This window comes from Streptomyces sp. NPDC087845 (assembly GCF_044742755.1).
Taxonomy (GTDB): Bacteria; Actinomycetota; Actinomycetes; order Streptomycetales; family Streptomycetaceae; genus Streptomyces.
This window is the reverse complement of the sequence record NZ_JBIUVC010000033.1, coordinates 1-46,193: the sequence shown is the minus strand read 5'-3', so window position 1 is coordinate 46,193 and position 46,193 is coordinate 1. Positions and strand designations below refer to the sequence as shown.

The window sequence follows — 46,193 nt, the reverse complement described above, 5'->3', positions numbered from 1 at the left end:
GAACGGGTCATGATCATGTCGCTTGTTCTCCTTCTCAGACCTCAGAGACAGTCCCGCTGTGACAGCCGGTGTGTGACTGAACGTACTAACACCTCCTATTCCTGTCATATCGAGCAAATCGGGACCCCTGGCTTCGTGGGGCCGATCGGGTATACGGAGCCCCTTTACGCCCCTTTGGGAGGAGCTGACCGGACCGTCAAACATCCCTGAAAAATGGGGAGTTGAGTGACCATTAGCCCTTGCAGGTGATCTTCTGACGTCCACTCACCCGATGTGGCGGTGGGGCGCCGGGAAGTGTCGGCAAGTCGCTGCTTGACATGTGGCCTGTCGCAGGTTCCAAGGAGGCCGCATGAACGGTGGCTGTCCGACAAACGTGACCGCGCATAGCAGGGTTCGTCCAGGCCGGACGGTGACCAACGCCGGCACGCACGGCCTACCCGCCGCGGCCAGGGCCGACCGTCCCGAGGACCCGAGCGGGCAAACGCCAGGACCTGTCCGGCCACGCAGACCATCAGCGTGGACCGACCCGCCTCCTGCCGGGCGCCGCCCACGCGATCCAAACGCCCGGGACAGCCCGCTCGGGACGGTGCGCGCACTGCGGCGGGACCGGCGACGCCCACCCGCTGAGGAGCGCCGAGCGCCTGGCCCTCGCCACCGTCGCCCCATACCGCGACGCCCTCGCCCGGCAGATCGCCCGCCAAGAAGCGCAACGCCGCACCCCGGCCGTAAAACTGAAACGACGTCAACCCGCCCCGAGCAGCCAGTGCCGCATCAGGCAACGTTCGCCCTCTCGACCACGGCTTGTAGCCGCCGGTCGTCGGCGTGACGGGTTTCGCCAGATGATGTAGTGGCGGATCATGCTGCCCTGCTCCTTGTGGCTGGCGTCGTCGGTGCCGTTGCGGCCGAAGTGACGCAGGGCGGTGGGCTGGGCCCCAGCGGTGGCACGTCGGTCGTGGTGTTCGGGCCGGTGGCCCGGGATCGGCTGGTCGCCGCCGCTGGCCGTGGCCTCGCGCACTGACCGTTCAGGCGTGCCGCAGTGTCGCGGTGGCGATCTCCAGGAAGTCGCGCAGTAGCTTCTCGCGCCGGTCCGCGGCAACGGCCAGGCAGGTCTCGATCTCCGGGGCGTCTGTGACGGGGATGTTGGCGAGGTCCGGGCGGGAGTAGGACCGCGCGACGCTCAGCGGGATGAGCGCAATGCCGTGGCCGGAGGCGATGAGCTCGAACTTCTCTTCGAGCGACGACGTCCGCCGATTTGGCACGTCGAGCATCCGCTCGCCGTCGAGGTCTGCGGAGGTGAGCTCCTGACGACATGCCAGGGGGTGCGCCACGGGCATGCAGGCAACCCTGGGGTCGTGGCCGATGGGAATGATGCGTAAGCCCGACTCATCGAACGGCCTTCGCAGGTAACCGACCTGGGCGCGACCGTCCCGTAGCGGCTGGTCCTGCTCCCACCAGCGCGCCGGGACGACGTCGATCTCGACGTCCGCGTGGCGCGACGTGAACACCCGGATCGCTTCCGACACAGGCAGCCCGGGGGAGAAGGCGACCACGAGCCGTTGGACGCCCTGATCGACGTCGTGGACGCGCCGGACCGCCGCGGCGATCGACGGGAGGATCTGCTGCGCCTCCTCGTAGAGCTGTTTGCCGGCGGCGGTCAGCTCCACACTGCGGGTGGTCCTCACGAGCAGTGCGCACCCCAACTCCTGCTCCAACGACTTGATTTGACGGCTGAGCACCGGCTGGGCGATGTAGAGCTGTTCCGCCGCCCGGCCGAAGTGCCGGTGCTCGGCCACCGCGGCGAAGTAGCGGAGCTTGCGCAGATCGAGATCCATGCCCTGAAGGTATCAATGGTCGGGAAGGGTATTGGACGCCGCGGACGGCTGGCCCGAGACTCGACGCATGATCGTCATCACCACTCCCACCGGCCAGATCGGCGGCCGGCTCCTGGAGATCCTCCTCGACCAGACCCGCACGCGCGGCGAAGAGCTGCGCGTCATTGTGCGTGACCCCGGCAGACTCCCCGACAGGGTCGGCGCCCGCGTCGACGTGGTCACCGGCTCGCACGGCGACGCCGAGGTCGTCGACCGGGCCTTCGACGGCGCGGACGCCGTCTTCTGGCTGGTTCCGTCAAACACCCAGGAACCGAGCCTGGACGCCATGTACTCCGGCTTCACCCGCGCCGCCGCGAAGGCGTTCACGACCCATGGAGTCGGACACGTCGTCGGCGTCTCGGCACTCGGCCGCGGCACCCCCGTCGCCAGCCGCGCCGGGCATGTGACGGCGTCGCTGGCCATGGACGACCTCATCGCGAGTGCGGGGGTGGCCTACCGGGCGCTCGCCAACCCGACGTTCTTCGACAATCTGCTGCGGCAGGTGGCTTCGATCCGCGACAACGGTGTGTTCACCGACACCGTCGCCGCCGACCGCAAGGCGCCGACGGCCGCCACCCGGGACATCGCCGCGGCCGCCGCCGGCCTGCTGCTCGACCGCTCGTGGACGGGGGCGGGCGAGGTCCCGGTGCTGGGCCCCGAGGACCTTTCGCCGAACGACCTGGCGCGCATCATGTCCGAGGTGTTCGGCCGCCCGATCCGCTACGAGCGGCAGACGCTCGACGAATTCCGCACCGCACTCGCCGGACACGGCGGCGGGGGCGCGCTCGTGCAGGGCTACCTCGACATGATGCGCGCCAAAGACGACGGGCTCGACGACGGGGTGCGGCGCACCCCGCAGACCGCGAGCCCGACGACCTTCCGCGAGTGGTGTGAGCAGGTCCTGAAGCCGGCGGTCCAGGCATGAGCGCCGGGACCGCTCTCATCGTCGGGGCGTCCCGGGCCCTCGGGCTCGGCCTGGCCACAGAGTACGCGCACCGGGGTTGGGACGTCATCGGGACCGTCCGGGGCGATCGGCGCACCGGTCTCCACGACCTGGCCGAGGCATCCGGTGGTCGCGTCACCGTCGAGTCGCTGGACATGACGAAGCCGGAGGAGATCGATGCGCTGCGCGAACGCCTGGCGGAGCGCACCCTCGACCTGCTGTTCGTCAACGCCGCCGTCGCGAGGGGCAACATTCCCGTCGGCGAGGTCCCGACGGAGATGTTCGTCGAGGTCATGGTCACCAATGCGCTCAGCCCGATGCGCGTGATCGAGTCCTTCCGCTCGCTGGTCGCGCCGACCGGGACCGTCGGCGTCATGTCCTCGCGCCAAGGCAGCCTGGCCTTGAACACCCGCGGCGGTCAGGACGTCTACCGTGCCAGCAAGTCCGCCCTGAACCAGCTGATGCGCAGCTACGCCGCCCGGCACGCCGACACCTCGCACACGCTGCTACTCATCTGCCCGGGCCATGTCCGCACCGAACTCGGCGGACCGGACGCACCGTTGACCATCGACCATTCCATTCCGGGCGTGGCGAACACGATCGACCGCCACGGCGGCGAACCGGGCCTGAAGTTCCTCAACTACCAGGACCAGCCCGTGCCCTGGTAGCAGTCGTCGGAGTGACATCCCCAGCCAGGAGACCCGGTGCTCCGTTCGGCTGGACAACGAGGCGGCGGGCGGCGTAGACGAGGCGTGTACGGCATGGGCATGATCAGGAATCTGCTCCTCGGGCCGGCGTCGGAGCGGATGCCTCTGGGCACCGTCGAGATTCCATTCTTCGCGTCGGGGACGCTAACGGCGGCGGTCCGGTGGTACGAGCGGCTGGGGTTCGCCAAGCAGTGGGAATACCGCTTCGAATCGGGACTACCCGTGTTCGCCGAGTCGCCCGGGGCGGGGTGCGGTTGTTCTCGTCGGAGCACACAGGCGACGCTCGCCCCGACACGCTGGTCTACCTCCGTGTGTGAATTCCTGCCGCATCGCGGTGGGTACGGGCACTCATCGACCTGCTGAGTTCGCGGATGGCCTGAGAATTCTGGCTGTTGTGCTTCGGTGCCTCTCACCTGGGGTTACTACCCCGAGTCTCACTTGGGTCAGGTGATGGATTGTGCTGACCTGCGAACTTCGTGAGTAGTCGAGAATCGCGTCACGGTCGAGAGAATCCCAAGTGAACGGCTCTCAGGACGGGTGCCCAAGCCCACGCCCGCGCGGGATGCAGCGGCCAGCTGATAGTGCTCAGACCTGCGGTTCTGCAATATCGTGGCGCCCGTGTGGTCGACGTGCCTTTCCGACAACGGCGGCTGGAACGCAGGGTGACGGTGGATTGCCGCCGGCGCATCTGACTGACCGAGGACGAGGAGCGGCTTCTCAGGAGCGCTTCCCCGTGCGACGGCCCCGCTCAGCGGCCGGTCTCCCAAACCTGGTGCGGGTGATATACGCGGTGAGCTCGGTGCGAGGTCCTGTCCCGAGCGGTAGGGGACCTGCTGCATTTTCTGGAGCTCGTCGTCGGTGAGGCCGCCGACCCACGCGGTCATCCACCGGCGCTCGGCCTCCCTTTCAGTGCTCAGCGGCTGGTCGTATCAGTCGACCCCGGGCCTCTGCGTTCGACCGGCGCTGTCGGTGCCGGCCTTGAGGCTGCTGGGCATGGCCCGTTCCTGGACACGACTGCACGAGCACCTCGGTGCCGCCCCCGGACCGCTGAACTTCGACATGATCCGGCAGGCCGCTGCCGACGCCTTGGCGGAGTCGGATGATCTGGACTGGAAGGAGCAGCTGCCGCAACCGCCGAGGGACGGCCGCTGGAACGAACTGGCCAACGACGTCGCCGCGATGGCCGACACCCGCGGCGGGTTGCTCATCTTCGGGGTACGGGACAAGACCTGCGACCTGGTCGGCATCGACCCCGAGCAGGTCAACGATCAGCAGTACTCCCAGTGGATCCGCAACCACGTTCAGCCCTACCTGCCCGACATCACCTTCACCACCCTGCCCTCATCCGACGGCACCACGAGTGTCCTGGTCATCGACATCCCCGCCAGCCCGATGGCCCCGCACCACGTCTACGGCACCGCGCAGAAGGACAAGGAACAGCAGGCCGCATACCCAGAACTCAGGCCGCTGGGCTCCGCGCTCAATCGGCCCGCGGTTCTGGACGGTGAGATCGTCGCCCTCGACAGCGAGGGGCGCAGTGATTTCGAGCGGCTGCAGTCCCGGATGGGGCTGGCCGGATCACCGGCGAAGGCCGCCCGCATGGCCGAGAGGGTGCCTGCTCACCTGATCCTCTTCGACGCCGTGTTCCTGGACCACAGCCTGCTTCCGCTGCCCTACACCCAGCGCCGCGCCCTCCTGGAGATTCTCGGCCCGGACGGGGCCTGCTGGTCGACGCCGGCAGCGGTTGTCGGGCACGGGGCCCAGGCGTTGGAGATGACCCGGGCAGCGGGGCTCGAAGGCGTGCTCGCGAAACGGCTCGGCTCCCGGTACGAACCAGGCGTCCGCTCCCGTGCGTGGACCAAGATCCGGCACGTCCGTACCGCCGACGTAATCGTCGGCGGGTGGGTGCCCGGCCGCGGCCGGCTCACCGGCCTGCCCGGCGCGCTCCTGGTCGGGGAGCGACACGAGGGCACTCTGCGGTACATGGGCAGCGTCGGCACCGGGTGGAGCGACAGGGAACGCACCACCCTCGCAACCCTGCTCCACGCTGCCACAGTCGACGAGTGCCCGTTCGACAAGGCCCCCGGAGTGACCGGCGCACGGTGGGTACTGCCCCGCCTGGTCGGCGAAGTCCGCTACGCGAGTCGTACCCGGGCGGGCCGGCTGCGCCATCCTTCCTGGCACCGCCTGCGCCCCGACCTCACCCCGGACGACATCACATGACCGGGCCGGACTGGGCCCTTTCCGGCAGCAGTTCCGTCTCCGGAGTGCAGATCTCGCACTTCACAATGTACGTCTCATGCGTCACCGCAAGCCGCGCCTGCGTGCGGTTGAGCAGCTGGCCGTCCTTGGCCCGGTAGGCGGCGCAGCCACCACGGTGGAGTACCGGTGGCGCCTCGCCCCGCTTGGGCTGGATCTTCCATCCCTGGTCGATGCGTGCCTGCTCGGCGCGGTGCCGCTCCTGTTTCTCTTCGGCCTCCAGGTCCCGGATCGCCTGATCCATCCGCTGCAGTGGTACGCGAGGTACTCCCGGGTGACCCGGAGCTTGTCCAGGCGGGATATCTGCGAGGGGTCGGACACGGGCTACGCCGGGCTGACCTCGGGGAGAAACGGTGCGGAGGTGTCTGCGGGCTCGCTGGGTGGTGATGCAGCGTGTCCGTAGCCGCTGGTTCTCGGCGTTGCGGAAGCCGAACGCGTCGCGGGCGACGAGCTTGATCACGCGGTTGACGCCATGACGATCACAGACCGGGGTTGGAGGCGTGCCGTCGGGATCTGCGGCCTGGCCGCCCGGCTTTCAGCGGTCGCAGGTGACGTGGAGGCGGGCCCAGGCGTTGTTGGCGTAGCCCTTGGGGTTCCAGACCGTCGCTGGGGACTCGGGCTGTACGACTGCGGCGGAGTCCCAGGCACGGGCGAGGAGTTCCGTCTCCCCTGCCGGGAGGGTGAGCGTGGCGCGCCAGTGCTGCCACGTCCATGGGTTGGCCAGTGCGTTCAGATCGGCGTGGACCCACGTGGTGCCGCCGTCGGCGGACACGTCCACGCGTGTCACCGTGCGGTCGTCACCGGCGAAGGCCACGCCAGTGACCTCGGTAGGTCCGGACGGCAGCTGGGCGTCTTTGCCGGGCCGCAGGATGGCGATGTGAATGACGACCGGCCCGAGCGTGATGCCGTCGCCTGGCCCTGCCTTGTGGGGGTCGGCCTCGGGAGGCAGGAGGCTGTATTCCCACTGGAAGTAGTTGTCGGACGATTCGGTCTGTGCGGTGATGCGCTGGAGCCATTTGACGCTGCGGGCACCGATGTAGCCCGGGACGACGGCGCGCAGCGGGGCGCCGTGCGCAACGGGAAGAGCCTGATCGTTCATCGCCCAGGCCAAGAGCACCTCGCTGGAGGTGGCCTTCGCCGCCGGTATGGAGGCGCCGAAGGGCTGTGGCGGGTCGGCATCTTGTGACACGTCGGCGCCGGTGAAGGCGATATGGGCCGTTTCGGCCTGCAGTCCTGCCTCGGTCAGTACATCCGCCAAGCTCACACCGGTCCACCATGCCGTGGAGATGGCCCCGGGGCCCCAGGGGACCTGGCCGGGTATGTCGCGGAACTCCATGAGGTCGGCGCGGCGGTTGCCCGCGCACTGCAAAGTGGCGAGCACTTTCCGTTCGGGGAAGCGGCGCCGCAGTTCGTCCAGCGACAATTTCAGCGCGCGGTCGACCGTGCCGTCCACCCGCAGCCGCCAGCTCGCCCCGTCCACGCGGGGGATCGGGGCATGGTTGCGGCCATAGAAGGTGTCCAGAGGGGTGATCAGGTCCACGAGCGCGCCAGGAGGTGGTTCAGCGTTGTAGGGCTCGGCCTGGTGCACGATCATGTCGTCTCGTTTATCCCATATGCCCATATTGCCACTATGCTCGAAGCCTTTCCCAGCGGCACTTCGATCCCGCTCGGTTTCGGCGACAGCGACAGAATGCGCAAAGAAGAAGACCAGCCCGGCCAAGAAGGCCACGGCCAAAAAGACACGCCGAGCTCCAGGAGCTCGGCTACCGCGGCAGCTATCGGACGATCAGCGATTACCTGCGACCCAGGCGCCGTCGACGCATCCGTGTTGTTGCCCCGGCACCACCGGGCGTCCGGCAGGTCACCGGCCTGGATGATGCGCCACCCCGACCACCCGGGCGACGAAGAACGCCGGCAGTTCACCACCGTCCTCGCCCAGTGCCCAGAACTCACCGCCCTCCACAGGCACGTACGCACATTCGCCGAGATCCTCACAACATGCTCTGGCCAGCACCTCAAAGACTGGGTCACCGCAAACCGCGCCGAGGATCTTCCCGGACTCCACACGTTCGCCACCGGCCTGGAGAAGGACTGGGACGCCATCATCCAGGGTAAGACCACCTGCTGGAACTCCGGTCCGGCGGAGGGCCGGGTCAACCACATCAGAATGATCAAACGCCAGATGTTCGGACGAGCGAAACTTCCCCTCCTCCGGAAGCGAGTCCTGCTCACCGCAGCTCAAGGCAGCCACCGCCACCAGGCCTGACCCGGCCTTGACAGAACGGCCTCGTGATCACGGAATTTGTGCCTGATCCGAGAACCGACAGCACCAGTACACGAGATTGGGAGGCGCCGGCGGCGCGCCGTGTTCGATGTTCATGAGAAACGACAGCGCCCTCAGCGCGCCCCGCCGTCGCAGGGCCTCGCCTCGGGAAGCCGCGATGAGGCCCCAAGTAGCTCTGCGTAGGGTTCCGACTCCTTGGCATCCGGTCACGGAGCCCGCGCAAGAACCCGTTTGGCGGACCACGGCGACTACTGCTACTTTTCCGGAGGCCGTGCGAGAGAACGAGGAGGTGGTACCCGTGAACGCAGTATCGACATGGGTGCTCCCCTCCGGGGTCACGGTCGGGCGATAGGTCGTCCGGGAGCGCCGTTCATGAGCACTCCCGAAAGGCACGACCATGCACTTCACTTCTGAACAGCGCCTCGACGACGGCGTCCTCGAGCGCGAATTCACCCTCGGCGAGATCCCCGGCATCCTGTGGACGCCCGCATCCACATCCGCACCGGCGCCGCTGATCCTGCTCGGCCACCCCCCGCTCGGACTGCACAAGATGTATCCCCGACTGGTGGCCCGGGCCCGGCACGCCGTGGCGGATGGCTTCGCCGCAGCCACCATCGAGCTCCCCGGAAGCGGCGACCGGCCCCGTTGGGCCGCCGCCGAGCAGGCCCGCGCTGACCTGCGCCGCGCTATGAAAGCCGGCGAGCCGGTCAGCGACGAGATCATCGACGCCCTCATCCTCCCGCTGGTCGACAAGGCGGTCCCGGAATGGCAGGCCGCCTTGGACGCCCTCCTGTCGCTGCCCGAGATCGGCAGCCCGGTTGGGTACTCGGGGGGAGTGATCTCCATCGGCGTTCGTCTTGCGGTGGTCGAGCCGCGCATCATGGCCGCCGGATTCTTCGCCGGGAGTTTCGTGCCTCGCGCCATGTTCGAGGAGGCCCGCCAGGTCACCATTCCGCTGCATGTCCTGCTGCAGTGGGACGACGAAGGGAACGACCGGCAGGCGGCCCTGGACCTTTTCGACGCCTTCGGCTCCAAGGAGAAGTCCCTGCACGCAAATATGGGCGGGCACACCGGCGTCCCGCAGTTCGCGGGGGACGCCGCGGCCCAGTTCTTCACCCGGCACCTGAAGTGAGGCCGGGCCGTCAGGCCACCAGCAGACGGTAAGCCGTGTTGGCCAGGATGCTCCTCGTCGAAGGCAGGTCCCGGCGCTCCTCTGCTGTCCATGTCGCGGGCCCCTGCCAACTCGGCAGGGGCCCGCGCTGCCCGAAGCCATGACCTCATCCCCGAGGAACGGCACCTGCTGCGCTCCGTCGCCCTGCTGGACACCCCGCTGCGCGAGCAGGACCTGACCGCCGCCGGCCTCGGCCAGGCCGCCTGAACCGTGAGATGAACTGGCTGGTGACACCCTTCATGGGAGCGGGCCGGTACACCCCAGATTCCTGCCGCGAGGGTCAGCCTCCTACACCGTGGCCTGGGCAGATGATCCGACAGCGCTGCCGTGGGAACGAGGTTTGTGACGGTTCTTGTGAGCCATCGCCGCATTTCAGAGGGATACCCGCGCTGTTCTGCCAGCGGCGAACCCCGGCCCGACCGGGCTCGACGATCACTACAGTCCAGTCACATGACGACGATTGCGACGCGTACGGTCGAGTATCCGGCCGACGGTCTGACGATGATCGGGCACCTCGCACTCCCGGCCGGCGTCGACCGCCGGCCCGCGGTGCTGCTCGGGCCAGAGGGGACGGGGCTCAGCGACGTCGAGCGCCGCCGGGCCGATGCGCTCGCCGAACTGGGATACGTAGCGCTGGCCTTCGACCTTCACGGCGGGCGCTATTTGGGCGACCCAGACGAGATGCTGGCCCGTTGCATGCCGCTGCTCGCCAGCCCCGACCGGATGCGGGGCATCGGCCACGCGGCGCTCGACGTGTTGCGCGCCGAACCGCGGACCGACCCCGACCGGATCGCCGCCATCGGCTACGGCACCGGGGGCGCCGTCGGGCTGGAACTCGGGCGCGACGGCGTCAACCTGCGCGCGATCGGGACAGTCAACGCGCTGACCACGGGCCGACCGGGCGAGGCGGCGCGCATCCGCTGCCCAGTGTGGGCCGGGGTCGGGTCGGAAGACCCGATCATGCCGCCCGCGCAACGGAACGCGTTCACCGCCGAGATGCAGGCCGCAGGCGTCGACTGGCGCCTCGCGGTCTACGGCGGCGCCTTGCACGCCTTCCACCACCCGCCGGTCGACCACACCGTGCGTCCCGGCGTCGGCTACCACCCACGGCACGCGCAGCGAGCCTGGCGCGACGTCGTCGACCTGCTCGCCGAGTGCCTGCCCGTGACGGAGGATCTGGGGGCATGACCCAGCAAACATGCTGGCGCCAGGTCTGGTCGGCGTCGGGTACTGACAGCCCCCTCCCCTCAAGTCCGCACAGCAGAACCGCATTCGGGCAGATGCCCGATCGCGGAGACGTATTCACAACTGCCGCAGTAAATACCGGATTTACTGCGACAGAGCCCCTACCGTGATCACCGCTACCTGCGGCGGACCATTCCGGCCGCTCGGCGCCCGGCATCGGGGCCTGCGAAGGGCGTCGTTCCGGGCCCCTTGCGGCCGTCGGTGATGACGTCGGCTGCCGCTCGAAGCGACAGGATCGCCGCATTCACAGGCCTTGACCGCTGCGTGATCTTCACGGGCCCGGACTGCTGTGTGATCGGCCCCGGCGCACAGGAGAGGCACCATCCCGCGGCCGGACGGGGCCGTCGCGTCCAGCAACGCATCGTCGGTTTCCTGGTGGGCCGGGCGGCGGTTGGATGGCCGTCTCACTGCTGGATGCGGCAGCGGTGGTCATGGAAAGGGGCACCTTCCTCAGTGCCAGCGCTCGTGACGGATATCTGCGGAAGCGTCGGTGAGCTTCGCGATCGAGCGGCGGGCGGCGTTGACGGTCACGGTCCGGCGGGCGATACGGGCGAGCGGGAGGTCGCTGGCCGAGTCGGTGTACAGGAGCGCGTCCTCCGGGGCGAACCCCAGTGCCCGGACGGCACCGACCTTTGCTTCGCCCACGTTGTGGGCGATGAGTCGGGGCCCTCGTGGGGTGAAGTCGAGCCGGGAAGCGGCCAGGGGGATGCCGTGCAACCCGACGCCGTCCAGAAATGCGCGCGCGAGGTTCTCCTCCGAGGCTGTCGCCACGACTGTCGGACCACGACCGAGGGCGCATCGGCACCGTGCCACGGCCTGTCTGACCGCTGTCCGGGCTGCCATGGCCCGGCCCGTCACGGCTGCCAGTTCCTCGTACTGGCTGCGGGTCATTCCGCGCAGCGCCAAGGCCACGATCGCCCGGTTCATCGCGGGCTTCAGCGCGCCGTCGGGCGGTGCTGCCGAGGCGACCAAGAACGGTGGGATCGAGGCGGCGAACCGGAGAGGATGGGCTGCCAGACGGGCTCTGACCAGTGAGGACATCGTGTCCTCGCTGGTCAGGACGCCGTCGAGGTCGAAGATCGAGGTGCTGTCGTTGGCCGGGTTCATTGTGGGACGCCGTCGGCTTTCGTCTCGACGAGAAGGCCTGCGGCAGCGAGCGCGCTCACCTCGACGACCATCGTGGCAGGGAAGGTCTCGCCGTGGACAGCGTTCACCGGGGCGAGGCCGACGTCGATACGGCCGAAGGTCTCGCGCGCTCGCGCTGCCGCGTCGGCGCCTTCGGCTGCGGAAGGCCGGTTGCGGCGTCTCGATCCGGTCATGATGCGCTGCCGCTCTGATTGCCCGAACATGTGGAAAGCTGCCTGTTTCTGTCTGTGATTGTGGATGCGGTGGCCGGGGGGAGTCAAGAGAAGGTCCAGGCGGGGGCGTCGATGGATCGTCTGCGCGACCGCGGCGGAACGGCCGGATTCCTCACGGCGCTCCTCGGAGGGGCAGGACCCCTGCCGCGCCGGAGGCGAGGGGACTGCCGGCGCCGAAGAAAGCGGTCGGCCGTACTGCCTTCAGGCCACGACGATGTTGTCGCCCGCCGCGTCGAGGGCGTCGCTCAGGCCGTCCGGGCAAGGACTGTCGGTGATGAGGGTGTCGAAGCCGTCGAGTTCGCAGACGCGGTGGGCGGCTGTGCGTCCGAACTTGCTGGAATCGGCGAGCACGTAGCGGTGGGACGCGTTGGCGAGCATGGTGCGCTTCGTTGCGACTTCGTCGAGGTGGAAGTCGGTCAGTCCGTAGGAGGCGATGCCTCCGGAGCCCAGGAAGACCGCGTCCGCGCGCAGATTGTCGAAGAACTCGACGGCCTGGGCGTTGGAGCAGGCCAGGTCGCCACCGCGCAGCCGCCCGCCGCTGACCAGGACCTCGACGTGCGGGCGGGAGCTGACCTCGGCGGCCACGAGCAGGGAAGGGGTGGCGATGACGCCGACGTGATCGGCGGGCAGAGCGCGGGCCACCTCCAGGGCCGTGGTGCCGACATCGATGACGATCGTCTGGTTGGGTTCGATCAGGGCTGCTGCGGCTCGGCCGATGGCCTGCTTTTCGGCGAGGAAAGCGCCCCTGCGCTCATTGAAGGACGCCTCCTCCCCGACGGGTGACTGGACGGCGGTGGCCCCTCCGTGGACACGCGCCAGCTCTCCGCGTCGCTCGAGGAGGGCGAGGTCCCTGCGAATCGTCTCGTGGGAGACGCCCAGCAGGCTGGTCAGGTCGTCCGTCGTGATGAATTTGAGCCGAGCGATCTCGGCGACGATCCTGCGGTGGCGCTCGGCTGCTAGCACGTCCGGCCCTCTCTGATTGACTGTTTCTGTGGAACCCTGACTGCATTCTAGGGCTCATCTGACATCCGGAACGCATCGCCGGTGGCCTCGAAATTCGGTTCTTCTGCGCAGTTCAAGGCGTTTTTCGCTAGGCGATCAGCGATCGTTCGCCAGGTCGGGAGCGCGAACCCTTGACGGCAAACGGGCAAGGGTCCACACTCTCAGCAGTCAATAGTCCACACAAACGGTCACGAGTGGGCTGTTGACCGGCGTCGAGGTGGCGCGGACCGCGCGTCCTCGCGGCCATCCCCACGGACAGGCTCCAGCGCATCCCTGTGAGGCGGGCCCTGACGCCGACCGCATTCGGTTCTTCGATCACCCACTGGCTTCCGCGGCGACGGCGGGGCACTCTGAAGCAGGGAACGAGGTCATGGCCAAATCAGAAGCAGGTGCTCAGGCGCCAAGAACGGCTGAGGGACAGCAGGGCGGGGCGAACCAGGTGATGGCGCGGGAGCTGGGCTGGTACGCCTCGTTCTCCGTGGCGTTCGGGTTCGTGTCGATCGCGACAGGGATCTTCACGGCCTACGGCTCGGTGCTCGCCACCTCGGGCCCGCGCGGCATCTGGGCCTGGCCGATCTCCGTGATCGGCCAGCTCTGCGTCGCCCTCGTCTTCGGAGCGCTGGCGGCGCGCATCCCGATCAGCGGCTACTCCTACCAGTGGGTGTCACGGATCGTCGGGCCCGTGTGGGGCTGGATCATGGGCTGGATCTCGTTCGCCTTCCTCGGGGTCGTCGTGGTCGCAGTGGACTACACGATCGCCTCCACGATTCTCCCCGAGCTGTTCCAGTACGTCGGCACGACACAGAACGCCTGGGTCATCACGGCCGGCGTGGTGCTGCTGCAGGCCATGCTGGTCGCCGCGTCCACGCGTATCACGCACAAGGTCAACAGCGCGGCGGTGACAGCGCAGCTCATCGGCATGATCACGCTGACGGTGCTGCTGTTCGCGGTGGGCTACTTCACCGGCAAGCTTGACTTCGCCCACTTGTTCGACACCGGGACGATCCCGGAGAGCGGCTACTACGGTCTGGGCGGCGGAACCCACGCCGGCCCCTTCGCCCTGGCGTTCCTGCTCGGCGCGTTCACCATCGTCGGATTCGAGTCCGCGGCAAACCTGGCGGAGGAGACCAAGAACCCCGCCCGCGTCATCCCCAAGGCGATGGTCCAAGCCGTCCTCTCCCTGGGCGTTCTCGGCTTCCTCTTCCTGGTCGCCGTGACCGCCGCCGTCGGCCGGATCGATGGCGCCGCCGAGTCGGCCACCCCGGTGGCCACCGTGATCACCGCCGTTCTCGGGTCCGTGGTGGGGAAGATCCTCCTGGTCCTCGTCGTGCTCTCGATCTTCTCCTGCGGGCTGGTGATCACCCTCAGCGGAACCCGCCTGGTCTACGCGATGTCCAGGGACGAGCGTTTCCCCGGATGGCGCCTGCTCAAGCGCATCCACCCCCGGACGGCGACGCCGCTGAACGCCACGGTGTTCATGATGCTCATCGCGCAGATCGTCCTCGCGGTCTTCTCCCGTTCCACCGACGCACTGTTCCAGCTGTTCTCCGCCGCCACCCTGCTGCCCGCCGTCATCTACGCCGGCACGGTCGCGATGTACGCGGCCAAGCGCTCCTCCCTGCCGCCGTCGCGCGGCTTCTCCCTGGGGCGGTGGGAAGTCCCGGTCCTGCTTCTGGCCGCGGTCTGGCTGGTGTACGAGCTGCTCATCTTCCGGGACGCTTCCTTCCGCGGCCCCTGGGTCTACGTCCTGGTGCTGTGCGGGATCGGCGCCGTCTACCTGGCGGCGCTCCTCGTCCGGCGCGGCCGCGCCGCCCTGACCATGCCGGACATGGCCGACGTCGACCGCGCCCTGGACAACGCCACCGCACCCTCCGCGGCCGACACGGAAGGGGCCCTGCGATGACCACGATCCTCGCCATCGACCAGGGCACCTCGGGCACCAAAGCCATCGTCGTCGACGCCGAGGACGGAACGGTCGCCATCGCCGAGGAGACCATCCGCCCCACCTACCTGCCCGGGGGAGGCGTCGAACAGAATCCACACGAACTGCTCGACTCCGTCCTCACCGCCGGCCGCCGGGCCATGAGTATGGCCGGCCGGCCCATCGACGGCGTGGCCCTGGCCAATCAGGGAGAGACCGTCCTGGCCTGGGACGAAGCCACGGGAACGCCGCTGTCCCCGGCGATCGTCTGGCAGGACAGCCGTGCGGAGAGCATCTGTGCAGAGCTGGCCGAGCACCGCGAGGCCATCGCGCAGCGTACCGGTCTCGTTCTCGACCCCTACTTCTCCGCACCCAAGATGGCGTGGCTGCGCCGCAACCTCACCCGTGACGGGGTGGTGACCACCACCGACACCTGGCTCGTGCACCACCTGACGGGCGAGTTCGTCACCGACGCCTCCACCGCCAGTCGTTCTCTGATCTTCGACCTGGACGGCGCGGCGTGGGACGGGCATCTCGCTGACCTGTTCTCCCTCGGCGACGAGCGGCTGCCGCGCATCGTCGGCAGCGACGAGGTGGTCGGCACCACGCGCGCCTTCGGGCAGGAGACGCCGGTGGCCGGCCTGATCGTCGACCAGCAGGCCGCTCTGGTCGCCGAGGCATGCCTGGAGCAGGGCACGGCGAAGTGCACCTATGGCACGGGCGCGTTCCTGCTGGCGAACACGGGATTGAACCCCGTGCGCTCCAGCGCGGGCCTGACGACGTCGGTGGCCTGGCAGGCCGCGGGGCAGACCCTGTATTGCGTGGACGGCCAGGTCTACACCGTGGCCTCGGCCGTGCGCTGGCTGCAGGACCTCGGTCTTCTCCAGTCCGCCACCGAACTCGACGCGCTGGTCGCGGAGGACAGCGACGGCGTCATGTGCGTCCCGGCGTTCGCCGGACTCGCCGCTCCGTGGTGGGCTTCCGAGGCCACGGCCTCCCTCACCGGCCTCACGCTGGCCACCCGTCGCGAGCACCTCATCCTGGCCGTGCTCCAGGGCATAGCCGCCCAGGTCACCGAGCTGACGGCCCTCGTCGGCCGCGACCTCGGCCAGCCCCTGAACCGGCTGCGCGCCGACGGCGGACTGACCAACTCCGCCGCCCTCATGCAGGCCCAGGCCGACATCGCCCAGCTCCCCGTCGACATCTACCCCAACGCGCACGCCACCCCCCTCGGCGCCGCCGCGCTCGCCCGCTGCGCACTCGACCCCGCCATCAGCCTCGAAGAGGCCGTCGGCGACTGGCAGCCGGCGACCGTCTACGAACCCCGCTGGTCCGAAGACCGGGCCCAGGAGTTCCGCACCACATGGGCACAGGCCGCCGAGGCGTGTGTCACCAAGGGAGACCACTCATGACCCCCACCCCCCACCGTCCTCACCCCGAGGTCTTCGACATCGTGGTGATCGGAGGAGGCATCGTCGGCTCGGCCATCGCACGCGAACTGTCCGGCTACGACGTCTCCGTGGCGCTGCTCGAAGCCCGCGACGACGTCGGAGACGGAACCAGCAAGGCCAACACCGCCATCCTGCACACGGGCTTCGACGCGAAACCGGGCACCCTGGAGTCCCGGCTCGTGGCTCGCGGCTACCACCTGCTGGGCGACTACGCCAAGGCCACCGGCATCCCCGTCGAGCACACCGGCGCCGTGCTGGTGGCCTGGAACCAGGAAGAGCTCGACGCCCTGCCTGGCCTGAAGGAAAAGGCCGAGGCCAACGGGTACGAGCACTGCCGCATCGTGGACGCGGACGCGGTGTACCGGGTCCTGCCCGATCTGGGCGAGGGCGTGCTCGGCGGCCTGACCGTTCCCGACGAGTCCATCATCTGCACCTGGACCACCAACCTCGCCCTGGCCACGGACGCCAGGCAACGCGGGACGACGATCCTGCTCGAACACGCCGTGACCGGCGTCGACGTGGGCGACGACGCGACGACGTTGCACACCGCCCAGGGCGACGTGCGAGCCCGCTGGGTCGTCAACGCGGCAGGCCTCGGCGCCGACACGATCGACCGGCTCTTCGGCCACGACCGCTTCACGGTCACCCCCCGCCGCGGCGAGCTGTTCGTGTTCGACAAACTGGCACGGCCCAAGGCCGGCAAGATCGTCCTGCCGGTGCCCTCCTCCCGCGGCAAGGGCGTGCTCATCTCCCCGACGATCTACGGCAACGTCATGCTCGGCCCCACCGCCGAGGACCTCACCGACCGCACCGACACCGCCACGTCCGAAGACGGCTACGACTTCCTCCTCAGCAAGGGTGCGCGGCTCATGCCGAGCCTGCTCACCGAGGAGGTCACCGCCAGCTATGCCGGACTGCGCGCCGCGATCGACCGCGACGACTACCTCATCGATGCCGCCCCCGAACAGCGGTACCTCCTCGTGGGCGGCATCCGCTCCACCGGCCTGACAGCGGGCATTGCCATCGCCGAGCACGTCGCCGGGCTCCTGGCGGAAGCCGGTCTCGGGCTCCGCAGCCGCAGCAACCTGCCCGCTCCGCCCCGGATGCCGAACATCGGCGAAGCCACCACGCGCCCCTACCAGGACGCCGACCTCATCGCCGAGGACACCGCCTACGGCACCGTCGTCTGCTTCTGCGAACGGGTCACCGAGGGCGAGATCCGAGACGCCTGCCACGCCCCGGTGCCCGCGCGCAGTCTGGAAGGGCTGCGCCGACGCACCCGGGCCATGAACGGCCGCTGCCAGGGCTTCTTCTGCGGCGCGGCCGTGGCGGCCCTGCGCACCCGGCACCAGACCAACGAGGGCTGCTGCAGCCAGCACAAGGACAACCGATGACCCACCAGCTGCCCCTCATCGAGCCCGATGTCCTCATCATCGGAGGTGGCCCCGCAGGGCTCACCGCAGCCGCCGAACTTGCCGACCGCGGTGCCGGGCGGGTCCTGGTCGTCGACCGGGAAAAGCAGGCCGGCGGCATTCCCCGGCACAGCGACCACACCGGATACGGCCTGCGAGACCTGCACCGTGTGATGACCGGCCCCGTCTACGCCCGCCACTTGGCCGACCGGGCCGCACGGTCCGGAGCGGAGATCCGCACCAGCACCATGGTCACCGACTGGTCCGACCAGCACACCGTTGACGTCACCAGCCCCGAGGGCCGCTACCGGATCCGTGCCCGGGCCATCGTCCTGGCGACCGGCGCCCGCGAAAGGCCCCGCACCGCACGCCGCATCCCCGGAGACCGCCCGCACGGGGTCTACACCACCGGACAACTCCAAAACCTCGTCCACCTCCACCACCAGCCCGTCGGCAAGCGGGCCGTCATCGTCGGTGGAGAACTGGTCAGTTGGTCCGCGGCCATGACCCTCCGTGAAGCCGGCTGCACCCCCGCGCTCATGATCAGCAAGTACCCGAAGGCAGAGTCCTACGGCGCCTTCAACGCTGCCGGCCGCACCATCCTCCGCGTTCCGGTCGCCGCCCGCAGCCGTGTCACCCGGGTCATGGGCAAGGGCCGCTGCGAGGCTGTCGAGATCGAGCACCTCGACACGGGCAAGCGCCGAACCGTCGAATGCGACACCGTCGTCTTCACCGGCGACTGGATCCCCGACCACGAACTCGTGCGTTCCGGGGGTATCACCCTCGACGAACGCACCCTCGGCCCTCTCACGGACACCGCGCTGCGGACCAGCCGGCCCGGAGTCTTCGCCGCCGGCAACATGCTTCATCCCGTCGACACCGCCGACGTGGCCGCCCTCGACGGTAAGCACGTTGCCCAGCAGGTCATCAACCACCTGGACGGAAGGCGCAAGCCGACCGAGGGGGTCCGCCTGATCGCCGACGCCCCGTTCCGCTGGATCGCACCGCAGATCCTCCGCCCCGGCGATCCGGCTCCGGCCCGCGACCGGCTCCTGCTCTGGACGGACGAGTTCGTCCGCTTCCCCAAGGTGACGGTTCGCCAGGACGGTCGTATCGTCGCCCGCCGGACTCTCGCCTGGCCTGCGGCCCCCGGCCGGGTCTTCCGCATCCCGTCCTCGGTCCTCGACGGGATCTCCCACACCGGAGGTCCCGTCCAGATCACCATTTAGTCCGTTGCGCTACGCGTCTGCGGTGGTGGCCAGTGGACGCTGGCCACCACCGCAGACGCGTAGCGCCTTCAGGAGCGTGCGACCTTTCCTGCGTCCTGCGGGAACGTTTCTTTTGGCCGGTTGGGGAGAGTTGCCGAGTCGGCTGGTCGGGCGTCCGGCGGTCCGAAAGTGGCGGTCAGGCAGCGGGCCGCACGGGACAGAGCGTCTCGGCGGGCCAGGCGCCGTAGGGCGGCTTCGGCCAGCAGGACGGGGAAGAGCACCGCGACCACGGGCTGCAGCGGGACCGGAGACCGTGGTCGCGTCGGCGGAGGGCGGGGTCCGCACGGCGGTCGTGACGCTGGAGGGGTGGTTAGTTGCGGTGGTGGGTGGTGTGTGAGCTGGGGTGTTGATGGTTGGAAGATGGCGAAACTCCGGGCGAGTTGTTTGGTGGTGTGGCCGGCGGGGGTTGTCAGGGTCTCCAGGATGGCCGCGCGGGTGCGGCCGAGCAGTGCTGCCAGGGTTGTCGATGCGTGTGGCCGGGCGTTTGGTGGTGCGGTGGCGAGGCTGTCGTTCTGGGAATCCCAGGCGGGCGGGTATACGAGAATGGGAGTGCTCGCGTTGTTGAGGAGTGCCCGGGGGCGGGGGCCGCAGAAGATGTGGGCGGACAGGAGGAGTCCTCGTCCCTTCAGGTGGAAGTCGACCTGGCCTTGTCCGGGTGGGGCGGGGAGTTCCAGTACGGGTTCCTGCCAGCGCATCTTCGGGTGCAGGCCGGACGGTACTGCACCGACGTCGAGGCGTGCCGACGCTAGTGTGGGGTCCCATGATCGTATGGCTCAACGGTACCCACGGCGCAGGCAAGACGACGACCAGCGCACTCGTGCAGCAACTGATCCCGGATTCACGGGTGTTCGACGCGGAGAAGGTCGGCGAGACACTCATGGACATCACGCCGGGGCTGCCCTGGACGGGCAACTTCCAGCACTGGCCGCCGTGGCGGCCGCTCGTCGTCGAGACCGCCCGCCACGTACTCGACTACACCGGCGGCACTCTGGTGATCCCCATGACCGTCCTGGTCGAGCAGTACTGGCGCGAGATCAGCACGGGCCTCGCCCAACATGCCATCCCGGTAAGGCACTTCGTCCTCCACGCTGACCAAGACACCCTCCGCGGTCGCATCGAGGGGGACACTGTTCTTGGCCCCTCCTCATTCCGGCTCGAATACCTCGAGCCCTACGCCGAGGCGGCCCGCACGTGGCTGCACAGCGAGGCCGAGGTCGTCGACACCACGCACCTCACTCCCGCCCAGGCCGCCCTGCAGATCGCAGAGGCCGTCAAGAGTTGAGGTCCGCCCGCCACGCGAAAACAGCCGCAGGTGGCAACAGAGAACGACCTTCCGGTGCCGAGCAGAGCGATCAGGCCGGCCAGAGACCCCAGGCCAGTCCGTCATCCCGGTGTCATCGGTCTCGAAAAGTCGCGTGAGCAATACCTGGCGGCACTCAGCCCTCGTCGGACCGCCACAACCAGCGGAGGGCACCGGGAGCAGGACGCCGCCGTGGTTGGGGCTGTGACCACCGTCGCCCAGGACCAGGCGGAAGTCGTGACCGGCTTCCGCGAGCACGGCCGCGACGCGCAGGTTGTCTGCAAGTCAGTTCCCCTCGGGCACGTTCCAGCGCAGGTCACGATGGCCCGCTTGGAGGAAGACGCGCGGCGGCTTGCTGGGGATGCGGGGAATGAGTTCGGGGTAGGGGTTGCCGCCGGGCATCTGCGTGAAGCCGGACAGGAACGCGGTGACCCGGCGGAACTCGTCGGGGCACAGCCATGCTGCAGTGAAGGCACGGTTGCCGCCGCAGATGCCCCATTGATCAAGTTCCATCCTGATTTCGCAGGTCACGGGGCTGGCGTGAGTCGATGGCGGGGTACTCGGGCTGGTCTGGAAAATGATCGGTAGCAGGTGATCGATTGCCACGGGCCTCGTTCCGCCGAAGTCGCCGCACGGGCAGTTGTCTCCTCGTAGGGTCCGGCGGGAAGATCCGGCCCGGGGAGGGGAAGTTCATGGTGGATGTACTGACATGGACGGTGGAACGGCGGGTCCTGCTGGCCGACCGCGCCGAGCGGCTGCGTGAGGAGCTCGCCGAGATCGATGTCGAGGTGGCCCGGCTGGAGGCCGCGGAGATGGTGTTCGGCCAGTACGCCGAGGCGACGGACGGCGGCAGGCGGGACGATCCGGTGGTGGAGCCCGATCCGGTGGAGCCGGATCCGCCGGCGACGCAAGCGTCGGGAGCCGGCGGGATGCTGCTCGTGCCGCACCGCGTCGAGGGGATGAGCGAAGAGGCGCCGCCCGCCGACTGTCAGCGGATTGTGCCGGTGGTCGCGGGTGCGTCCGACGGGCCGGTCAAGACCCGGGAGGTGTGCGGGAAGCTGGGGCTGGGCGTGCTGCCCGCGCAGACCGAGGCGATGCGGGGCAAGCCGAGGCGGCTCGCGGACCGGGGCTGGCTGCACCGCACCCCGTCGGGCCGCTACGGACCGCGCTGACACCAGCCCGGCATCCGGCCGCGGAGTGGCCGATTCCTGCCACAACACGAGGGCCCCTGGCGGGAGTTGGCGTGTTCTGTGAAGAACAACCAGCCCGCCGAGGGCTCTCAGGAGGCTGCCCACCAGGTTCGCCTTCCGGTGTCGAAGTCGACCACCGACCTCGTCGCCGACCTGATACGCAAGCAGCGCAAGAGGCTGGGTACCCGCTGGCGCAAGGTCACCCCGGGAACCCAAGCGATCACCGTGCTCGCCGTTCTCCGTCATGACCAGCGCCTTCTGGACATGGCCGGCGGCAACGACGTCTCCGCCTCGACCGTGCGCCGATGGGTGATCGAAGTGATCGGCCTGCTCTCTGCCCGCGCCCCGCGCCTGGACCGGGCCCTGAAGAAGATCGCCGACGATGGCGGGGTGGTCGTCCCGCTGGACGGCACTCTCGTGCGCACCCGCCGCCGCACCGGGACAGAGAACCGCAAGAACTACAGCGGGAAAGACAAGCCCCACGGCCTGCTGTTTCTTGCGCTCACCGACGAGAAGGGCACCTGATCTGGATCTCCGCGGCCAAGCCCGGGCGGTCCAGCGAGATCACCACCGCCCGCCACAACAAGCTCACCGAGCGTCTCCGCGAGGCCAAACTCGGGGCCCTGGCCGACTTCGGCTTCGTCGGCCTGGACGACGACCCTGACAACCCGGTGATCATCACCGGCCGCAAGGCCACCCGCAACCACCGGCTCACCGCCGCCGAGAAGGAGGCCAACCGCCTGCTCAGCCGTGAACGCGCCGCCGTCGAGCACGGCATCGCAAACCTGAAGACCCGGCGATTCCTCAGCAAGGTCCGTATGAACACCCGCCACGCGACGGTGGCCGTGCCGACGAAGGATGCCCTCGACCGCGTCGACGGGGATGCCCGGCGCCTGATGCCGATCCTGCGGGAGTCCCTGCAGAAGCTCGCCACCGAGGCGGGGCTGAACTCCTACGAGATCCCACGGGATCTGCTCGTCGAGACCGAGCCGTTCACTCAGGAGAACAGGCTGCTCTCCGGGGTGCGCAAGCCGTTGAGGCCGGCCCTGACGAAGCGGTACGGCGAGCGTCTCGAAGCGCTGTACGCCCAGCTGTCCGACCGGGAGGCCGAGGAACTCCGGATGCTGCGTCAGACCGGCACCGACCAGCCGGTACCGGCGACCGTGCTTCGGGCTGCGCAGGCGCTTCTGGGGTTGGAAGAGGGTGTCGTGGAACTTGGCACACGCTTCCTCGAACTTGGCGGTGACAGCCTCACGGCGCTGTCGTTCTCCCAGTTGCTGAAGGAGACCTTTCACGTCGACGTCCCTGTCGACGTGGTCATCAACCCGGTCAACTCGCTGCGCCAGGTGGCCGATCACATCGAGCGGGCGCTTGCGTCGGAGCACCGCCGTCCTACCGCCGACAGCATCCACGGCCCTGACGCGACACGGCTCGACGCCGCCGATCTACGGCTGGACGCGTTCCTCGACGCGCGGACCATCGCGCGGGCAGAACGGCCGGCCGGTCCGCTGCCCGAGGCCCGGACCGTCCTGCTGACCGGCGCCAACGGCTACCTGGGCCGTTTCCTGTGCCTTGAGTGGCTGGAGCGCGTGGCCGAGCGCGGCGGCACATTGGTGTGTGTGGTCCGCGGCTCCTCCGCCGAGACGGCCCGGGCACGGCTCGACGCGGCCTTCGACAGCGGCGACCCGGAACTCATGGAGCGTTACCGCAGGTCCGCCGCCCGGCATCTCCACGTGGTCGCCGGCGACATCGGGGAACCGGGGCTCGGGCTCGACGAGAAGACCTGGCAGCGACTGGCCGACACCGTGGACCTGATCGTCCACCCGGCGGCACTGGTCAACCATGTCCTGCCCTACGACCAGCTGTTCGGCCCCAACGTGCGGGGAACGGCCGAACTGATCAGGCTCGCGGTCACCTCCCGGATCAAGCAGTTCACCTACCTGTCGACGGTCGCCGTCGCCTTCGGGAACGAGGCAGCGGCCGACGAGTCGGCGGACATCCGCACCGCCTGCGGGACACGCGACCTCGAAGGTGACTACGCCGACGGCTACGCGGCCAGCAAATGGGCCGGCGAGGTGCTGCTGCGCGAGGCGTACGAAACGTTCGGTCTGCCGGTCGCCGTCTTCCGCTCGAACATGATCCTCGCGCACCCGCGCTACCGCGGCCAGCTCAACGTTCCGGACGTCTTCACCCGCCTCCTGCTGAGCCTGCTGACCACAGGCATCGCACCCGGCAGCTTCTACGCCCGGGGCACCGGCGACGGCCGCGCGCACTACGACGCGCTTCCCGTGGACTTCACCGCACGGGCCGTCACCTCGCTGGGTGACGACGCACGCGAGGGCCACCGGACCTACAACGTGGTCAACCCGCACGACGACGGCATCTCCCTCGACACATTCGTCGACTGGCTGACGGCAGCCGGACACCCACTCACACGTGTCCAGGACCACGCCGAGTGGCTCGACCGCTTCGAGACCGCCCTGCGGGCCCTGCCCGACCGCCAGAAGCAGCATTCGCTGCTCCCGCTGCTGCACGCCTTCACCGAACCGGAACAGGCACTCGCCGGATCCGCTCTGCCGGCGGACCGGTTCCGCGCGGCGGTACGGGCTGCGGCCCTCGACGAGGAAAAGGACATCCCCCGTCTGTCACCGGACTTGATCACCAAGTACGTGGCCGATCTCCGGGCGCACCGCCTGATATGACACAACCCGTGACCGCCGCGGGGCCCGCCATCGCCGGCCCTGCGGCGGCCGGGAGAGTGAGGGCAGGGCCGAGGCCCATCTGGAGTTCGCCGAGGAGTACTACGAGGCGGCACCGGCCCTGGAGGCGATCCAGCACGTGTATGACCTCAAGCCGCTGACACAGGAGATCGTTTCGGCCCTGAACCCGGCGGTCCGGCTTGAGGATCTGGCGAAGGACATCGCTCAGATCGGGTATCCGGTGCAGCGCCTGGCGGGCATCCGTCAGCCGGCGGCTGCCCGCTGTTCGGCGCGGGCTCGGGTGGTGGCGAGGCGAGAGGAGTCGGTGCCGGTCTCGATGGTGTTGCCGCCGAAGGTGAGGCGGCCGACGGGCGACGGCAGACCTGGCTGCTCTGAGCGACTCGCCGCGGCACTCGTCAGCGTTGACAACACCCTTGGACATGCGGGACTACCAGTCCAAGCCCCAGTCCCGGGAGGAACGGCGGTCGATCAGGACGAGCCGTTCGCATCGTCGCGGGCTCCGCCGCCGGGCCGGTGGGCCGCCGTGGTCAGGCGGCCGGGCGGGCGGTGTGGCTGCGGCCCGAGTCGGCTCGGCGGACGTCCCGGGCGGCCAGGGTGATCATGACGGCGGGAATGAGGACGTCGTTGGCCAGGATGCCGCCCGTGTTTCCGGCGGCGTGGTCGCCGTTGGCGAACCACTGGTAGACGTGGCCGATCGTGGCTCCCCAGAGGAACGCGGCAGCCGCCAGCCCGCTCGTGAGGCGCTCGCGGGGCGACGCGGACGCGGCGCGGAAGCCCAGCACGGCGAGGCCGAGGTTGGCGAAGGCGATCTCGAACTGGAACGGCGAGTGGGCGAAGCCGATGGTGTCGGCCATGCCCTTCGGGACCGCCAAGAACGAGATCGTGATCCACAGGCTTCCGATGCCGAGGGCGCCGACGGCCCACCAGCGCTGCCAGATCTCCGCCGCCGACCGGCCCGGGCCGCGGCGACGGCAGCTCAGCAGCGCTCCGAGAGCGGGCACCAGCATGAAGAGGAGTGGAAACGTGGTCTGAACAGCGTAAGGGAGGTTGTCCATGGCTTGAGTGTTGCATGGTTAATATTAACGATGCAAGAGTCCGGTAGGGTGGACGCATGGACGAAGGACTGGCAGAGCTCCTGTACCGCGTGGTCATGCTGATGGGCGAGGCGGCCCGGCGCCGCTCCGAACCAGCGCCTCTCCCACAGCCAACTGCGGCTGCTGGGCACCCTTGAGGAGATCCAACCCGCCACCCAGCATCAGCTCGCCGAGGCCCTGGCCCTGTCCGACCCCGCCATCAGCCGCGCCCTGCGCCCACTGGAGGCGCAGGGGTATGTGACGATCACCGTCGACCCCGCCCATCGGCGCCGACGCCTGGTCGCCCTCACCCCGATGGGCCAGGACACCTTCCTGGCCGAGGGCAAGCCCCTGGAGGAGGAACTCCGCACCGCCCTCCTGCAGGCCGGCTTCCCCTACGACCGCTACCTCGCGGACACCCACCGGCTCGCCGCGCTGCTGACCCGCGCAGCCACGGCCCGGCAACCGGACGGCACACCGGAACCGGATCGAGCGGGGCCGGCGTGAGCAAGGAGAAGTTGAATCCCAGTCACCTGCCGCTCGACCAGGAGCGGCAGGTGACTGCTCTCGGCGGCAGGAACGAGCGCCGGCCGAGCGCCTCGCTTTGCATTCAGCCTCCGGATGACGCCCGCGCCGGTGCGGCGGCGACTGAAGATGCTCACTGAACGTGATGACTGGCTGGCTTCAGCCTCGGATACGTGACACCTCAACATGCAGGCTTACCAGTCCCGAGGCCGGTGAGGCCCGCGAGTTCACGGAAACTGAAGGGCTTTTCGCGGGAACCCGAGGATGGATTGTCGTGTTCTCGTGGGTTCGGCCTTCGGGTCCAGGCGAACACGCGGGTGGGTGCCGAGCGGGCCGCCCCTGGGCTGCTACCCCGGGAACGGTGCTGACACCGTAGGAGTCATGAGAGCAGAAGGAACGACACCGGAACCGGAAACCCCTACGCAGAGTGGCCTCACGTCTCTGGGGGAGGTGGCATGCCGTTATCAGGCGAATGAGATACGGCCGGAGGACCTGCCGATGATCGCGGCTGAGGCACTCGCGGCCGGGCTGGACACCCCGACGCTGTGCGAACTCGCCGGCTGGCCTCGCAACGCGGATGCCCGCGATATTCGCGACGCGTTCGAGCAAGCACTTTCCGAGTCAGGAATTGGGTTGCCGGATCGGGGCCTGGCACGGCGCCACGCTCTGCGCCGGATGGCGGCGAGACTCATCGATGGAGAAATTACTCCCGCCGACCTGGCAACGGACGACTGGTGGGAGACGGAGGTCGAGACCGCGGCGGAGCAATCGCTCGTGGCGCTGATCCCGCAATGCGAATGCTGCATTGAGTACACGTTGGGGCTTGACCAGCAGACGTGGGCGGCCCAGCTGCTGATCGCTGCCCTCGCCCTGACATCGTCTGCGCCGATCGGCCCCGGATGCTGACTCTGCCCGGCGTGCTCACCCTCGGCAAAGGCGTGTACCGGTCAAGCAGACTTCACCGAAGTGGTTGTTCAGCGGCCTGGTCCAGTAGCGCCCGTGCGGAGTTCGTGTACCGGATCGCGGTCTTCTCGTCCAGGCCGAAGACCTCGGCGAGGTGGAGGGCGTCAGGGCCATGGGAGAGGGCTTCTTCGAGCTGCCGATCGACGCGGAGCTGTTCCAGGGTGGCGGCCTGACCGCGGAGCGGTGCGGTCAGGGAGACCGCGCTGACCGGGCCGGTGCCCAAGGCAGTGAGCCTTTTCCAACATGGCTGGGGGTCGCTGGGGTTGGCGTGGCAGAACGACGAAGCTCCTGGTAGATGGGTTGTCGACCAAGATCAACCTTCGCTGCCAGGAGCTTCGCGTGCTTGTCTACCCGTCCGGACTGGACCTGTCCACTTCCGCACTGCGGCTGCTGCGGCGGGAGCTGGCCGCTTGGCGGAGACGGATCGGCACCCGCTGGCGTCGACTCACTTGCGGCCGGCAGGCGTTGATGACCCTGGCCCACCTGCGCTGCGGTCACACCTTCGCTGAACTCGCGGCCGGGTTCGGCGTCGGCCTGGCCACCGCCCACCGCTACGTCACCGAGGCCGTGGACGTCCTGGCCGTCCTCGCCCCCACCCTCCAGCAGGCCATGGCGGTTGCCGCACGCAAGGCGTTCGTGATCCTGGACGGAACCCTGCTGCCCATCGACCGCATCGCGGCCGACCGCCCCTTCTACTCCGGCAAACACCGCAAGCACGGCATGAACGTCCAAGTCCTCACCGACCTGTTCGGGAAGCTCATCTGGGCTTCGCCGGCCCTGGCGGGCGCGGTCCACGACATCAGGGCAGCCCGCTCCCACGGCCTGCTCGACGCCCTCAACACCGGCGGCGTCCGGTGCTGGGCCGACAAGGCGTACCAGGGCTCCGGCCCCGCCGTCCGCGTCCCCTTCCGCGGCCGCTGGAACAAGCTCTCCGCCGGGAAGAAGGCCGTCAACCGCGCCCACGCGAAGATCCGCGCACTCGGCGAACAGGCCATGGCCACCCTCAAGTCCTGGCGCCTGCTGCGGAAGCTCCGCTGCAGCACCACCCGCATCACCGACCTCGTCAAGGCCGTCCTCACCCTGGAGCTGACCGCCTCAACCTGAGGAGGAAGCCTCACTGCCTCCTATACTCCTGGCGTGTTTGATACGTCGCACCTCTTCCACGTTTCGTCCGTGCTCAATCGGCAGTCGATCGCACAGCATGGCCTGGATTGGACCCGGATGGGCGCCGCACTGGGAATCGCCGGCAGCCGCCGCCCTGAGGTGGAGGGGATCTTCGTCTGTCAGGGCGAGGAGACAGCAGAGTTCTTCCTCCAGATCAACAACACCGGTGGGCCGGTTGATCTCTGGTCCGTGGACGGCATCGATGAGGGGTTGCTCCTCGACAACGGCAACGGATTCGTCTACCTGCCCGGCCGCATACCAGCCGCGCAAGTCCGCCTCGTGCGATCAGACGTTCCTCCGCAGCTTGGTTTTTGACTTCGCGCAGCGGTACGGCTGGGGGCAGGCCCACCCGGAATCTGGCTGCGAACTCGGCGAAGGTGTGGTTGCAGCGCAGGTGGGCCGGGATCGTCAGCGCCTGGCGGCTGTAGTTCAGCCGCCGCCGGATGCCGACCTGTCGTCGCCGAGCGGCCAACCCCGCAGCAGCAGCCGCAGTGCGGAAGTGGACAGATACAGCCCGGATGGGTGGGCAATGACTCGGGGCTCTAGGCGGAGAAGGTTGCTGTTAGTCGACAACCCATCTACCTGGGGCTTCGTTGTCCCGTCACCGCAACCCCTCGATCTCACAGCCAGGTTGGAAGGGGCTCAGTGAAGTAATGGGAGAGAAGGTCCAGCGGCGTCGGGTGAGCTGATTCATGCCGCGATCCATACCCGTATCCAACCACCGACCGCCGGCGGCGGGTCGATCTACCCAGCCGTATACCAATAGACCTTCCGACACGCCCACCGATGCGCCGACCCTCCGACAGCCCCACGCCACGACGCATCGGTCCCTGCTCGGTTCTGCGCCATCACTGGCCTGCCCGAGGGCAAAGGCACCGGGGCCGCTCTGGTGGCGATCGTGACGCGGATACTGAACGAGAACCAGCAGAACGACAAGGGCCGCGCCCCGATCTTGGCATCCACCCATCTTGCGGCCGCCGTCGTCGGATTGCGCGAGCGCGGCGTGAGGGGGTGCGCCGACGATCTGACCGAGGCCCGCACCGCGCTGGAGGGCCTGACGGTCAAGCTCCTGCAGAGTAGGCCGTCGGCGCCAATACCGAGTCGGTTTCCACGCGGGCGCTGCCCGGAGGAACACCACGTCGGTGCCCCTGCGGGCAGGCCTTCGGGCAGCCCGCCCCGGGGACAATGGCGCCTTCCCCCTTTGAGATCTGCAAGGAGTGCAAGGTGACCGACCCCGATACCCCCGACTTCTCCGGCCTGGAGGGTGGCGAGGAAGCACAGGCCGCGGGCATCGTCCGGGATGTGGTGCTCTGGTGCGGCACCCAGATCGCCGCGGAGCACAGAGCCCCGGTTCCCGATGAGGAGCGGCTCGAGGAGCTGAAGGCAGGCAGGCCGCGCTCGCCGACCAGACCCAACTGGCGACCGCCGACGCGCAGGAGGCGGCCCGGCTGAAGGAGCTCAACGAGTCGTAGCCCGATGCCCCGCGCAGTACGGGCAGGGGCCAGACATACGGGTGCGGCCGGTCGAGCCGGATCGTTGGCACCCGCGCTGGCATCAGGGGACGGGCGAGCGCGACGATGTCGTCCAGCTCGTCCCGGTGCTGCGGCAGCGCCTTGCGCAGCGCCTGGTGGAGCTGGAGGAAGGCAGTGGCCTCCTGTTCGGTGTACGGCCGTAGCTGTTCCGCTGTCAGTGCCCACGAGGCCCGTCCTGCTGCGCCCGCCTCGTGGCGCAGCAGTGCCTGCCCGTCGCGGCGGATCACCGTCACGGCCGCGATCGACGGATGCTGTTCGGCGGCGGTGACGACGTCGGTCAGAGCCTGGAAGCATGTGCCGTGCCCGGCGCGGGTGGTGAACCGGGGATAGCCGCCGATCTGCAGGGCGCGCGCATACCGCAGTGCCGTCGCCAGCTGGCTGTCCGCCTCGCGGACGGCCAGGACGACGAGTTCGACCGGGAAGCTGTCGGCCGCGAACGGCAGGGCGCTGGACAGGAACTCTTCCACGCTGCCCAGCTCGCCCTCGATTAGTACGTCGCCGCGACGGTGGCGTACGTACTCCTCGGCCTGGGTGAACCAGGCCCGGTAGTCGGTCCGGATCGCTGCCCGGCGTTGCGGGGGCCTTCTTTCAGCAGCCGCAGGTAGTCCGGATGCGAGGCCTTGAAGTCGTCACCGACCAGATGGGTTGTCCCCGGGCTGCATGGCCCGGCGGACCATCCTGGCCGCCAGGAGGTTTCCGGCCCCGGCTCGTCGAAGACCCACCGGTGCTCAATGGCCGAGAGCTGGTGATAGCGGACTCCGGGTGCTCGCCGACGGGGCTGGGCGATACGGCGGACCGGCTCGGCGAACGCCGCGGCCCGGCCTACGTCACGGTGAACGGCCAGCCGCTCGTCCTCGGGCAGATCGCGATGCACCCGCACCTCGGCGTGCGCCAGCTCACGGTGGAAGACGCCCGTCTCCTGGGCGCTCCAGGGCCGGTGCTGTTCCAGGACCACGGCTTTGTCGGCGGCGGTCCGGCGCCTCCAGGTGCCGTCGACGAGTTCGTTGTCGTACAGCACGGTTGCGTCGCGCCGGACGACGGTGATCCGGTCGGCCAGCTGCTCGGCCTCGATGACCGCCAGCGTCTTCGGAAGTTGCGTCACGAACGTGTCGAGGTTGTCCCATGCCAAATACCGTGCGCCCCCGCCGCTGGCCGCCCCGGTCAGCAGACGGTCCAGGATCCCGGGCTGGCTCCACGCTTCAGCGGTCGCGACCACGACAATCTCGATGCGGTGCCCGGAGCTCCGGTATGCGACGGACAAGGTGCGGAACTCCGCAGGGTCGGCCAGGGCGGATTCGACGACCGCGTCGAAACGGCACGCGCGAACGCGCTCCTCAACCCGGGCCTGCCACCGGCTCGTGTCCGGTCTCACCTTGATACCGGCGGTGCGGATATCGGCGGCCAGGAACGCGGCGTACTTTCGGTGGGCGGTCTTGTCGAGGTCGCGGCAGACCCTCACGGCCCCGCCCCGGTGGCCGAGGGCCGCTTGGACCAGGTCCGCAACTTCCGTCTTCCCGGCCCCGGGCTGGCCGGCGACGAAGACGACGATCGGCTGTGACTGCGCTGTGGCCGTGCTCGTCGCTGCCGGAATGATCAGGCGGTGCAGCGCATCCTGATGTTCCTCCTCGCTCAGCACCGCCAAGGCGACACTCTTCATCAACTCATCCTCCACGTACGGATGGTCACTCCCGGCGCGCTTTGCCGACACCAAGCTACTAGATCTTCGAACGGGTTAAATTTTTGAGTAAAATACGAGGGTAAAATCTGCTACTGTTCAGGCTGGAGGTAGACCCATGGCATCCGAGGAAGAACTGTTCGCGAACATCGACGCACTACTGGAGGAGGAGCCGCAGCTCCCGCCCCCGGCCGAGCGTGCCCGGCTGCGTGAGGCCGCCGGTATCACCCAGGCCCGTCTCGCTCAGGCCCTGAAGTCGACCGTGCAGACGGTGAAGAACTACGAGAACGGCCGCTCCGAGCCGAAGTCGCCGCGCCTGGAGGCCTACCAGCGGCTCCTCAAGGGCTGGGCAGCGAAGTACCCCGCCCACGCAGCTCCCGCCGTCCCGGCCCCGGTGGCCGCGCCGCAGCCGGAGGTGCCGGAGGCGTTCACCGGCCCGGCCGCGCCCGCGGCCGCCAAGACGCAGACCGCCGCACCGGTTCAGGCCCCGGCCGCCCAGGCCGCTCCCGAGCGTCCGGCGACGTCGCGCCGCCCGGTGGCGAAGAAGGCGGTGAAGCCCGCGACCGACCCGCGGTTCCCGCACGGCCCGCTCGCGGTGCTGGACGGCGACGGCTCCGCGTACGGCATCGACGGCATCGTGCTCGACTGCCCCGCGACCACCGTGCCGGAGCTGGTGGAGTGGACCCTCAAGGAGTCCGGCCTCGGCGCCGCGAAGCTCAACCGCTACGGCAAGGACAGCGACCCACTGATCGTGCTCACCGCCACGGCCGCCGTGAAGCTCGGACTGCCCGAGCGCCTGGAGGGCCACGAGCAGCGCCGCACACTGCGCCTCCCGGAGGACCACCCGGTGGTCAAGCAGGTGGCGAAGGCGAAGTGGCAGCTCACGCAGCGCGGGTTCGGCCCGTGGGCGCGCATCTACCGCAAGGCCCAGGGTCGCGAGCGGCAGTGCGTGCAGCTGGCGATCCTGTCCTGGGATGCCCTCGATGAGCGGTCCTGGCCCGGCGTCTCCGAGATGGAGCCGGCCGACGTCGCCCGAGTCCTCGGCGTCTACGCGACCCGGGTCATCACCCCGCGCGGCTCCACAGCCGTCTCCGGCCTGGAGCTCATGACGGCGCTGCGTCCGCCGACGAAGGCCGTGCAGGACCCGGCAACCGGGAACTGGGTGTCCGGCTACAACGCGGGCTCGCTGGGGACGGAGCCGATGGACCCGGCGCCGCCGGAGGCCACCCCGGAGCACCCCGTCGTCGTGAACTCCGGCTGGAAGGGCGGGTTCCTCAATGAGGAGGCGTACCAGTGGGTGCGGTCGGTGGACTCGCTCAGCGATGAGGAGTGCACGCTGCCCTTCGCGGTCGGCCTGGACCTCAACACCGCGTTTCTCGCCGCCGCCGCGCGGCTCACGGTGGGCCTGTCCGCCCCCGATCACTTCCACGGCCCGAAGTTCAGCCCGAAGATCCCCGGGAGCTGGCTGGTCGACCTGTCCCACATCGAGCTGGACCCGCGCCTGCCCTCACCGTTCACTCCGGACGGCACCCGCCCGACCGGCCCGGCCTGGTACCAGACGCACACCGTCGCCTACGCCCAGGAGCTCGGCTACGACGTGCACCCGATCGAGGCGTACCTGCGCCGCGAGACCGGCGCGTACCTGGACCCGTGGCACGACCGGCTCAAGAACGCCTACGTCGACACCCTCGCCGACCTCGGCGTCACCCGGGACCTGGACGACCGCCAGTTCCTCGCCGCGATGGAGCAGCACAAGCAGGCCGACCCGGCCCTGGCCGCCGTGCTGACAGCCATCAAAGCCACGGTGAAGGGAGGCGTCGGCAAGCTCCGCGAGCGCCCGCAGGGACGGCAGTACAAGGAGGGCGAGACGTGGCCGGCCCTTCAGCGGCCGACCTGGCGCCCGGACATCCGCGCCGCCGTCATCAGCAAGGCCCGGGTCAACATGCACCGCAAGCTCAACAACATGGCGAAAATGACGGGCCTGTTCCCGCTCGCCGTGCTGTCCGACTGCGTCGTCTACCCCTCGCCGGGGGAGAGCCCGCTCGACTTCCTGCCGTACGCCGCGTCCGGTAAGCCGCAGCCCGGTGGGTTCCGCCTTGGGCCCACGCCCGGCCTGGCGAAGTTGGAGGGCGTCCAGTCGATGCTGTGGGCGGTCGACCTGATGGAGAAGGGCTTCAACCCGGCCCGCCACATCAAGGGCGGCGACGCCGTCCTGGACGAAGGGGAGTAACCAGTGGGAGAGATCGAGGACGCGATCGAGCGTGCCGACCGGGAGGCGTTCACCCGGGAGCCGCCAAAGACCCTCCAGGGCCGTATCAACTTCCTGATGAAGCAGCTGAAGACGACGCGCGCCGTGGCTGCCGAGCTGGGCGTGACCCAGCGGTCGGTGGAGCGCTACCGCACGGGCGAGCGGAAACACCCGCCCAAGGACATCGCCGCCAAGGTCGAAGCGGCGGTACGGCAGCGCTGGCAGCCGCAGGTCCGCAAGCGACGCCGCCGGCAGGCCGCCGCCACCGGCGGCATCACCGTGGAGACCAGGGCCTGCTTCGGGTACACCGCGCCGGTCGGCACGACCGATGACGGACGCTTCCGACGCCTCACCGTGCACCTCCCCCCGGAGTACGCCCGCCGCCTGTTCGACGCCCGCGACGCGGGTGCCAGCGACCAGGAGATGCGTGGGATCATCGCCGAAGGCTTTAAAGACGTGTATTTCCAGGACGGTGGCGGCCGGGCCATGGGACTGTCCGACGTGGCCATTAACGACATCGATTACCTGGATCTCGACTACTGAATTCGGAGCGCTTTTATGGCGAGCATCTATTACCCGTGAGTCGACGAACGATAGATGTCACAAAGGCACCGTTGCTGTCACTCGGATCCTCTGCGCGGTGGCCTACGAAGGGGATGTGCGAGGGTGACCCGATGAAGACCATTGGGTTGATCGGCGGCATGAGCTGGGAGTCGACGGCCGAGTACTACCGGCTGCTCAACGAGCTCGCCCGGGAGCGGCTGGGTGGCCTCCACTCGGCCAAGTGCGTGCTGTACTCGGTCGACTTCGCCGAGATCGAGCGGCTGCAGGTGGCCGGGCACTGGGACAAGGCGGGCGAAGTACTCGCCGACGCCGCCCGGTCCCTGCAGGCCGCTGGTGCAGACCTGTTGTTGATCTGTACCAACACCATGCACAAGGTTGCCGACCAAGTGGCGGCGACGGTCGACATTCCGTTGCTGCATCTGGCCGACGCGACGGCGGCGGCGGTGCGTACCGCAGGTCTGCGCCGCGTGGGATTGCTGGGCACCGCCTTCACCATGGAGCAGGACTTCCACCGCGACCGCCTCGCCGGCCACGGCCTCGGGGTCCTCGTTCCCGACGAAGACGACCGGGCCGTCGTCCATCGGGTGATCTACGAGGAGTTGTGTCTGGGCATCATCCGGGAGGAGTCCCGAGCGGCCTACGGTGAGGTGATCAGCAGGCTGGTGTCCTCCGGAGCGGAGGGCATCATCCTCGGTTGCACCGAGATCGAGCTCCTCATCGGCCCGGAACACAGCCCTGTTCCCGTCTTCGCTACCACCCGCCTGCACGCCGAGGCCGCCGTCACTGCGGCATTCGCGCCAGAACGGTAGGCTCGGGCGCGCATCGCGGATACACCTGGTTCCGCCAGGCCGCGCGGGCGGACGCTAGGGTCGTGAACGTGTTGAGCTCATCGGTGAGTGGGGACTTGGTCGTCGTCGGCGCCGGCATTGTCGGCGCATCGGTGGCCTATCACGCCGCCCGGGCGGGCGCCGCGGTGACGTTGGTCGACGCCGGGCGGCCAGGCGCCGGCGTGACGGCGGACTCGTTCGCCTGGGTCGGAGCGTCTGGCGTGCGTAAAGGTCCGGCCGCCGGGCTGCGGGCCACCGCAACGGCGGAGTACCACCGACTCGGGGCCGAGTTGCCGGGACTCCCGGTGACCTGGCCCGGCTCGCTGAGCTGGAACAGGGAGGACGGTGCGCCGGACGCCGGGCCCGGGCAGACGATCGTGGACGCGGCCACCGTGGCGACGCTCGAGCCCACCCTTCGGCAGCCTCCGGAGTGGGCTGTCTGGGCGCCGGGGGACGGCGCTGTTGACTCGGTGGGCGTGACCGAGCGGCTGGTAGCAAGCGCTCGCACCCATGGAGCTCGGGTACATCTGGACACGCCGGTTACCGCGGTCCGCCGGGATACAGCGGGCCAGATTACCGGGGTTGAGACGGCAGCAGGACCCCTCTCCGGTGCGACGGTGGTGCTGGCGGCCGGAGTTGCCACGGCCGCGCTGAGCGCGCCGCTCGGCGTGCGCGTCCCGGTCGAACCGTCGCCGTCGCCGCTGTTCCGGCTCCGCGCCCCGGCCGGTCTGGTCCGCACCGTGGTCAACACTGAGGACTTCGATCTTCGGCAGGTCGCCGCGGACCGGCTGATCGCCGCCGCGGACTCGCCCGAACGGACCCTTGCCGCCGTCCGGTCCACTTTCCACGGCGCCGGGAGCATCGAGCTGCTCAGCACCCGACTCGGAGCGCGCCCAATGCCGGCCGACGGTGAGCCGATCGTCGGCCCGGTCGCCGAGGTCCCCGGCCTCTACTTGGCAGTGATGCACTCGGCGGTCACGCTCGCCGCGGCCGTGGGCCGCCTGGTCGCACGGGAGTTGGTCGACGGAACCGTTGAGTCGGCTCTGTCAGGTTGCCGCCCGGATCGCTTCTAATGGCACGGCCCCGTTGCAGCCTGCCCCGCTGCTGCTCTCGGAGCAGGACCGCCTGACGTTGAGGTCGTGGTCCCGCTCAAGGTCGATTCGGGCGGGGTATGTCGAGCGGGCGCGGATCGTGATGGCGTGTGCGCAACCAGGCGCGGGAACGAGCTCGGTGGCGGCCGCGGTGGGCTCGACGCGGCCGGCGGTGATCAAGTGGCGGGAGCTGTTCCGGGCGCACGGGCTGGCAGGGCTGGCCGAACTGGGGACCTGCAGGCCGGTCGGCGCTTGATCGTGTCCTGAAGGGCCTTTGACGTCGGCATCGATCGACCGGGCCTTCCTGGCGCCGTCCACTCGCTGACAGGGTCGGAGCAGTCCCGGCCGTCGGAACCGTGCAGACCGAGAACTGCTCGGTCCCGGTTCATCCATGCGGAGAAGGCGAACTACACCATCGTGCTGCTATGGAAGGTGATGAAGACCGCCCGCTCCACGTACTACGCGTGGGTGACCGGGGCCGAGGCCCGCGAGGCGAGGCGGCGGGCCGATGAGGTCCTGACGCACGAGATCACGGTGATCCACATCGCGTCCCGGCGGAACTATGGCGTCCCGCGCGTCACCGCCGAACTGCACCGGCAGGGCCGAGTGGTCAACCACAAACGGGTGGCACGGGTCATGCGGGAGCACGGCATCGCCGGGAACAGCCGGCGCACCGGCCGCCGCAGTATGACCAAGGCCGATACCAAGGCCGCCCCGTCGCCGGACCTGATCGGCCGGGACTTCACCGCCACCCGCCCCGGAACGAAGATCGTCGGGGACATCACCTACATCCCCACGGCCGGGGGCTGGCTCTACCTCGCCTCGTGGCTGGATCTGGCCACGCGCGAGATCATCGGGTACTCGATGGCCGATCACCATCGCGCTGAACTCGTCGTCGACGCCCTGGACACGGCCGTCGCCCCGGACCGCCTGGAACCCGGCTGCGTGATCCACAGTGATCGTGGATCGGAATACACCTCCGACCAACTACGCGGCAGAATCGGCACGTTGGGACACCAGCAGCGTATGGGCCGGACCGGGAGCTGCTTCGACAACGCCGCCGCGGAAAGCTTCTGGGCCGTACTCAAAGAGGAGATCGCCACCCGCTTCTGGCCCGACCGGGCCACAGCCCGCGCCGACATCTTCGACTTCATCGAGACCTTCTACAACAGACGCCGCCTGCGCAAGCACATCCACTGGGGCTACCTCACGCCCCACGAGACACGCCTGCGCTACCGTCAAGGCCAAGCCCTCGCGGCATAACAACAACGTGCCCAAGATCACGGGGAAACTTCACCTACTGGCGGACGCTCTATAAGCGGCGGTTCCGATGCGCATCTCGTCCTGGCGAGCGGACCGGGGCCCTCCAGGCAGCCGTACAGGCTGGTGGAGCGGAGGTGCCGCTCGTCCTGCACGCCGTGTGAGCGTCCGTTCGGGGGACAGGCCTCAGTTCGAGTCCTCCTTCCTCCTGAGCTCGGCCAGCTCGTCGAAGGTACGGATCAGGACTGCGCGTCGCTCGTCCTTGTAACCCGATGAGACCTCCAACTCGTCGATGTAGCCCTCCCACACCGCCATGTACGTCTTCTTCCACCCCACGACCACCTCAGCCTCAGGCAGCGACGCCCCCACGTAACCCTGCCGCGCCAGGAGGCTCAGCAGCTCCAGGTTGGCCGGCACCGCGACTCCCCAGTACTCGTCGGGCTCGATCCCGACCAGGTCACCGGCCATCGCGTCCGCAACCTCGGTGATGAGCCGGTCCGTGAGGATCGACAGGTGGTCTGCGGCCGTGTCGTTCTCGAAGTTGCCAGTGCCCCAGTCGCCCACGGGGTCTCCTCTGCTGGTTGGGTCAGTACGCAAGAGTTGTATCAGCGCGTACCGACAACCGGGCCGCACGGAGGTGCGGCGGGCAGGGATGCCCGGAACGACGTGGACGGGGTGCGCCTGCACCGCCTGGCTCCAGGCGACGTGATCCAGCTGGCACAGGATGGAGACGACGTCCTCGTGGTCCTCGGTGAAACGGATGATGACCTGAGCGATGCCCTCCGCCGCGTCCGGCCCGGCCTGCGCCCAACCGCGCAGAGCGGTCACGAGGACGCGGCCGCCTCCAGGGCGAAGGAGTCGTCACACGGCTCCGGATCGATGCCGCACAGCGCGGTGACCGGGACGACGATCCGTTCGGCGACATCCGCGAGCAGCATGGGCATCCGCGGCTCGGCGGCGACGAACTCGGCGGCGGCCTCGGTGTTGCCGGCCTGGACCGCCCAGAGGTAGTTGAAGGAGCTGATCACCGCGTTCGGGGTCATCGGGGCGAGCCCGCTTCGTCACCGCTGGAGCCAGAAGTCGACAACATACTTCTCCACGCCGTAGGCGACCCCTTCTTGCCCGGACACCCGCTTGGCCTCGGCCCTACCTGAACAGCTCACCCGGACCCGCCATCGGCCCGGGGCGCCCAGGCTGATCAGATCGGGCAAGCGGCCATGGACCGTCGACCAGATCGCGACATCCCCGGTGGCCGACTCGAAGTCGACCTCATCCTGCTTGTCCCAGGGCCCGCCACCCGTCTCTGGCTCCATGTCCCAGACGCGTACCCGCACCTCGGCGTCGTGCGTATGCGCGCCGCTGTACACATCAATCCTGCGCGAGTGCTGGGTCAGGAAGCCGCCTCGCTCATATGCCTGGTTGTATGGCACCGGGACCAAGCTGTCGTCCGACTCCTGGAAGGCGAAGCTGTTGAAGGAAACACTTACGTCAAGCACGTCTTCTCGAACCAATAAGGCCACGAAAGCGCTCCGTTCCTCGGCCAGCAGGAAAGATCAAGCGACACTCTGACCTCGCGCTTTCGCAACTGGGCCTTCTGCACATCTACGGCCGCGCACTGACCGTAGCTCTCGGCCAGATCGGGCATTACCCGCCGCTGACCGCCGCAAAGACGACTTCGGGGATGACTACGCAGCGGCTGCAGTTCCCGGTCCCGGACGAACGCGCCCACCTCTTCGTCGACATGCACGACCTCGTTGAGGACCTGGTTGTGCCCGACGGCGCTCCCGAGGCAGCGGCGACGGTCCTGCGTACGGCCCGCGAGCTGCTGCGCCAGTCGTACTACTGCTACGAGGTCTCCACCGTGGCGGTCATGCACTCGCTGATCGCGGTGGAGATCGTGCTGCGCGACCGGATCCCGGACGCGGGCAAGAAGCCGCTGCACGGGCTCATCAAGCAGGGCGCCACCGACGGGATCCTGACGGCCCGGCAGGCGGAGTACCTCGACTATGGTCGGCAGATCCGCAACGGGATGGCGCACGGCAAGACCACGCACGCGGTGATGCCACCGGCCACGGCGGTGCCGATGGTGACGACCTCGTTCGCGATCGTCTCCGAGCTCTGCACCGCGCCCGCCTGATGATCACGGCTCGGTAACGGCATCCGGTGGAATGCCACACCGTCGACTTCCGGCACACCTCTAGCAAGTGACGGCGGGATTCCATCCGGAGCCCCGCGCCACCTGCGTGAGGAGCCTCGTCATGACGTACACCAACAGCGCCCGGCAGCCCGATCCGGAGCCGCGCCCGACCCGGTCAAGGGGTACTGAGCGCCCTCCAGGCGGCCCGGAATCCAGTGCCGCGTCAAGTGCCGCGAACGATTCCAACGTCATGCCCATCACCGCAGCTCAAACCGCCCGCCAGGGGGCCTCGCGGCGAGCCGACACCTCTCTCCCTTCCCCTGAGACGTCGGCGAAGGGGAAGAAGTCCACTCCCACGGCCGGGAAGGTGCGGGCCGATGCGCTGCGGATGCTGGGGTGCGTGCGGATAGCGACGGTCTGGCAGATGGCTCAGGTGATCACGGCGGAGGAAGCAGACGGCCGGTCGTATGTGCGCAGGGCGATGAAGAAGCTGGCGGAGCTGGGGCTGGCGGAGACGAACGGCAAGGACGGCAAGGACCAGATCTGGAACCTGACGGTGGCGGGGCAGAAGGCTCTGGCAGACGGCAATGAGCTGCTTCCCCGCCCGAAGGCCGGCACCGGAGGGAAGGCCGTTCGGGCCGCGTTCGGCCCGCACGGACTCGCGGTGACCGACACGATCCTCGCCTTCGGTGGCCGGACCCATCTGACCGACTGGCAGGTGGAGGTGAACCACGCCATCAAGGAGACCGGCCTGAGTTTCAACACGGACGCCGTCCTCGCGTGGCCGACCAAGACCAGCGAAGTACGCCTCTTCGAGCTGGACAACGGCAGCATGTCGCAGGCCCGCCTCGCGAAGGAGGTCTGGGGCTACGAGCGCTACGCCGGCCACCGCGTCTGGGAAGGCGCCCGCGGCACGATCGGCGGGACGTACCCGTTCTGGCAGCGCCACCGCTACACCCGGTCCAAGACCTTCCAGCGGCTGCACGTCGTCCTGGCGGGCAAGGAGGAGCACTTGCTCGACAACCGCCGCCAGGCGCTCGCCGCCGACGTGAAGGGCATCGCCATCGCGGTCTGGGTGAACACCCTGCCCCAGCGCCAGCGAGGCGAGCCCTGGTACGAAATCGGCGTCGACGACCCGGACCGGCGCCGCGCCCGATACCCCGAACCGGCCGGGCGCTGATGGGATTGCCGCTTGCCCAGCACGCACGGCCGGCCGGACACCTCGCCCGTTCGAGGGAAACGGCGGCTCGTGGCTTCGGCCGGCGCGGCTGCGTCGGTTAGCAACCTGCCCGGCTATTGGCGTACTGCCGATCACCGCCCGCTTCCGGAGCCACGCCGCCGGACGCGGAGGTCAAGGTCCTGCGGGGCCCGCTCCTTCCCGTTCTGCGTTCCGTCGTGTCCACGGCAGTCGTACGAGCCGGTGCCGGGGGCGTGGCCTGGCACGGCCAAGGAGTACGTCATGCCGAAGAACCAGTCCACCGCCGCGCAGACCGCTCGCAGGGCGAGCCGGAGCGGGGGCAAGTACACCGAAGCCCTGCGCCGCGCGGCGACCAGCGACGCGCCGCACGCACCGCACATCCTGCGGTTCCTGGCGGAGCGCTCGGGGAACCTCTACCACCTGGCCGGAGGGATCGCGGCGGCCTGGGCGCACAGCGGGCAGCGGGTCCTGCTCCTGGGGGAGGCCGAGGACTACTGGCGCTGGAGCATGAGCGGCGTGGGTCGCAGCCGGAGCCGCCGCAAGAAGGAGATCGAGCCGGTCACCCCGCCGGAGCCGACGACCAGCATGCTGTGGGCCTCGCCGGACGGCCCCGGCCTCCTGGCACGCCACACCTGCATGTGGGAGGCCCGCCACCCCGCACAGGGGAGCGACTGCGGCTTCCCCCGCGCCGACCGCAGCCCGCTCGCGGCGGCGGTGGCCGACGTCCTCGACGCCTACGACGTGATCGTCCTCCTGCCGCAGTACTGGTCCTACCCCGACCGGAAGACCGCGACGGCGCACGTCGTTCTCGGGGAGATCGACATCTTCCCGCACACCGACTGCAGGACCGCGCTCCCCGGTCCCGGAGGTGAAGAGAAGGGTGTCCCGCTGAGCCCCGAGCAGAGCGCGGCGGTTCTGCGCGAGCGCTGTCTGGGCTTCCTCTTCGGATTCCCGAGCCTGCCCATCCAGCAGGACGGGGTGATCTGGCAGTCGAACGGCGAGCTGCCCGTCGATGCGGACTACCTGGCGAGCGTCGACCGGGACATGAACCGCGCCGGACTGCGCCCCTTGGGCTGGACGCTCGCCGGGCGCCTGCCTGACCCGCACAAGCAGCTGCCCGAGCCCGACCAGCTGAAGGACCCCAACTTCGTCCAGCAGTACCAGCCCATCGCAGGGCGCCTGCGCACAGCATTGGACGCCCGTCCCGCCGACAGGAACTGACCCGGGAGGGCTGGCCCGCACCGCGACCCGTGGGACAGCCCTCCGAAGTTCTCGGTCCTCTTGACCGGCTCTCCGACCTGCGGGACGGTCGTGGCGCGCAACTATGCGCAACCACGTCGCAGGGGAGACTGCCATGACGTTACGGTTCGTCGGGATCGACCCGAACACCGGAGGCGAGGGATCACCCACGGTGTGGGTGGAGGAGGAGAGTGCGGACCTGGTCCTCCAGGGCGAGGAAGCCGACGAACTCCTGAAGGCCCTGGTCGGCTCCACCGAGTGGGTGGCCGGCCACAGACGGGGATCCCCGCGCACGAGCGGGTGATCCGGATTCCGGCCCGCATGGTGCCGATTCTGAGGGAGGCGTGCGATGCCGCTGAACGCGCAAGCGCTGAACACCGCGACGTTCGCTGAGCTGCTCGCCGACCCACCACACAGCGGTCCACCTGGAGATGCGCGACGTCTACGCGATCGGCGACGAGCGGGAGGACTTCGAGTCCTTCCTGCGCACCGGCGTCCCGAACTTGGACCCGGCCCGTTCGTTCTGGCCGCAGTGGATGCCGCTCGTCCAGGATGCGGTCGCCCGCGGCGTGGTGATGCGCCGCGCGAGGATCGCCTCCGAGACGGTCACCGACTACATCCGCTACGAGCACGCCATCACCCCGCTCAACCTCCAGGCCGGAGAAGACGTGCGCTGGCTGCCCCGCCGCCACGCCTCCGACATCCGCTGCCCGGCAACGACTTCTGGCTCCTGGGCGAACGGCTCGTGCAGTTCCACCACTTCACCGGCACCGGCACCGGCGACTGGGCGACCGACGGCAAGGAACGCACCACCGACCTGGCCGCCGTCGCACTGTGCGCCGCCGCGTTCGAGACGGTGTGGGAGCGGGCGGTCCCGCACGCCGCGTACCCCGTCTGACCCGAGAACCAGAAAACCCCCGCACCGCATGCCCGCCTCCCCGTCCTCCAGCGCACAAGACGCCCGCGAAGCCCTCGCCGCCCGCCTCGCCCACCTGATCCGCGACGCCGGGATCAACGGCCGCGAGCTGTCGCTCCGCTGCCGCTGGGACCCGGCGAAGACCTCCCGCATCCTGCGCGCCAAGGCCGCCCCCACCGACGCGGACATCCGCGCCTGGTGCGCCGCCTGCGGAGCCGACAACCAGGCCGACGACCTCGTCGCCACCAACCAGGCCGTCGACTCGATGTACCTGGAGTGGCGCCGCCAGTACCGCGCCGGGATGCGCCGCGCCCAGGAAGACGTCCTCGCCCGCAACGCTGCCGCCCGCACTTGCCGGGCCTACGTCTCCGACGTCATCCCCGGCTTCCTCCAGACCGCCGGTTACGCCGAAGCCCTGATGCGCCCCATCACCGACTTCCAGGGCACCCCCAACGACATCCCCGAAGCCGTCGCCGCCCGCCTGGCCCGCTCCCGCTTCCTCTACGAGGGCGGCCACCGCTTCGTCGTCCTGATCGAAGAGGGGGTCCTGCGCACCCTGATCGGCACCCCCGCCACGATGGCCGGCCAACTCGCGCACCTGCTCACCGTGATGCCGCTGCCCTCCGTCTCCCTCGGCGTCATCCCGTTCGGCGTCCCGCGCACCATCTGGCCGTTGGAGGCGTTCTACCTCTACGACGACCAGCACACCGTGATCGAGACCCTCACCGCCTCGATCAGCGTCCGGCAGCCCCGCGAGCTCGCCGACTACGCCAAGGCGTTCATGGGCCTGGCGCTGATCGCCGTGGTCGGCGACGCAGCCCGCGCCCGCATCCAGGCCGCGATCGACGCCCTCGGATAACCCCGCGCAATATTCCGCAATCTCGTTGAGTCCGGGCCTTTGCCCTCCGTAGCGTCGAAGTCACCGACGGACCACCAGCGGGAGAGGCGGGCCGCATGCGCGCACGCACCGACACCACCGCCCCGGCCCCGTAGGGCCGCGGCCTCCAGCCGCCCGCCTACGGCGTTCCCTCCCCGGCCCCGCTGGCCCGCGGACCGGGGCTTCGCCCGGTTCCTCGGTCAGCAGACCGAGGGCCAGGACGACGGGGCCGACGGCGGCGAGGACACCCAGCGGTGACCGCCGGCCACCCCCGCAAAGATGCCCCAGCAGCGAGACCCGCCATGCACACCAGCGCGCACACGGTCCTGTACGACCCCGACGGACTGATCGAAGCCGGGCTCCCGCTCGACCGCGAACCGTACGAGTGCCTCGTCAAGGCCGTCCTCGCGTGGACCGGCGAAGACACGCTCGCGACACGCGACTACGAGCAGATCGGCCTCCAGCTCACCGGCCACGCCCGCGCGGTCGCCTCCGACGTCCGCCGCCGCGCGGGGGAGCACCGGCTCAACGATGGAGACTCATGCCATCGCCGGTGCCGGGCGCAGTGACGCGAGAGGGGAGCGCTGGCCTTTCTGAACCGAGCGCAGCGTCCAGGGACGACACTGGGACGGCAACGGGTGGCAGCACGCCCGGTTCACCGGCACCAGCCCGTACCAGCTCAGCCGTGAGGCTGCGCTCGCCACCGCTCGCCACCGCCCGCCAGCGATCGGCCGAGACCGGCGTCACCTCCGCCACAGCTTGTCGCCGTCGCCGACCCGTACGGCGTGCCTGTGTATTCGGGCAGCGGATTTAATGGGCTGCCGGCGAAAAGGGGAGCAGCGCTGCGTGCGGCTGCTGACGGACACCGCGTGGTGAGGGTTTTCGTCGTCTCCGACTGGGACCAGAGCGGGGTCCACCTGTTCTCCGCGCTGGCCGAGGATGTCACCGCGTTCGCCGCCGTGGACGCCCCGGAAACGAAGGTCGCCTTCGAGCGCCTGGCGGTGACCGAGCAGCAGATCGCCGACTACGGGCTGCCCATCGCGCCGCCGAAGGTCAGTGATCACCGCTCGTTCAGCGGCACCTCCACCACCCAGGCCGAGGCCCTGCCGCCCGACGTCCTCACCGCCGTGCTCAAGGCCGCGATCACCTCCCACCGAGAGATGCGCGTCCTGGCGGCACTCCTTGAACATGAGGAAGACGAACGCCGCCGTCTACTGAAGAGCCTCGGATGCGAACCTGACGCCGACTGAACCGGTGTGCCGGGTTCAGCCGGCCCTGAGCGTCGCTCGTCCGGGCCGGGTGTCTGCGAACGTTCCCACCAGTCCCGTGGGCCTTGATGTACTGGAGTGCCGGAACAGGGCGAAGCAGGGGAGCGGGACGTTGGCCGGGTACAGCAAGGGTTACACCATCGAGCCGAGGGGCGCGTGCGCGTGACGGACTTCAAGGGCTTCGAGTGGGTGGTGTGGCGCCTCGAGGTCAAAGACCCATCGCAGCTCGCGGGCGAGGATCCGGACCTGAACGAGCGCACCCAGGAGACGATGACGGAGCTGGCCGCCTCGCTGGGCTGCGTGTACGAACTCTGCGTCGACTACGACTCCTACGACGAAACGCCGTACTACGCCTGGTGGGTCCGTATGCCCGCGACCGAGCATGCCCGAATCGACAAGGACGGCCTGCCACTGGCCATTGCCCCGCTGCGCCAGTACCTGAACCCAGCTTCCCGACGGTTTGAAGTGGGAGATCACGCCGGACCGCGAGTTGACGTACGACCACGCCGGCAGCGTGGCCATGCGGTCCGCCTACGACGATCTGATCGCCCCGTTCGAGCGCGCCCTGATCCCGCTGCGACGGGACGGGGCCGATGAACTTTATCCGCGGGCGAAGGTCTGGAAGTGGGGGGAGAACCTCCTGGTCGGCACGTTTGACCTGTGGCTGTGCAACGACCCGGACCACCCGCACACCTGGATCGTCGTCACCGTCGGCCTGTGGACCGAACCGCAGCTCTTCGACGAAGAGCCCGCAGCCCGCCTCGGCCACTTCGACTTCACCCCGCACCACCCGCTGCTCTTCCTGCCCCGCCCGCCCCGGCGACCTTCACCGCCCGCATCACCTCCGGCTCATTCCCCCACAAGAGCACCTCCAGGACGAAGGCCGCCGACGCCATCGGGACAGCTCACCAGTGGACGGCCAACGACCCCGACGTCCTGGCCGAGCGGGTCGCCCACGACCTCAAGCTGCTGTGGCCGCACCTCACCGGACCGGAAAGGAGCTGACGATGGCCTCGTACGCGAAGGACCCGCGTTGCACCGCCATGGCCGAAGCCCTCGTGCCCCTGCTGCGCCGCAACTGCCCGGAAGGCGCCGGCGGATTCGGCGGCTCGTACCAGGTGAACCTGGATGACGAGGAGGCCGTCGGATTGGGCGGGGTGGAACTGATCCGGGCCGCGATGCGTAAAGCGGCCCGGCAACTCGGCTGGAAGGTCACCACGATCGGGATGATCGGCACCTGCCACGGCACCATGGTCGTCGTCCAGGACGTGCGCGAGGTGCCCGAGGAGCACCAGGCCGTCATCAACGACGCCATGAACGACCGGATGCGAGCCGCGCTGCACCAGGTGTGGGGCGAGCAGGGTCCGGCCCCTGTCCAGCGCGGCTCGGTGGCATTGATGACTCAGGAGTTCCGCGCGGCCGTTGCCACGGGCAGCGCCTAACGAGTTGGTGCGTGATAGGGGGTGATGTGTTCTTGCTGGTGGGTGGCATGATCCGGATGTGGCGATCATGCTCAGTCGGACGGTTCTCGCGC

The 46,193-nt window shown here is 69.1% G+C and carries 46 protein-coding genes and 9 pseudogenes; 39 read left to right on the top strand and 16 right to left on the bottom strand.

The features are described from left to right. Nucleotides 1-771: 771 nt before the first annotated feature. Together ACIOMQ_RS40155 and ACIOMQ_RS40150 are read right to left on the bottom strand one after the other, a co-directional pair. Nucleotides 772-931: pseudogene (locus ACIOMQ_RS40155) on the bottom strand (IS630 family transposase); the annotation flags it as partial. Between the two features lie 91 nt (nucleotides 932-1,022). After that, entirely contained in the window at nucleotides 1,023-1,832 is an 810-nt protein-coding gene (locus ACIOMQ_RS40150; RefSeq protein ID WP_401989249.1) for a LysR family transcriptional regulator, read from the bottom strand. Between the two features lie 67 nt (nucleotides 1,833-1,899). On the opposite strand from ACIOMQ_RS40150, the gene ACIOMQ_RS40145 reads away from it, so the two are divergent. The 5 genes and pseudogenes from ACIOMQ_RS40145 to ACIOMQ_RS40125 all read left to right on the top strand — a co-directional run. After that, the gene (locus ACIOMQ_RS40145; RefSeq protein ID WP_402192657.1) at nucleotides 1,900-2,796 is read left to right on the top strand and encodes an NAD(P)H-binding protein; all 897 of its coding nucleotides are present in this window, start codon (nucleotides 1,900-1,902) and stop codon (nucleotides 2,794-2,796) included. Then, nucleotides 2,793-3,482 carry an SDR family oxidoreductase gene (locus tag ACIOMQ_RS40140; RefSeq protein WP_402192655.1) on the top strand — a complete coding sequence of 230 codons (690 nt, stop codon included), beginning with the start codon at nucleotides 2,793-2,795 and terminating at the stop codon, nucleotides 3,480-3,482. The genes ACIOMQ_RS40145 and ACIOMQ_RS40140 overlap by 4 nt, the downstream gene beginning before the upstream one ends. Nucleotides 3,483-3,646: 164 nt before the next feature. Then, nucleotides 3,647-3,835, top strand: a pseudogene (locus ACIOMQ_RS40135) (glyoxalase superfamily protein); the annotation flags it as partial. Between the two features lie 679 nt (nucleotides 3,836-4,514). Continuing rightward, nucleotides 4,515-4,922 (top strand): annotated as a pseudogene (locus ACIOMQ_RS40130) (helix-turn-helix domain-containing protein); the annotation flags it as partial. Nucleotides 4,923-4,967: 45 nt separating this feature from the next. Beyond that, nucleotides 4,968-5,744, top strand: a pseudogene (locus tag ACIOMQ_RS40125) (ATP-dependent DNA ligase); the annotation flags it as partial. Here the strand turns inward: ACIOMQ_RS40125 and ACIOMQ_RS40120 are convergent. Together ACIOMQ_RS40120 and ACIOMQ_RS40115 are read right to left on the bottom strand one after the other, a co-directional pair. After that, nucleotides 5,737-6,024, bottom strand: a complete 288-nt coding sequence (locus tag ACIOMQ_RS40120) for a DUF6233 domain-containing protein (protein ID WP_401271092.1) — start codon at nucleotides 6,022-6,024, stop codon at nucleotides 5,737-5,739. The pseudogene ACIOMQ_RS40125 and the gene ACIOMQ_RS40120 overlap by 8 nt on opposite strands. Before the next feature lie 291 nt (nucleotides 6,025-6,315). Then, nucleotides 6,316-7,374, bottom strand: a complete 1,059-nt coding sequence (locus ACIOMQ_RS40115) for a sulfite oxidase (RefSeq protein WP_402192653.1) — start codon at nucleotides 7,372-7,374, stop codon at nucleotides 6,316-6,318. 36 nt (nucleotides 7,375-7,410) lie between these two features. Between ACIOMQ_RS40115 and ACIOMQ_RS40110 the strand changes: the two genes are divergently transcribed. From ACIOMQ_RS40110 to ACIOMQ_RS40095, 4 genes are all read left to right on the top strand, one after another. Beyond that, nucleotides 7,411-8,046 (top strand): transposase, encoded by a 636-nt coding sequence (locus ACIOMQ_RS40110; RefSeq protein WP_362210325.1) that lies wholly within the window; start codon nucleotides 7,411-7,413, stop codon nucleotides 8,044-8,046. A 415-nt stretch (nucleotides 8,047-8,461) separates the two neighbouring features. Then, the gene (locus ACIOMQ_RS40105) at nucleotides 8,462-9,196 is read left to right on the top strand and encodes an alpha/beta hydrolase (protein ID WP_402192651.1); all 735 of its coding nucleotides are present in this window, start codon (nucleotides 8,462-8,464) and stop codon (nucleotides 9,194-9,196) included. A 90-nt stretch (nucleotides 9,197-9,286) separates the two neighbouring features. Continuing rightward, the gene (locus tag ACIOMQ_RS40100) at nucleotides 9,287-9,442 is read left to right on the top strand and encodes a hypothetical protein (protein WP_362210319.1); all 156 of its coding nucleotides are present in this window, start codon (nucleotides 9,287-9,289) and stop codon (nucleotides 9,440-9,442) included. A gap of 243 nt (nucleotides 9,443-9,685) precedes the next feature. After that, nucleotides 9,686-10,423 (top strand): dienelactone hydrolase family protein, encoded by a 738-nt coding sequence (locus ACIOMQ_RS40095; protein ID WP_402192649.1) that lies wholly within the window; start codon nucleotides 9,686-9,688, stop codon nucleotides 10,421-10,423. Between the two features lie 507 nt (nucleotides 10,424-10,930). Here the strand turns inward: ACIOMQ_RS40095 and ACIOMQ_RS40090 are convergent. From ACIOMQ_RS40090 to ACIOMQ_RS40080, 3 genes are all read right to left on the bottom strand, one after another. Next, on the bottom strand, nucleotides 10,931-11,587 hold the full coding sequence (locus ACIOMQ_RS40090; RefSeq protein ID WP_362210313.1) for an HAD family hydrolase: 657 nt from the start codon (nucleotides 11,585-11,587) through the stop codon (nucleotides 10,931-10,933). Continuing rightward, nucleotides 11,584-11,799 carry a hypothetical protein gene (locus ACIOMQ_RS40085; RefSeq protein ID WP_401941703.1) on the bottom strand — a complete coding sequence of 72 codons (216 nt, stop codon included), beginning with the start codon at nucleotides 11,797-11,799 and terminating at the stop codon, nucleotides 11,584-11,586. Before ACIOMQ_RS40085 ends, ACIOMQ_RS40090 begins: the two co-directional genes overlap by 4 nt. A gap of 240 nt (nucleotides 11,800-12,039) precedes the next feature. Beyond that, nucleotides 12,040-12,801: a DeoR/GlpR family DNA-binding transcription regulator gene (locus ACIOMQ_RS40080; RefSeq protein ID WP_362210306.1), complete on the bottom strand. Its 762-nt coding sequence runs from the start codon at nucleotides 12,799-12,801 to the stop codon at nucleotides 12,040-12,042. Nucleotides 12,802-13,210: 409 nt separating this feature from the next. Between ACIOMQ_RS40080 and ACIOMQ_RS40075 the strand changes: the two genes are divergently transcribed. The 5 genes from ACIOMQ_RS40075 to ACIOMQ_RS40055 all read left to right on the top strand — a co-directional run bounded on the left by ACIOMQ_RS40075 (nucleotide 13,211) and on the right by ACIOMQ_RS40055 (nucleotide 20,174). Then, a complete protein-coding gene (locus ACIOMQ_RS40075; RefSeq protein ID WP_401941706.1) occupies nucleotides 13,211-14,743 on the top strand; it encodes an APC family permease in 1,533 nt (510 codons plus the stop codon). Then, on the top strand, nucleotides 14,740-16,173 hold the full coding sequence (locus ACIOMQ_RS40070; RefSeq protein WP_402192647.1) for an FGGY family carbohydrate kinase: 1,434 nt from the start codon (nucleotides 14,740-14,742) through the stop codon (nucleotides 16,171-16,173). Before ACIOMQ_RS40075 ends, ACIOMQ_RS40070 begins: the two co-directional genes overlap by 4 nt. Next, complete coding sequence (locus ACIOMQ_RS40065) at nucleotides 16,170-17,606, top strand: NAD(P)/FAD-dependent oxidoreductase (RefSeq protein WP_402192645.1); 1,437 nt, start codon at nucleotides 16,170-16,172, stop codon at nucleotides 17,604-17,606. Before ACIOMQ_RS40070 ends, ACIOMQ_RS40065 begins: the two co-directional genes overlap by 4 nt. Continuing rightward, entirely contained in the window at nucleotides 17,603-18,853 is a 1,251-nt protein-coding gene (locus ACIOMQ_RS40060; RefSeq protein WP_402192642.1) for an NAD(P)/FAD-dependent oxidoreductase, read from the top strand. Before ACIOMQ_RS40065 ends, ACIOMQ_RS40060 begins: the two co-directional genes overlap by 4 nt. A gap of 799 nt (nucleotides 18,854-19,652) precedes the next feature. Then, nucleotides 19,653-20,174 (top strand): ATP-binding protein, encoded by a 522-nt coding sequence (locus ACIOMQ_RS40055; protein WP_401271074.1) that lies wholly within the window; start codon nucleotides 19,653-19,655, stop codon nucleotides 20,172-20,174. Nucleotides 20,175-20,477: 303 nt separating this feature from the next. Here ACIOMQ_RS40055 and ACIOMQ_RS40050 read toward each other — a convergent pair whose 3' ends face one another. Further along, nucleotides 20,478-20,798, bottom strand: coding sequence for a hypothetical protein (locus ACIOMQ_RS40050; RefSeq protein WP_401271069.1), 321 nt, complete (start codon nucleotides 20,796-20,798; stop codon nucleotides 20,478-20,480). An 86-nt stretch (nucleotides 20,799-20,884) separates the two neighbouring features. Between ACIOMQ_RS40050 and ACIOMQ_RS40045 the strand changes: the two genes are divergently transcribed. The 3 genes from ACIOMQ_RS40045 (at nucleotide 20,885) to ACIOMQ_RS40035 (ending at nucleotide 24,084) form a co-directional block, all read left to right on the top strand. After that, complete coding sequence (locus ACIOMQ_RS40045; RefSeq protein WP_401271066.1) at nucleotides 20,885-21,364, top strand: hypothetical protein; 480 nt, start codon at nucleotides 20,885-20,887, stop codon at nucleotides 21,362-21,364. A 78-nt stretch (nucleotides 21,365-21,442) separates the two neighbouring features. Beyond that, entirely contained in the window at nucleotides 21,443-21,907 is a 465-nt protein-coding gene (locus tag ACIOMQ_RS40040) for a hypothetical protein (protein ID WP_401271064.1), read from the top strand. Next, complete coding sequence (locus ACIOMQ_RS40035; protein WP_402192660.1) at nucleotides 21,904-24,084, top strand: thioester reductase domain-containing protein; 2,181 nt, start codon at nucleotides 21,904-21,906, stop codon at nucleotides 24,082-24,084. Before ACIOMQ_RS40040 ends, ACIOMQ_RS40035 begins: the two co-directional genes overlap by 4 nt. A gap of 261 nt (nucleotides 24,085-24,345) precedes the next feature. Here ACIOMQ_RS40035 and ACIOMQ_RS40030 read toward each other — a convergent pair. Both ACIOMQ_RS40030 and ACIOMQ_RS40025 read right to left on the bottom strand, forming a co-directional pair. Continuing rightward, nucleotides 24,346-24,450: pseudogene (locus ACIOMQ_RS40030) on the bottom strand (AAA family ATPase); the annotation flags it as partial. Nucleotides 24,451-24,629: 179 nt separating this feature from the next. Beyond that, nucleotides 24,630-25,157, bottom strand: coding sequence for a DUF6790 family protein (locus tag ACIOMQ_RS40025; RefSeq protein WP_362210273.1), 528 nt, complete (start codon nucleotides 25,155-25,157; stop codon nucleotides 24,630-24,632). A 153-nt stretch (nucleotides 25,158-25,310) separates the two neighbouring features. On the opposite strand from ACIOMQ_RS40025, the gene ACIOMQ_RS40020 reads away from it, so the two are divergent. Further along, entirely contained in the window at nucleotides 25,311-25,682 is a 372-nt protein-coding gene (locus ACIOMQ_RS40020; protein WP_362210353.1) for a MarR family transcriptional regulator, read from the top strand. Between the two features lie 516 nt (nucleotides 25,683-26,198). Further along, nucleotides 26,199-26,606, top strand: a complete 408-nt coding sequence (locus ACIOMQ_RS40015) for a hypothetical protein (protein ID WP_401271061.1) — start codon at nucleotides 26,199-26,201, stop codon at nucleotides 26,604-26,606. Nucleotides 26,607-26,658: 52 nt separating this feature from the next. Here the strand turns inward: ACIOMQ_RS40015 and ACIOMQ_RS40010 are convergent, their stop codons facing one another. Beyond that, the gene (locus ACIOMQ_RS40010) at nucleotides 26,659-26,886 is read right to left on the bottom strand and encodes a hypothetical protein (RefSeq protein ID WP_401271058.1); all 228 of its coding nucleotides are present in this window, start codon (nucleotides 26,884-26,886) and stop codon (nucleotides 26,659-26,661) included. Between the two features lie 116 nt (nucleotides 26,887-27,002). Between ACIOMQ_RS40010 and ACIOMQ_RS40005 the strand changes: the two genes are divergently transcribed. The 3 genes from ACIOMQ_RS40005 (at nucleotide 27,003) to ACIOMQ_RS39995 (ending at nucleotide 29,279) form a co-directional block, all read left to right on the top strand. After that, nucleotides 27,003-27,767 (top strand): transposase family protein, encoded by a 765-nt coding sequence (locus ACIOMQ_RS40005; RefSeq protein WP_401271056.1) that lies wholly within the window; start codon nucleotides 27,003-27,005, stop codon nucleotides 27,765-27,767. A 33-nt stretch (nucleotides 27,768-27,800) separates the two neighbouring features. Next, nucleotides 27,801-28,142, top strand: coding sequence for a hypothetical protein (locus ACIOMQ_RS40000; protein WP_362210261.1), 342 nt, complete (start codon nucleotides 27,801-27,803; stop codon nucleotides 28,140-28,142). Between the two features lie 909 nt (nucleotides 28,143-29,051). Then, nucleotides 29,052-29,279, top strand: coding sequence for a hypothetical protein (locus ACIOMQ_RS39995; RefSeq protein ID WP_402192638.1), 228 nt, complete (start codon nucleotides 29,052-29,054; stop codon nucleotides 29,277-29,279). 337 nt (nucleotides 29,280-29,616) lie between these two features. On the opposite strand, the pseudogene ACIOMQ_RS39990 reads toward ACIOMQ_RS39995, so the two are convergent. Both ACIOMQ_RS39990 and ACIOMQ_RS39985 read right to left on the bottom strand, forming a co-directional pair. Next, nucleotides 29,617-29,919, bottom strand: a pseudogene (locus ACIOMQ_RS39990) (zeta toxin family protein); the annotation flags it as partial. After that, nucleotides 29,847-31,016, bottom strand: a complete 1,170-nt coding sequence (locus tag ACIOMQ_RS39985; protein ID WP_402192636.1) for a zeta toxin family protein — start codon at nucleotides 31,014-31,016, stop codon at nucleotides 29,847-29,849. The gene ACIOMQ_RS39985 and the pseudogene ACIOMQ_RS39990, both read right to left, overlap by 73 nt. Nucleotides 31,017-31,152: 136 nt before the next feature. Here ACIOMQ_RS39985 and tap point away from each other — a divergent pair, with 136 nt between their 5' ends. The 6 genes from tap to ACIOMQ_RS39955 all read left to right on the top strand — a co-directional run bounded on the left by tap (nucleotide 31,153) and on the right by ACIOMQ_RS39955 (nucleotide 37,027). Further along, complete coding sequence (tap, locus tag ACIOMQ_RS39980) at nucleotides 31,153-33,264, top strand: telomere-associated protein Tap (RefSeq protein WP_401271048.1); 2,112 nt, start codon at nucleotides 31,153-31,155, stop codon at nucleotides 33,262-33,264. A gap of 3 nt (nucleotides 33,265-33,267) precedes the next feature. Next, the gene (gene tpg / locus ACIOMQ_RS39975; protein WP_362210249.1) at nucleotides 33,268-33,825 is read left to right on the top strand and encodes a telomere-protecting terminal protein Tpg; all 558 of its coding nucleotides are present in this window, start codon (nucleotides 33,268-33,270) and stop codon (nucleotides 33,823-33,825) included. Nucleotides 33,826-33,956: 131 nt separating this feature from the next. Beyond that, on the top strand, nucleotides 33,957-34,655 hold the full coding sequence (locus tag ACIOMQ_RS39970) for an aspartate/glutamate racemase family protein (protein WP_402192634.1): 699 nt from the start codon (nucleotides 33,957-33,959) through the stop codon (nucleotides 34,653-34,655). Nucleotides 34,656-34,723: 68 nt separating this feature from the next. Beyond that, complete coding sequence (locus ACIOMQ_RS39965) at nucleotides 34,724-35,746, top strand: NAD(P)/FAD-dependent oxidoreductase (RefSeq protein WP_402192632.1); 1,023 nt, start codon at nucleotides 34,724-34,726, stop codon at nucleotides 35,744-35,746. A gap of 121 nt (nucleotides 35,747-35,867) precedes the next feature. Further along, the gene (locus tag ACIOMQ_RS39960) at nucleotides 35,868-36,020 is read left to right on the top strand and encodes a hypothetical protein (RefSeq protein WP_401271045.1); all 153 of its coding nucleotides are present in this window, start codon (nucleotides 35,868-35,870) and stop codon (nucleotides 36,018-36,020) included. 29 nt (nucleotides 36,021-36,049) lie between these two features. Further along, nucleotides 36,050-37,027 (top strand): IS3 family transposase, encoded by a 978-nt coding sequence (locus ACIOMQ_RS39955; protein WP_362210350.1) that lies wholly within the window; start codon nucleotides 36,050-36,052, stop codon nucleotides 37,025-37,027. Nucleotides 37,028-37,210: 183 nt separating this feature from the next. On the opposite strand, the gene ACIOMQ_RS39950 is transcribed toward ACIOMQ_RS39955, so the two are convergent. The 3 genes from ACIOMQ_RS39950 to ACIOMQ_RS39940 form a co-directional block, all read right to left on the bottom strand. Then, nucleotides 37,211-37,588 carry a DUF4259 domain-containing protein gene (locus ACIOMQ_RS39950; protein ID WP_362210347.1) on the bottom strand — a complete coding sequence of 126 codons (378 nt, stop codon included), beginning with the start codon at nucleotides 37,586-37,588 and terminating at the stop codon, nucleotides 37,211-37,213. A 260-nt stretch (nucleotides 37,589-37,848) separates the two neighbouring features. After that, on the bottom strand, nucleotides 37,849-38,067 hold the full coding sequence (locus ACIOMQ_RS39945) for a hypothetical protein (protein WP_362210238.1): 219 nt from the start codon (nucleotides 38,065-38,067) through the stop codon (nucleotides 37,849-37,851). Nucleotides 38,068-38,085: 18 nt separating this feature from the next. Then, nucleotides 38,086-38,520, bottom strand: coding sequence for a hypothetical protein (locus tag ACIOMQ_RS39940; RefSeq protein WP_401271043.1), 435 nt, complete (start codon nucleotides 38,518-38,520; stop codon nucleotides 38,086-38,088). 185 nt (nucleotides 38,521-38,705) lie between these two features. Between ACIOMQ_RS39940 and ACIOMQ_RS39935 the strand changes: the two genes are divergently transcribed. From ACIOMQ_RS39935 to ACIOMQ_RS39885, 11 genes and pseudogenes are all read left to right on the top strand, one after another. Then, on the top strand, nucleotides 38,706-39,161 hold the full coding sequence (locus tag ACIOMQ_RS39935) for a hypothetical protein (protein ID WP_362210232.1): 456 nt from the start codon (nucleotides 38,706-38,708) through the stop codon (nucleotides 39,159-39,161). Between the two features lie 250 nt (nucleotides 39,162-39,411). Next, nucleotides 39,412-40,341, top strand: coding sequence for a replication-relaxation family protein (locus tag ACIOMQ_RS39930; protein WP_401989283.1), 930 nt, complete (start codon nucleotides 39,412-39,414; stop codon nucleotides 40,339-40,341). Between the two features lie 279 nt (nucleotides 40,342-40,620). Continuing rightward, nucleotides 40,621-41,580: a hypothetical protein gene (locus tag ACIOMQ_RS39925; protein WP_362210226.1), complete on the top strand. Its 960-nt coding sequence runs from the start codon at nucleotides 40,621-40,623 to the stop codon at nucleotides 41,578-41,580. A gap of 133 nt (nucleotides 41,581-41,713) precedes the next feature. Beyond that, nucleotides 41,714-41,991, top strand: a pseudogene (locus ACIOMQ_RS39920) (hypothetical protein). Continuing rightward, a pseudogene (locus ACIOMQ_RS39915) lies at nucleotides 41,948-42,496 on the top strand (DUF6879 family protein). Before ACIOMQ_RS39920 ends, ACIOMQ_RS39915 begins: the two co-directional pseudogenes overlap by 44 nt. A 28-nt stretch (nucleotides 42,497-42,524) precedes the next feature. Beyond that, complete coding sequence (locus ACIOMQ_RS39910) at nucleotides 42,525-43,373, top strand: DUF5753 domain-containing protein (RefSeq protein ID WP_402192630.1); 849 nt, start codon at nucleotides 42,525-42,527, stop codon at nucleotides 43,371-43,373. Between the two features lie 320 nt (nucleotides 43,374-43,693). Further along, nucleotides 43,694-43,909: pseudogene (locus tag ACIOMQ_RS39905) on the top strand (restriction endonuclease); the annotation flags it as partial. A gap of 351 nt (nucleotides 43,910-44,260) precedes the next feature. Continuing rightward, on the top strand, nucleotides 44,261-44,641 hold the full coding sequence (locus ACIOMQ_RS39900; protein ID WP_402192628.1) for a hypothetical protein: 381 nt from the start codon (nucleotides 44,261-44,263) through the stop codon (nucleotides 44,639-44,641). 180 nt (nucleotides 44,642-44,821) lie between these two features. Further along, entirely contained in the window at nucleotides 44,822-45,256 is a 435-nt protein-coding gene (locus ACIOMQ_RS39895) for a hypothetical protein (RefSeq protein ID WP_401271036.1), read from the top strand. 120 nt (nucleotides 45,257-45,376) lie between these two features. After that, nucleotides 45,377-45,664, top strand: coding sequence for a hypothetical protein (locus ACIOMQ_RS39890; RefSeq protein WP_401271034.1), 288 nt, complete (start codon nucleotides 45,377-45,379; stop codon nucleotides 45,662-45,664). 2 nt (nucleotides 45,665-45,666) lie between these two features. Further along, nucleotides 45,667-46,101 carry a hypothetical protein gene (locus ACIOMQ_RS39885; protein WP_362210211.1) on the top strand — a complete coding sequence of 145 codons (435 nt, stop codon included), beginning with the start codon at nucleotides 45,667-45,669 and terminating at the stop codon, nucleotides 46,099-46,101. Nucleotides 46,102-46,193 lie beyond the last annotated feature (92 nt).

What these genes read in the sequence shown, in the direction of transcription:
- ACIOMQ_RS40100 (WP_362210319.1), top strand. Translation starts at nt 9,287, where the DNA reads ATGTCGCGGGCCCCTGCCAACTCGGCAGGGGCCCGCGCTGCCCGAAGC.
- ACIOMQ_RS40055 (WP_401271074.1), top strand. Translation starts at nt 19,653, where the DNA reads ATGATCGTATGGCTCAACGGTACCCACGGCGCAGGCAAGACGACGACC.
- ACIOMQ_RS40105 (WP_402192651.1), top strand. Translation starts at nt 8,462, where the DNA reads ATGCACTTCACTTCTGAACAGCGCCTCGACGACGGCGTCCTCGAGCGC.
- ACIOMQ_RS39985 (WP_402192636.1), bottom strand. Translation starts at nt 31,016, where the DNA reads ATGAAGAGTGTCGCCTTGGCGGTGCTGAGCGAGGAGGAACATCAGGAT.
- ACIOMQ_RS40070 (WP_402192647.1), top strand. Translation starts at nt 14,740, where the DNA reads ATGACCACGATCCTCGCCATCGACCAGGGCACCTCGGGCACCAAAGCC.
- ACIOMQ_RS39970 (WP_402192634.1), top strand. Translation starts at nt 33,957, where the DNA reads ATGAAGACCATTGGGTTGATCGGCGGCATGAGCTGGGAGTCGACGGCC.
- ACIOMQ_RS39960 (WP_401271045.1), top strand. Translation starts at nt 35,868, where the DNA reads ATGGCGTGTGCGCAACCAGGCGCGGGAACGAGCTCGGTGGCGGCCGCG.
- ACIOMQ_RS40045 (WP_401271066.1), top strand. Translation starts at nt 20,885, where the DNA reads ATGGTGGATGTACTGACATGGACGGTGGAACGGCGGGTCCTGCTGGCC.
- ACIOMQ_RS40140 (WP_402192655.1), top strand. Translation starts at nt 2,793, where the DNA reads ATGAGCGCCGGGACCGCTCTCATCGTCGGGGCGTCCCGGGCCCTCGGG.
- ACIOMQ_RS39885 (WP_362210211.1), top strand. Translation starts at nt 45,667, where the DNA reads ATGGCCTCGTACGCGAAGGACCCGCGTTGCACCGCCATGGCCGAAGCC.
- ACIOMQ_RS40120 (WP_401271092.1), bottom strand. Translation starts at nt 6,024, where the DNA reads ATGGATCAGGCGATCCGGGACCTGGAGGCCGAAGAGAAACAGGAGCGG.
- ACIOMQ_RS40060 (WP_402192642.1), top strand. Translation starts at nt 17,603, where the DNA reads ATGACCCACCAGCTGCCCCTCATCGAGCCCGATGTCCTCATCATCGGA.
- ACIOMQ_RS40085 (WP_401941703.1), bottom strand. Translation starts at nt 11,799, where the DNA reads ATGACCGGATCGAGACGCCGCAACCGGCCTTCCGCAGCCGAAGGCGCC.
- ACIOMQ_RS40145 (WP_402192657.1), top strand. Translation starts at nt 1,900, where the DNA reads ATGATCGTCATCACCACTCCCACCGGCCAGATCGGCGGCCGGCTCCTG.
- ACIOMQ_RS39945 (WP_362210238.1), bottom strand. Translation starts at nt 38,067, where the DNA reads ATGACCCCGAACGCGGTGATCAGCTCCTTCAACTACCTCTGGGCGGTC.
- ACIOMQ_RS40075 (WP_401941706.1), top strand. Translation starts at nt 13,211, where the DNA reads ATGGCCAAATCAGAAGCAGGTGCTCAGGCGCCAAGAACGGCTGAGGGA.
- ACIOMQ_RS39925 (WP_362210226.1), top strand. Translation starts at nt 40,621, where the DNA reads ATGCCGAAGAACCAGTCCACCGCCGCGCAGACCGCTCGCAGGGCGAGC.
- ACIOMQ_RS40115 (WP_402192653.1), bottom strand. Translation starts at nt 7,374, where the DNA reads ATGATCGTGCACCAGGCCGAGCCCTACAACGCTGAACCACCTCCTGGC.
- ACIOMQ_RS39930 (WP_401989283.1), top strand. Translation starts at nt 39,412, where the DNA reads ATGCCCATCACCGCAGCTCAAACCGCCCGCCAGGGGGCCTCGCGGCGA.
- ACIOMQ_RS40025 (WP_362210273.1), bottom strand. Translation starts at nt 25,157, where the DNA reads ATGGACAACCTCCCTTACGCTGTTCAGACCACGTTTCCACTCCTCTTC.
- ACIOMQ_RS40095 (WP_402192649.1), top strand. Translation starts at nt 9,686, where the DNA reads ATGACGACGATTGCGACGCGTACGGTCGAGTATCCGGCCGACGGTCTG.
- ACIOMQ_RS40015 (WP_401271061.1), top strand. Translation starts at nt 26,199, where the DNA reads ATGATCGCGGCTGAGGCACTCGCGGCCGGGCTGGACACCCCGACGCTG.
- ACIOMQ_RS39910 (WP_402192630.1), top strand. Translation starts at nt 42,525, where the DNA reads ATGCCCGCCTCCCCGTCCTCCAGCGCACAAGACGCCCGCGAAGCCCTC.
- ACIOMQ_RS40065 (WP_402192645.1), top strand. Translation starts at nt 16,170, where the DNA reads ATGACCCCCACCCCCCACCGTCCTCACCCCGAGGTCTTCGACATCGTG.
- ACIOMQ_RS40110 (WP_362210325.1), top strand. Translation starts at nt 7,411, where the DNA reads ATGCTCGAAGCCTTTCCCAGCGGCACTTCGATCCCGCTCGGTTTCGGC.
- ACIOMQ_RS40090 (WP_362210313.1), bottom strand. Translation starts at nt 11,587, where the DNA reads ATGAACCCGGCCAACGACAGCACCTCGATCTTCGACCTCGACGGCGTC.
- ACIOMQ_RS39935 (WP_362210232.1), top strand. Translation starts at nt 38,706, where the DNA reads ATGACTACGCAGCGGCTGCAGTTCCCGGTCCCGGACGAACGCGCCCAC.
- tap (WP_401271048.1), top strand. Translation starts at nt 31,153, where the DNA reads ATGGCATCCGAGGAAGAACTGTTCGCGAACATCGACGCACTACTGGAG.
- ACIOMQ_RS40150 (WP_401989249.1), bottom strand. Translation starts at nt 1,832, where the DNA reads ATGGATCTCGATCTGCGCAAGCTCCGCTACTTCGCCGCGGTGGCCGAG.